The 47340-nt window shown below is 44.3% G+C and carries 51 protein-coding genes and 1 tRNA gene (1 of these 52 running past the window's edge); 38 read left to right on the top strand and 14 right to left on the bottom strand.

Going from position 1 to position 47340, the window contains the following annotated elements:
* Positions 1-306: 306 nt before the first annotated feature.
* Together SJY39_RS09575 and SJY39_RS09570 are read left to right on the top strand one after the other, a co-directional pair.
* Positions 307-975: a type IV toxin-antitoxin system AbiEi family antitoxin domain-containing protein gene (locus tag SJY39_RS09575; RefSeq protein WP_102332567.1), complete on the top strand. Its 669-nt coding sequence runs from the start codon at positions 307-309 to the stop codon at positions 973-975.
* Complete coding sequence (locus SJY39_RS09570) at positions 962-1690, top strand: Fic family protein (RefSeq protein WP_102332568.1); 729 nt, start codon at positions 962-964, stop codon at positions 1688-1690. Before SJY39_RS09575 ends, SJY39_RS09570 begins: the two co-directional genes overlap by 14 nt.
* A gap of 757 nt (positions 1691-2447) precedes the next feature.
* On the opposite strand, the gene SJY39_RS09565 is transcribed toward SJY39_RS09570, so the two are convergent.
* On the bottom strand, positions 2448-3488 hold the full coding sequence (locus SJY39_RS09565; RefSeq protein WP_102333785.1) for an IS110 family transposase: 1041 nt from the start codon (positions 3486-3488) through the stop codon (positions 2448-2450).
* Positions 3489-3802: 314 nt separating this feature from the next.
* Here SJY39_RS09565 and ltrA point away from each other — a divergent pair, with 314 nt between their 5' ends.
* Positions 3803-5275 (top strand): group II intron reverse transcriptase/maturase, encoded by a 1473-nt coding sequence (gene ltrA / locus SJY39_RS09560; RefSeq protein WP_016800697.1) that lies wholly within the window; start codon positions 3803-3805, stop codon positions 5273-5275.
* A gap of 452 nt (positions 5276-5727) precedes the next feature.
* A complete protein-coding gene (locus SJY39_RS09555; RefSeq protein ID WP_102333703.1) occupies positions 5728-6618 on the top strand; it encodes a hypothetical protein in 891 nt (296 codons plus the stop codon).
* Between the two features lie 115 nt (positions 6619-6733).
* On the opposite strand, the gene SJY39_RS09550 is transcribed toward SJY39_RS09555, so the two are convergent.
* Positions 6734-7570, bottom strand: a complete 837-nt coding sequence (locus SJY39_RS09550) for an alpha/beta fold hydrolase (RefSeq protein ID WP_102333702.1) — start codon at positions 7568-7570, stop codon at positions 6734-6736.
* Between the two features lie 68 nt (positions 7571-7638).
* Here SJY39_RS09550 and SJY39_RS09545 point away from each other — a divergent pair, with 68 nt between their 5' ends.
* The 3 genes from SJY39_RS09545 (at position 7639) to SJY39_RS09535 (ending at position 9385) form a co-directional block, all read left to right on the top strand.
* Positions 7639-7842 (top strand): hypothetical protein, encoded by a 204-nt coding sequence (locus tag SJY39_RS09545; protein WP_102333704.1) that lies wholly within the window; start codon positions 7639-7641, stop codon positions 7840-7842.
* A gap of 252 nt (positions 7843-8094) precedes the next feature.
* A complete protein-coding gene (locus SJY39_RS09540; protein ID WP_157938698.1) occupies positions 8095-9222 on the top strand; it encodes a GGDEF domain-containing protein in 1128 nt (375 codons plus the stop codon).
* 10 nt (positions 9223-9232) lie between these two features.
* Positions 9233-9385, top strand: a complete 153-nt coding sequence (locus SJY39_RS09535) for a hypothetical protein (protein WP_162299052.1) — start codon at positions 9233-9235, stop codon at positions 9383-9385.
* Between the two features lie 149 nt (positions 9386-9534).
* Here SJY39_RS09535 and SJY39_RS09530 read toward each other — a convergent pair whose 3' ends face one another.
* On the bottom strand, positions 9535-10200 hold the full coding sequence (locus SJY39_RS09530; RefSeq protein ID WP_102333700.1) for a hypothetical protein: 666 nt from the start codon (positions 10198-10200) through the stop codon (positions 9535-9537).
* Between the two features lie 529 nt (positions 10201-10729).
* Entirely contained in the window at positions 10730-11014 is a 285-nt protein-coding gene (locus SJY39_RS09525) for a hypothetical protein (protein ID WP_102333698.1), read from the bottom strand.
* Between the two features lie 298 nt (positions 11015-11312).
* Here SJY39_RS09525 and SJY39_RS09520 point away from each other — a divergent pair, with 298 nt between their 5' ends.
* The 10 genes from SJY39_RS09520 to SJY39_RS09475 all read left to right on the top strand — a co-directional run bounded on the left by SJY39_RS09520 (position 11313) and on the right by SJY39_RS09475 (position 18578).
* Positions 11313-11486 (top strand): hypothetical protein, encoded by a 174-nt coding sequence (locus tag SJY39_RS09520; RefSeq protein WP_164496852.1) that lies wholly within the window; start codon positions 11313-11315, stop codon positions 11484-11486.
* 82 nt (positions 11487-11568) lie between these two features.
* Positions 11569-11970, top strand: coding sequence for a hypothetical protein (locus SJY39_RS09515; RefSeq protein ID WP_102333687.1), 402 nt, complete (start codon positions 11569-11571; stop codon positions 11968-11970).
* A gap of 95 nt (positions 11971-12065) precedes the next feature.
* Positions 12066-12722 (top strand): hypothetical protein, encoded by a 657-nt coding sequence (locus SJY39_RS09510; RefSeq protein ID WP_102333697.1) that lies wholly within the window; start codon positions 12066-12068, stop codon positions 12720-12722.
* Between the two features lie 4 nt (positions 12723-12726).
* A complete protein-coding gene (gene radC, locus SJY39_RS09505) occupies positions 12727-13245 on the top strand; it encodes a DNA repair protein RadC (RefSeq protein WP_019820928.1) in 519 nt (172 codons plus the stop codon).
* A gap of 69 nt (positions 13246-13314) precedes the next feature.
* Entirely contained in the window at positions 13315-13902 is a 588-nt protein-coding gene (locus SJY39_RS09500) for a DUF3275 family protein (protein WP_136975172.1), read from the top strand.
* Positions 13902-14987: a DUF6094 domain-containing protein gene (locus tag SJY39_RS09495; protein ID WP_154723990.1), complete on the top strand. Its 1086-nt coding sequence runs from the start codon at positions 13902-13904 to the stop codon at positions 14985-14987. The genes SJY39_RS09500 and SJY39_RS09495 overlap by 1 nt, the downstream gene beginning before the upstream one ends.
* 66 nt (positions 14988-15053) lie before the next feature.
* The gene (locus tag SJY39_RS09490) at positions 15054-15629 is read left to right on the top strand and encodes a hypothetical protein (RefSeq protein ID WP_102300491.1); all 576 of its coding nucleotides are present in this window, start codon (positions 15054-15056) and stop codon (positions 15627-15629) included.
* Complete coding sequence (locus tag SJY39_RS09485) at positions 15626-17899, top strand: DEAD/DEAH box helicase family protein (protein WP_102333864.1); 2274 nt, start codon at positions 15626-15628, stop codon at positions 17897-17899. Before SJY39_RS09490 ends, SJY39_RS09485 begins: the two co-directional genes overlap by 4 nt.
* A 78-nt stretch (positions 17900-17977) precedes the next feature.
* Positions 17978-18328 carry a hypothetical protein gene (locus tag SJY39_RS09480; RefSeq protein ID WP_235612610.1) on the top strand — a complete coding sequence of 117 codons (351 nt, stop codon included), beginning with the start codon at positions 17978-17980 and terminating at the stop codon, positions 18326-18328.
* Between the two features lie 64 nt (positions 18329-18392).
* Positions 18393-18578 (top strand): hypothetical protein, encoded by a 186-nt coding sequence (locus SJY39_RS09475; RefSeq protein WP_102333862.1) that lies wholly within the window; start codon positions 18393-18395, stop codon positions 18576-18578.
* A gap of 376 nt (positions 18579-18954) precedes the next feature.
* Here the strand turns inward: SJY39_RS09475 and SJY39_RS09470 are convergent, their stop codons facing one another.
* Together SJY39_RS09470 and SJY39_RS09465 are read right to left on the bottom strand one after the other, a co-directional pair.
* Positions 18955-19998 (bottom strand): ParB family protein, encoded by a 1044-nt coding sequence (locus SJY39_RS09470; protein ID WP_102333861.1) that lies wholly within the window; start codon positions 19996-19998, stop codon positions 18955-18957.
* Positions 19991-21160, bottom strand: a complete 1170-nt coding sequence (locus tag SJY39_RS09465) for a ParA family protein (RefSeq protein ID WP_102333860.1) — start codon at positions 21158-21160, stop codon at positions 19991-19993. Before SJY39_RS09465 ends, SJY39_RS09470 begins: the two co-directional genes overlap by 8 nt.
* A gap of 1039 nt (positions 21161-22199) precedes the next feature.
* Between SJY39_RS09465 and SJY39_RS09460 the strand changes: the two genes are divergently transcribed.
* Entirely contained in the window at positions 22200-23258 is a 1059-nt protein-coding gene (locus tag SJY39_RS09460) for a replication initiation protein (RefSeq protein WP_102333859.1), read from the top strand.
* Positions 23259-23391: 133 nt separating this feature from the next.
* Here SJY39_RS09460 and SJY39_RS09455 read toward each other — a convergent pair whose 3' ends face one another.
* A complete protein-coding gene (locus SJY39_RS09455; RefSeq protein ID WP_102333858.1) occupies positions 23392-23709 on the bottom strand; it encodes a helix-turn-helix domain-containing protein in 318 nt (105 codons plus the stop codon).
* Between the two features lie 777 nt (positions 23710-24486).
* Between SJY39_RS09455 and mobH the strand changes: the two genes are divergently transcribed.
* The 8 genes from mobH to SJY39_RS09415 all read left to right on the top strand — a co-directional run bounded on the left by mobH (position 24487) and on the right by SJY39_RS09415 (position 32415).
* A complete protein-coding gene (gene mobH / locus SJY39_RS09450) occupies positions 24487-26460 on the top strand; it encodes a MobH family relaxase (RefSeq protein WP_102333857.1) in 1974 nt (657 codons plus the stop codon).
* Positions 26457-26999: an STY4526/YPO1902 family pathogenicity island replication protein gene (locus SJY39_RS09445; RefSeq protein ID WP_102333856.1), complete on the top strand. Its 543-nt coding sequence runs from the start codon at positions 26457-26459 to the stop codon at positions 26997-26999. Before mobH ends, SJY39_RS09445 begins: the two co-directional genes overlap by 4 nt.
* The gene (locus tag SJY39_RS09440) at positions 26989-27648 is read left to right on the top strand and encodes a PFL_4669 family integrating conjugative element protein (protein WP_102333855.1); all 660 of its coding nucleotides are present in this window, start codon (positions 26989-26991) and stop codon (positions 27646-27648) included. Before SJY39_RS09445 ends, SJY39_RS09440 begins: the two co-directional genes overlap by 11 nt.
* Complete coding sequence (locus tag SJY39_RS09435) at positions 27641-28783, top strand: hypothetical protein (RefSeq protein ID WP_102333854.1); 1143 nt, start codon at positions 27641-27643, stop codon at positions 28781-28783. The genes SJY39_RS09440 and SJY39_RS09435 overlap by 8 nt, the downstream gene beginning before the upstream one ends.
* Before the next feature lie 832 nt (positions 28784-29615).
* Positions 29616-30023: a hypothetical protein gene (locus SJY39_RS09430; RefSeq protein ID WP_102333853.1), complete on the top strand. Its 408-nt coding sequence runs from the start codon at positions 29616-29618 to the stop codon at positions 30021-30023.
* Between the two features lie 67 nt (positions 30024-30090).
* The gene (locus SJY39_RS09425; protein WP_154724010.1) at positions 30091-30648 is read left to right on the top strand and encodes a hypothetical protein; all 558 of its coding nucleotides are present in this window, start codon (positions 30091-30093) and stop codon (positions 30646-30648) included.
* 87 nt (positions 30649-30735) lie between these two features.
* Positions 30736-31671 carry an Rpn family recombination-promoting nuclease/putative transposase gene (locus tag SJY39_RS09420; protein WP_102333851.1) on the top strand — a complete coding sequence of 312 codons (936 nt, stop codon included), beginning with the start codon at positions 30736-30738 and terminating at the stop codon, positions 31669-31671.
* A 525-nt stretch (positions 31672-32196) separates the two neighbouring features.
* Positions 32197-32415, top strand: a complete 219-nt coding sequence (locus tag SJY39_RS09415) for a hypothetical protein (protein WP_102333850.1) — start codon at positions 32197-32199, stop codon at positions 32413-32415.
* A gap of 30 nt (positions 32416-32445) precedes the next feature.
* Here SJY39_RS09415 and SJY39_RS09410 read toward each other — a convergent pair whose 3' ends face one another.
* On the bottom strand, positions 32446-32787 hold the full coding sequence (locus tag SJY39_RS09410; protein ID WP_102333849.1) for a DUF723 domain-containing protein: 342 nt from the start codon (positions 32785-32787) through the stop codon (positions 32446-32448).
* Entirely contained in the window at positions 32781-33419 is a 639-nt protein-coding gene (locus SJY39_RS09405; protein ID WP_102333848.1) for a recombinase family protein, read from the bottom strand. The genes SJY39_RS09410 and SJY39_RS09405 overlap by 7 nt, the downstream gene beginning before the upstream one ends.
* Positions 33420-33636: 217 nt before the next feature.
* On the opposite strand from SJY39_RS09405, the gene SJY39_RS09400 reads away from it, so the two are divergent.
* From SJY39_RS09400 to SJY39_RS09390, 3 genes are all read left to right on the top strand, one after another.
* Positions 33637-34584 (top strand): hypothetical protein, encoded by a 948-nt coding sequence (locus SJY39_RS09400; RefSeq protein ID WP_102333847.1) that lies wholly within the window; start codon positions 33637-33639, stop codon positions 34582-34584.
* A gap of 32 nt (positions 34585-34616) precedes the next feature.
* Positions 34617-35120 carry a hypothetical protein gene (locus SJY39_RS09395; protein WP_102333846.1) on the top strand — a complete coding sequence of 168 codons (504 nt, stop codon included), beginning with the start codon at positions 34617-34619 and terminating at the stop codon, positions 35118-35120.
* Positions 35121-36018: 898 nt separating this feature from the next.
* A complete protein-coding gene (locus SJY39_RS09390) occupies positions 36019-36177 on the top strand; it encodes a Hok/Gef family protein (RefSeq protein ID WP_102333845.1) in 159 nt (52 codons plus the stop codon).
* A gap of 65 nt (positions 36178-36242) precedes the next feature.
* On the opposite strand, the gene SJY39_RS09385 is transcribed toward SJY39_RS09390, so the two are convergent.
* Genes SJY39_RS09385 through SJY39_RS09375 form a run of 3 tightly spaced genes read right to left on the bottom strand, consistent with a single transcriptional unit; the run spans position 36243 to position 38426 of the window.
* Positions 36243-37220, bottom strand: coding sequence for a hypothetical protein (locus SJY39_RS09385; RefSeq protein WP_102333844.1), 978 nt, complete (start codon positions 37218-37220; stop codon positions 36243-36245).
* A 29-nt stretch (positions 37221-37249) separates the two neighbouring features.
* Entirely contained in the window at positions 37250-38167 is a 918-nt protein-coding gene (locus tag SJY39_RS09380; protein ID WP_102333843.1) for an integrase domain-containing protein, read from the bottom strand.
* Complete coding sequence (locus SJY39_RS09375; RefSeq protein ID WP_102333842.1) at positions 38160-38426, bottom strand: hypothetical protein; 267 nt, start codon at positions 38424-38426, stop codon at positions 38160-38162. The genes SJY39_RS09380 and SJY39_RS09375 overlap by 8 nt, the downstream gene beginning before the upstream one ends.
* Positions 38427-39172: 746 nt before the next feature.
* On the opposite strand from SJY39_RS09375, the gene SJY39_RS09370 reads away from it, so the two are divergent.
* From SJY39_RS09370 to SJY39_RS09335, 8 genes are all read left to right on the top strand, one after another.
* A complete protein-coding gene (locus tag SJY39_RS09370) occupies positions 39173-39610 on the top strand; it encodes a single-stranded DNA-binding protein (protein ID WP_017110288.1) in 438 nt (145 codons plus the stop codon).
* A gap of 14 nt (positions 39611-39624) precedes the next feature.
* Positions 39625-39858 (top strand): hypothetical protein, encoded by a 234-nt coding sequence (locus tag SJY39_RS09365; protein ID WP_102333841.1) that lies wholly within the window; start codon positions 39625-39627, stop codon positions 39856-39858.
* Between the two features lie 95 nt (positions 39859-39953).
* Complete coding sequence (locus tag SJY39_RS09360) at positions 39954-42077, top strand: DNA topoisomerase III (protein WP_102333840.1); 2124 nt, start codon at positions 39954-39956, stop codon at positions 42075-42077.
* Complete coding sequence (locus SJY39_RS09355) at positions 42074-42301, top strand: hypothetical protein (protein ID WP_102333839.1); 228 nt, start codon at positions 42074-42076, stop codon at positions 42299-42301. Before SJY39_RS09360 ends, SJY39_RS09355 begins: the two co-directional genes overlap by 4 nt.
* A 78-nt stretch (positions 42302-42379) precedes the next feature.
* The gene (locus SJY39_RS09350; protein WP_235612557.1) at positions 42380-42610 is read left to right on the top strand and encodes a hypothetical protein; all 231 of its coding nucleotides are present in this window, start codon (positions 42380-42382) and stop codon (positions 42608-42610) included.
* Positions 42607-43293, top strand: coding sequence for a hypothetical protein (locus SJY39_RS09345; protein ID WP_102333837.1), 687 nt, complete (start codon positions 42607-42609; stop codon positions 43291-43293). The genes SJY39_RS09350 and SJY39_RS09345 overlap by 4 nt, the downstream gene beginning before the upstream one ends.
* Positions 43290-44927: a PcfJ domain-containing protein gene (locus SJY39_RS09340; protein WP_102333836.1), complete on the top strand. Its 1638-nt coding sequence runs from the start codon at positions 43290-43292 to the stop codon at positions 44925-44927. The genes SJY39_RS09345 and SJY39_RS09340 overlap by 4 nt, the downstream gene beginning before the upstream one ends.
* Position 44928: 1 nt before the next feature.
* Positions 44929-45513 carry a hypothetical protein gene (locus SJY39_RS09335; protein ID WP_102333835.1) on the top strand — a complete coding sequence of 195 codons (585 nt, stop codon included), beginning with the start codon at positions 44929-44931 and terminating at the stop codon, positions 45511-45513.
* A 12-nt stretch (positions 45514-45525) separates the two neighbouring features.
* On the opposite strand, the gene SJY39_RS09330 is transcribed toward SJY39_RS09335, so the two are convergent.
* Both SJY39_RS09330 and SJY39_RS09325 read right to left on the bottom strand, forming a co-directional pair.
* Positions 45526-45807 (bottom strand): hypothetical protein, encoded by a 282-nt coding sequence (locus SJY39_RS09330; RefSeq protein ID WP_102333834.1) that lies wholly within the window; start codon positions 45805-45807, stop codon positions 45526-45528.
* 23 nt (positions 45808-45830) lie between these two features.
* Positions 45831-45905 (bottom strand) — tRNA-Gly (locus SJY39_RS09325).
* Positions 45906-46534: 629 nt separating this feature from the next.
* On the opposite strand from SJY39_RS09325, the gene SJY39_RS09320 reads away from it, so the two are divergent.
* A protein-coding gene (locus SJY39_RS09320) for an MBL fold metallo-hydrolase (protein ID WP_102333833.1) crosses the window boundary here: on the top strand, positions 46535-47340 show its 5' portion. 376 nt of this gene lie beyond the right edge of the window; the window shows 806 of its 1182 coding nt (coding positions 1-806); the start codon lies at positions 46535-46537; the stop codon falls past the right edge of the window.

Below are 47340 nucleotides of genomic sequence, written 5' to 3'. Positions count from 1 at the left end.
TTGGCCTCCAATAGAGGAGTATTACTAAACCTAATACGAAACTCTAATACAGATTTGTACATAGCTTGATGATCGATAGTTCGAGCAGCTTTGAGTTGATATACATCCGGTTTTATAAGGTGATGTACGGGTTTGAACCGTAGGTAAAGCGTTATGTGCCAACACAATCACAGTTCTGATTCACTACAACTTTTGACGGTTTATAAGAGCTTGTTTTTACTTTAAATTATTGTTTTACATCTATTAATTTGATGGTTCTTCCTGTTGCTGTTAAAATGAAGTTGTGTGTTTTAGTAGGTGCATTTTATGAAGCTTGAAACTCGTATTAGACAATCGATAATACATCGTAAAGATGCAGTTTTTTCACGTTCAGACTTAGCTTTGCTTGGTAGTCAATCTCAAGTTACTTTCGTTTTATCTAAGCTAGTTGATAATGGCGAGTTGTTGAGAATTTCACGAGGGTTTTATGCAAAAGCTCATTTTATGGGTGGAGAGGTAAAAACCTGTGCTCCTGCAGATCAAGTGGTTAGAGACACTGTGAAAAAGCTAGGTATACAATTGTACGGCAATGCAGCTAAAGAGCTAAAAAACGCCAAACCAAAGTCCACTTTCGTTGTTGAAACAAAGTCTTCGCGTACGGAAAGAGTTTTGAAGTTTAATGATATAAAAATCATACTTAGAAGCCATAAGAAAAGTCAGAGTGATAAGAACAGTGATGTGGAGTCGGTCGAGAGAATACCGAAAAAAAATATTAGAGAGTACGTGTTAGCACTGGCTAAGCTCCATAATGTTTTTTACACATACAGTTCAATAGATCAATTTGCCGATTCGGTGACCTCATTGGCAGGAGACGAGGTTAAACATGATCAAGTTGAGGACTTACTAGTTGCATTAAAAAGAGCTGGAAAGCTATCAATGCAACAAGTTGCTTCGTTATCAGTTAATTATCTAAGGGAACGTCATGCCAGTCTTTGACCCTTTTTTAGACTTTGAGGAAAACGGCTATTTACAAAATAGGTTCAAAGAAAAAGATCCTAATGTAATTAGAGAACTAGAGCATACGATGTTTCGTGCTGGTCTAGATGACGCATTAGAATACCTATCAAAAAGAGACGAGATTGCATACAGTGACTTCCTAGAGGTTCATCGAATATTATTCTCAGAAATTTATCCATGGGCAGGTAAGGATAGAAATGAGTTAGTGCCTGATAAAGCTATATCTAAAGCGGGCGTTAAGTTTTGTCACCCTATGGAAATACAGCTTTCAATTGATTACGGGTTGCGGTTAGGTCAAGACAAAGAGTACCTGCGGGCTAATCCGGGTGAAGTTATGGGCTTATTTGCCTATGGTCACCCTTTCCTAGACGGAAATGGTCGTACAATGTTGTTAATTCATACTGAGTTGTGTCACCGAGCAGGTTTCTCGATAGAGTGGGAAAAAACGACGAAGTTTGAATACTTGACTGCCTTGAGTAAAGAGATTGAGAAGCCAAGAGATAAATCTTTAAACGCATATCTTTCTCAATTTATAAGCTCATCTAGAAATCGGGATTCATGGGGCGGTTCAATTAAAAGTATAAAAGGACTAGATGGTGTCGGTGAAACGAATAATGTTGATGGCGATTATTCTGATGAACAGGTATCTCGAGAGTATTTAGCGTATAAATTGGAACGAGATCGAGTAGAATAGCTGTTACTAAGTGCACCATAACAAATAAGGATTAAGCGCTACGAAGCCAGTGCTTAATCCGATTGTTGAGCAAACCTGCCTCTATCTAAAATTTTACCAGTTGCCGTAGACCGCCTTACCAAGCGGCTTTCCAATACCTAAAGTTATCCGCATCTTGCTAAATTAGCAAAGCCTCTAACTCGCTTCTGTCCGTGCGACCTGAAGTCGTATGAAGCGTTGTTCACCACGATAAGAGTGAACCATCTGTATCACCAGATGACCCTAGGATTCTGAATAAAGCAGCGAATCCGACAATGTAACGAAACTCGGTTATTAAACCGAGTGGGAACTGAATCGTGAGAGGACGTTCTTCCTGATAACCACAAATCGGGTAAGTGCTAGGGTGTCAGTATGATGAACGTAAGTGAATCCACGTAAGGCGCGTTATGCGATGAAGCAGCGGAAGTGGTTAATACGCTGTGGCCAAAACGGCAATGAGAGTCGGAAAGAAGTTGGACAGTACTCTTTCGTGATCGTTGTACTCTCCGCACTTATATGGACTCCTCGTTTTAATCAATGCCTTTTAAAATAGAACGATAGTTGCGCACTTATATACGGGCTCTTATTGGAGAGCTACTCCTGCCCTTTGATGTGTTCGCTCCAATGGTCCGAGTCTATAGCGCAGTATCTAAGTACTTTTGTGCGGATCTGAATTCCATTGGTTGTATTATCGCTTTATTTTATGCAAGTCATTGAATTAAAATTTGATTGACACTACTTATGCTTGAATCGCCAATGGGTGATACTCACTATCACTTTTTATGAGTGCAACGGCGGTTCTAACCGTCTTATTTGCCAGAGCAATAGCAGCTATTTTCTTACCACGTCGCTCTATCATAGATTTTAACCACCGTTCTTTTTCTGTTGTTGGTGCTCGAAGTGTAACTTTGTACACTATAGACATTGCTCCTTGATACAAGAGGCTTCTCAAACGCTTATCTGCGCAACTTTTAGAAATATGCCCTATACGCTCTTTACCGCCAGTAGAGTGTTGTTTAGGCGTTAATCCTATACAAGCAGACGCATCTCGACTTCGAACAAATTCTTTACCATTACCTAAACGTACCATTAGACCTAATGCTACGATTGGCCCAACTCCTTCTAGTTTACTAAGCTTTTTACAGATTTTATTTTGACTGACATGCTCTGTAATTAAACCGTCGTAGTATTCTATTTGTTCTGTATACATAGCTAATAAATCAGATTGAGATGCGAGTACTTGGCGTAAACAATCTGGTAACCCATTTTCTGCATCTTCTAATATTTCTGGGATCCGTTTTGCTAAAGGAGTTATTCCTTTGGGCAAAACGATGCCAAATTCCATTAAGAACCCACGCATTTGATTACTAAGTGCTGTTCGTTGGGCTATCTGTAATGCCCGAGCACGATCCAAACACTGTAGTCCTTGCTCTTCTTCAGACATCTGACTGCAACTAGATATATGAGGAAGTAGAGCGGCAACTCCTATCGCATAAGCATCATTCTTATCCGTTTTCTGTTTGAGTTGTAGACCTTTAACTGCACGAGGTGGGATGACTTTAACTTCATAATTATTTTTCTTCGCTAAGCGAGCCCAGTAATGAGCACCACCACAAGCCTCCATGACCACTAAAGAAAACTTCTTCTTTCCAGTTAGCAGTCTGATCAAACTAGTACGGCTGATAGCTTTGTTCATGAGAACTTCACCATTGATTCTCATATAGCAAACTTGAAATGAGTTTTTCGCTAGGTCGATGGCAAGTATTAGATTCTCTTCCATATCTGAGCTCCACTATTTTTACAGGTGTATTTATAACGTAGTCCCCGAGGGGAGAGGAGTCCATACATCTATAGTGGGCATCTAACCTGATATTGTACGCAACATACGGAACAGGGTAAGCCTGTATATCTCCCTTTGGGAAAGTAGTCTGCGAAGATTGCCGATAGGTGTGCAGGTAAAGGAGGTTAGAAAAAGCAAATGTCGCTTTGTAATGAAGTGGATACAGGTTTACATCTGGCGCGAAAGCGAGCTGACTTCTAACTGGTCTCCCGTTGCAAGATGATTTGAAGAACTTTATTCAAGGGGAAACGCAAATGGTGACTTCATCAGAAGTTAGTGCCTCTCCTAATGGCACTCAGTGGCAATCCATCGATTGGAAAGCCGTCGAGTCGCACGTGTTAAAGCTTCAAATGCGCATTGCAAAAGCAACCCGAGAGGGAAAACACAGTAAAGCAAAAGCTTTGCAGTGGGTCTTAACGCACTCCAGAGCAGCTAAATTACTGGCTGTGAAGCGAGTGTCCCAAAATAAAGGCAGTAACACTCCTGGAATAGATGGTGTCATCTGGAATACGGATGCTCGTCGAATGACCGCTGTGAATCAATTGAATCGAAAAGGCTATCGAGCTAAACCTCTCAGACGCGTCTACATCCCGAAAAAGAATGGCAAACTCAGACCTCTAGGCATTCCATGTATGATAGATAGAGCGCAACAAGCGTTGTATCTGCTTGCTTTGGAGCCAATTTCGGAAACAGTAGCAGATCCAAATAGCTACGGTTTTCGCCCTAACCGCAGTACGGCAGATGCAATTCAACAATGCTTCAAATGCCTGTGTCTTAAGCGTTCAGGTCGTTGGGTTTTAGAGGGTGACATTAAGGCTTGCTTTGACATGATCGGGCATGAATGGCTACTTGAACATGTTCAAATAGACAAAAGGATGCTGAAGCAGTGGTTAGGCTCAGGCTATATCGATAAGGGCTTGTTCTACCGAACTTCGGAAGGAACTCCGCAAGGCGGAATTATCTCCCCAACGCTTATGTTACTGACACTTGCGGGTTTAGAAAGACTCGTAAAAGAAGTGGCTAAGAAATCGGGAGAACGAGTTAACTTTATAGGTTATGCGGATGATTTTGTGATAACGGGTTCATCAAAAGATGTTCTTGTTAACGAAGTCAAACCACGACTGATTGATTTTCTAAAAGAGAGAGGGTTGGCACTCTCTGAAGAGAAAACGCACCTTACTCATATAGATGATGGCTTTGATTTTCTGGGCTTTAACCTCAGGAAGTACAAAGGAAAACTGCTCATCAAACCGAGTAAAACTAACGTTCTCTCCTTCTTGGGAAACTTGCGCGAACTCATTAAGAAGCACGCAACAATGCCAGTCAATGATCTTATCAGACTATTGAACCCTAAACTGAAGGGTTGGGCGAATTATTATCGCCACTGCGTTGCAAAACGTACTTTCGGTTATCTCGGTCATCAAATCTTCTGGCTACTGTGGCGATGGGCGGTAAGACGCCATCCTACTAAATCAAAAGACTGGGTAAGGCGCAAATACTACATGAACAGAAGTGGTGGTTGGCAATTTCATGGTTGGCAGAAAATTGCGAATATGGACTGTCACTACAACTTGGCTCAAATAGCGAAAACGCCAATTAAAAGACATGTGAAGATCCGAAGTGCGGCTACACCGTTCGATCCTCAGCACCAAGATTACTTGGCAAAGAGGAAACCGAAAAAGGAAAGCCGTCACTCTTGGTTTGATCCTGCTTTGACTGCTATCTAGGTTGCTGGGTAACGTAATACGCCTTAGCGGAGGCTTGAGCCGTATGCAGTGAAAGTTGCACGTACGGTTCTTAGGAGGGTGGCACTCGGCAACGAGTGTCGCCTATCCGACAAAACCTTCATTGGCTGAATTTTACCCGTGGTACTTTTTAGTCCCCAAACGTCTTAGAAGGTATAGTATTGGCCATCAAATTAGCTGATGTGCAAAACATGCACATTGGTCATCAAGAAACTACCGAGGAACCCTTAGCAGTTGCAGGATTTGTAACAAATTCGCATCCGAATACAGCTCATGTAAAGCTACTATATTTATGCGAAGAAAGTGAATTTTTACATTGGAATGTAAGGCGCTCTGGGACAATATTCTCCCTCAACTCAGATATTTAAAGGCGAAATGGGCTAATATAGTCAGACTGTTGAGCGAAATATCTTTGAAAGCACCTTGAGGTAACCATGGAGCAACCCTTTAATGATTCTATAGTGCATTTAACTGAAAGCCAGCTCAAAATGTTGGATGTAAAACTTGCTTCTATTGATACTGACATGGCGATATCTTTGTCTCTTGTTCGTCGAGCGCAAGGCTTGTCTTTTGACGATTTAGAGAGAAGAGTGAGTGGCATTAAAGGCTCGACACTCAAACGATATATGCAGCAAAGCTATACCTCGATTCGCCCTCTTCATATGGTGGCTGCTATGTCTTGGGTAATGATGGTTCCTATGACCAGTTTTTATCTTGCGTTAAAAGTGAAAGAAAATTACCGTGGTATGGATAGCCACACTGTAAACGCGTTGTTTTGCATTGGGCGTTTACCAACAAAACAGTTTGATCTTTATATTGATATGATCACAGAGCTTATGACTTTGGAGGGCCTAAATGATTTTCAAGGGTTTCGTGAGGAGTTACTTTCAACAACCTCGTTACCTTCGTGTTATGAACAATTACTCCCGCCCGATGATTTAGACCTGAATGCCTTTGCTATTGATTACTATCGTTCATCGGCGATCACTGTAAAGCGTTTTCGACTAGAGCATAATATTCCTATCGATGTCATTTCCCGTGTTTTAGGGTTATCTGTATACCAATACAGAACTTTAGAGGATGTGAATAAAACACGAGACTTTTCCGTGTCTATTGGATTTAGAGTCAAGTTAGGCTTTCAGCTTAATTCCCATGTGAATTTTACAAGTGAAATGGTCCAATTCCCTCAGTTTCATCAATTACGTCAATTCCAACATGTCAGAGATGCGTTAACTACCAAAGCTTTGAGCCTTGTGGCCGATAAAAATAAAAAACACGCCGTAGATATACTGATAAGTCTATCAAAGATATACATTAATAATTAGACATACCTACAGGGAGTGAAAATAATCAACCCAAAAAGCGCATTGTCTTGGGTTGATTGCACCTAACTAACAAGCAACAATATGAGGGTAGTTACTTATTTATGATGTTAGCTACTTAGTTAATCGTTGCAAGTTGTTTGTGCAGAGTCAGTTGTGCTTCTACTTGGGCGAGCATCGCACGCGCCACAGTATCTGGATATTGTAAATGAACAAGGTGGTCAGCATTATTAATTATGACTAAATGACCGTTAGGAAGTTGTTGCGCAAACTTTGTAGCTGTTTCTTTAGTTACATAAGGGTCATATTCACCAACACAAATAGTGCAGGGCGCTGTGATTTTATCCACATTGCTTGGAGTGTGTACTAAAAGTCGAACGGAGTTCTCGAAAAACACGTCAATGCGCTCTTGAGGCATGGCTTTAATGCTTCGTACTGTCGCTCTTATGATCGCTTTATTTTTCGGTATGCTGTCATTGTTAACTGTGAGCGATTCAGTAAAAGAATTCGCGAAACAAGTTGGGCTACTCATGGCAGCTGCAATCATTTTCTTTGTCGCTAAACGACCAGAAGAGGGGATCCCTGGTACACCGCCACAAATAGACATAGATCGAACATGTGGCCAGATATCGCAAAGCTCAACAGCAACAGCTGTCGCATAAGAAAAGCCGATGATATGAGCTGAACTCACTCGTAAATAACGAAGAAACTCTCGTAACATTGTAGCTTGGTCTTTAATGCTAATCGTCGATTCAAGGTTTTCGGTGTGTCCAGTGCCCGGTATTTCAATGGTGATACAGTTCATTTTATTGGCAAAGTGCGTGGAAAACGAATTTACACTTTCAATATCTTGCAATGCCCCGAGTAAAAACACTATGTACTGTTCAGAGTTATCACAGTGCTGGAAACGATAACGGTAATGATTATTATTTAAAAAAGTTTTGATGATTTCCATTTACTTTATCCTCTTTGTTTATATGGAGGCTTATAAATGATGGATAAAAAGTGAAATGGCTAGGGAAAATGAAAAACAAAATTTTAGAACAGCATTTAGCAGAGGCTGAGCAGCCAATGAAAAACTTTATGGCTGACTTGCTCGAAATATTAGGAAGGAAGGCATGTAGTGCACAAGATCCAGAGTTAGTCTTGCGCTACTTTGGTGCTGTACTGTCTATTCGTTTGGTGTCATTTGAGGGTGATAAAATGAACGAAAATACGGAAGAATAAGCCTGCTTGTTGCTCAGTCTATTGAATGGTTTGATGTTCAAACAAAAATATAACCTCTCTGCTGGGTTTTATTTAAAACGAAGATGACATGATTTATCACACACCATTTCATTTGCTTTCTTCAATGCGTGCTTTGCGCTTTCAGCCCACAAGAGTTCGGGGTTCATACAGGTTGATTTTCCCTTTTCCAAGCAACTTCCTTTAATAATGCAAATCTGTTTACAGAATTCTGCTCCAATAGCGGTGATCAGGATGACAATCAATACTCATAATTTTGTCGCAGATAAACTTGTCGATATTGTTGAAGATAAACATAAACGAATGCAGTTAATGGTGAACTCTTTCACTATTTTTGAGTTGTTCTTCCTTACCTCCCTATTTTTAAACAGTATCCCTTCTGGTGATGACCGACTGCTCAGCACCATCCTAGGCTTATTTTCCTGTTCTACTGCGGTCAATGTTTTTGTTATGAACAGAAATCAAGAAGCTGGTCGTATCGGGTTAACCATTATTAATTACTCTTTAGCCCTGATGCTTTTGTATTCAGGTGGATACGAATCTAATGGTTTCTTATGGAGCTATTTATTAGCCGCAGTCGGTATTTTTATTAACTCCTTTCGAATAGGCCTAATTTTAAATACCGTGTTTCTTATGGTCACTTCTGCCATATTGTTTATGGGGTTTGAGTATGGATTTAGCAGAGTAGAGTACAGTGAAATACTTTCATTTAGAGTGACCCTGACTCTGTTCGCATTGAGTGGTATGTGCCATATTCTTATTTTCTTCCAAGGTCGAGCTGATCATCAAATCCTGACCATGCATGAAAGTGACATCGCATCCTTAGCGTATTTAGATTCGTTAACGATGCTTTCTAACCGTATTACATTTCGTTCGGTTCTTCTTTATCATGCGACTCAAGAGGGGCAAGCAGAAAAAACGGCGCTCATCTATATTGATTTAGATAACTTTAAGTCCATCAATGATATCTACGGGCATGATGTTGGCGATGTAGTCTTAGCTGAATATGCGAAAACCCTCGCTCATATTGTAAAGCATGAATTGGGGGAGACCTCTGTTGGGGAGTATGACGTAGGGCGTTTAGGCGGAGACGAATTTGCTATTTTTGTTAGGGATGCGTCTGATGAATCAAAGGTCCGCCGTCTTGCCGAGCAGGTTCTTGCGATTACTGGTCATAACACGCTTCCAATTCTGCAAGATAAAAAACATGAGCTAAGTAGTAGTATTGGGGTCGCTTATGTGACTACACAACATCAAGACTTGATCGGATCATTGTCAATAGCAGACAAAGGCATGTATGAAGCGAAGAAGGCCGGGAAAGATAAAATCCGCTATGTAAACTTAAACCAGCAAACGGACTGAACAGCCACTTATGGCGATGCCGATACTGCAGTCTTTGCTGCTCGTAGTGGTGGTGATTGCGAGTCCGATTGTCTTAACGGTCAGTAACGATGGCATTTTGTTTTTAGGTTGTAAACGCATCGCCAGTGACATAGCGCGCCTTAAAAACTCGAACCAACCATGAACATCGAAATGAAACGCATTGAAGTATCAGACAGTTTCACAGGCACGACAAGGAAAATGGCGAGTTACGGATGAATATCGAGGAGTTTGCCATTGAAGCAATAAACTAAGCGTTATCATCTTTTATTGTTTGTTCTAGGGGTCTATTAATTATTTACTAAACGCCCCTTCTAAGCTCCAACCTTCAGCATACAATATATGCTTGTCTTTAATTTTGTCAGGCGTTGTATGCCTATCGATTAGAACTTCACTTGCTCTAACTTTTTGTATTGATGTCGATGGGGTTGTACCGAGCCCTACGACTGGTAAGTCTCTCCTTGAATTAAGCACATCTTCGATATCTGGTTTTTTGGTCATTAAAGGTTCTAGATGTGATTTTTTGCGTTTTTTCGGAAGTAAACTTTGCTTAGCTTTCTTACGTTTTAGTTCTTTTTTTCGAGCTACGTTGGCTAGATATCTTTTATGTGCTTTATCAAAATCTATTGAATTCAGTATATTAATTAAACAGCCTTTGAGGTGTGTAATATCATTTGTTGAATGGATAACGATGATTAGCTGGTCGAAGGCATGTTTTTCTTTTTTGTTCAATCTCAACTGGCCATTTAGACCTAGATGTTTAATTAGCGAAAGCTTATTTTTAAACGCATTAAAATTAACAATCGTCTCAACTTTTTGAATTGCGTGTGATCTATTCACTATTTTAGCTACAGTGGGGATACTTCTGGTTTTATGAGTTTTAGAAATGTGCTTAAGCATGTTTTTTTGCTTCACTAATGCTTGGCAATGTTTACATTTCACCATTTTATTTTGACTCAAAGTTTTCTCCATAGAACTAATTGATAAATTCAATAAGTTAAAGTTAGGCTTAAATTATACTAATACCCTACTATAAGGAGTTTCATACCCCTTGATTTCCATAGCTGTTATTTACGCACCTTTAAACACAAAACCATCAATTTGTTGTTTTGGCAAGCACAACAAGCTATTAAGCGAGGTTCATTTGAGTTATAACACTGAATACATAGAAAAAGTATTAAGGTCCGTTATGAAGGGCACTCTAAAACGGATATTGTTAGCTCTCTTCCAACAGCAATCTCAGACTAATTCTAGTCAGACTCATCCCATAGCTGAGAGGCCCAATGATTTACCCAGCAATGATGCAGCTAAAGTAACGATCTACGAACGGAAGCGGTGTTTTAACACACAAAGTTATTGGCAGGGTAATGATGTCGCGTCACCAGAGTTTATTACGCTTAGTTCGATTGGGATTGTTAGAGAGTTGTGACCCCACCAACACAAAATGTAATTTTGTGTTCAGCTCTTAATGTACTTCACTCTTGATGGGTTACTCAATCAAGCGTGCGTCATAATTACAACACTCAACAATTACTCTATCTAACCGTCTAGGTTCAAGAAAGTTAATTAATTCATCATTTAGCTCGCAGATTCGGCACTGTTCACCACAAAATGATTCCTGAGAAATAAAGTGTTCATTAACTAACTGTATCACTACCGCTTCAGCTAAATCATAAACCCTTTTATCTTGCTCTGAAGATACACCTAAAAGACTATTAAGAGTCTTAACAATATCAAGTTCTAATGCATCCATAAAACGATCATCAATTCCCACGTTATATTCCTACTTAGAAAAGTCGTGCAAACTTTTACAATACCACCACCTCCTTCACCAACACAAAGTGGTTGACACGCTTTCTGCCCTCTTTTAACCTAAATACTTCAAACGTTGAATACTGACGCACAGTATTAAGCACACGGGTTTAACCGCCCTTAAATGGCTCTCTGAAACGTGTCGCGGCTTCTTTTTAAAGAAGTGAAAGCATACTGATAATCTATCAGCTACCCCTCACCACCCATAGGAAACCTTTCCTTTGGGCAAGTGTTTCCTTGTTTTATAACAGGAGAAACACATGGACTACACAACCCTACTCGATAACTTCGTTTTTTGGGGCATCTTTCTATCGGTCTTTTGGCTGGTTTGGAAAAGTCATGCACCCATGACGTTTTTTGCTGCGCATTGGACACTGCTTCAACGCAACGCTGCGCCGATCCTTCGCATGAAGTTCACACGCCAAAGACGTTAACACTCAAGCTATCTTGCCGAATCAACTCACCTTTTTAGGAGCTTTCTCCTAAAGGGGTCGCTCCTTTTTATTAGGAGCGATTATGAGTCAAACTACCCCACCGCTATTTGGTCACTATGTACTTAATGACGCCCTCGATCCTTCGGGCTTTATTGATATCACATCCACGGCCAAGGACGCGGGCTTTTACTTCCCGTACACAGGCATCAGTCAACAAGCGTACTTTCAAGCGGTTGATGTGCCGGACGTTATCATTGAGTGCAGCAAAGAGAAGCTTACCCTTCAATTGCTGAAACTGGCGCGGCGAGCCGCCCGTAAAGTACCGGCTCAATCGCAGGTGCCCTTTACGGTGTGCCAACCACCCAGTCTCGATAACCTGTACGTAAACCGCTCACTCGACTTAATTGCGAGCATTGAGCGAGACCGACACGATCAACCTATGCTCATCATCACGACCAAAGAGGACGAGGTGCACGACGCATAATCATTGACCGTCAATACGGTGGTGCTCTGCACCACCTTTACCCATGAGGGGGCTTCCCTTCATGGGTGCTCCTTTTTTTATTAGGAGCACACCCTATGTCTTATTCAATCTGTTATGCCCTGCAAGCGTGGCACTACCCCATCACCGCATTGATGAGTGACGCGAAAGCGTGGTTTGAGCAGCAAGGCCTTAACGTCACTGACGCTTTTCATTCCGATGTGAAAAAACACTTAGGATTGACACTGCCTCGCACTGACACGTTTGTTTTTACCGGAGAGTTTGGTGAGAGCAACTTGTTTGATGATGACGGCAAGCGCGTACGAGACGAATGGTCCTGCCATGGTTTTCTGACGGCGTCTGATGCCGTGCGTTACCTTGGTATTCGTTGGTCAGAAGACGTCGAGTCTGGCAGTCTAAAACCCAATGGACGCTGGAGTACGGCCGAGAGTTGGATAAAACGCATTAAGCAGCAATTGAAACAGGCCGAGCCTTTATCACGTTGCCCACGCCGATGCGAAAAGTCCTTTTACTCAATGCCGCCACTCGATGCACTGTCAGAGTCACAGACGCGGTTGATGCAAACGCTTACGCGTATGTCGGTTGAGCCGATAACCGGGCTATATGGGGATGAACAAGCGTTTCGCTTAGTGTGTCACCCAAAAAGCGCCTTCGAGTGGTGGCTGTTTTGTCAAGCCGTTCATCACTTGCCAGAGCACCCGGCGGCGCTCCCGATGACCAGTATGGATTGGTGATGATATGCGATACCAATCCTCCTATGGCCAAGGAAAATTGCAAGAGCTGCAAGATGCCCCTGGCGAATACTACCAACTCACCGAGCCGGTGAGTCCCGATGAACTGCTGGATATGGCAAAAGCCATCGCCATCGACCGTTTATCACGCGGGGCCACCTTAGACAGCCCAGAGCAAACGAAACGCACCCTCAGTGGTTTACTGCAGGGGATGGATAGAGAAGTCTTTGGCGTGCTCTTTCTTAATACCCAACACCAGTTGATTGAGTTTGAGATCTTGTTTTATGGCACCGTTAACTCGGCCAGTGTCTATCCCAGAGAGGTCGTGAAACGCGCCCTACTTTGGAATGCCACCTCGGTCATTTTATGTCATAACCACCCTAGCCTATGCAGCGAGCCCAGTCAGGCGGACCGGCGTATCACACGGCAATTGTCGGATGCTCTGGCACTGATTGACGTGCGCATCCTCGACCACTTTGTGGTCGGTGAAACCGTCACCTCGTTTGCTGAGCGCGGCTGGCTTTAACTTTTACAATTCCCCAACCGGAGAGGTCTTCCGGTGGGAGGCCTTTTGCTTTTAATTCAGGAGGCCAACATGGTCCAAGTACCCGGCACACTCACCATCAAAACCGTTAGCGGGCGTTATGGCGACTTTAACGTCGCTATGCTCGATACCGACATTGGTCAATTCTCCGTTCGAGACGCGGTCTTAGATGAATACAGCGAAGGCACCTATCAAGGCACCTTTGGATTACAACGTATTTATCCGGGCAGCTATCAAACCAGCAACCGATTTGTGATTGAAACGCGCGCCGAGCTTAACGGCATTTGGCTCAGTGATTACAAAGAAGAAGCGCTGCCACGAGACGAGCCAATGGAAGAAGATCCGTTAGCCAAAGAGCGCAAGGCGCAACAGCAACTGACCGAGCAGCGAGACGTGGCCAGTCAGGCGTTGGCGTCGCCTCACGAAAGTCAAGAGGACTTAGTCAGCTTGTTTGGGCCACTGTGGCCATTACCAAGTAACATTGGTGACATCGTCAAGCTCACCCCAGAAGTGGGGCGAGAAGTGATGGGCAAACAACTGGCTTACCTCAAGCGTCGCATCAATGATGAGCGCGTGTGGAAGTTTGAGCCCAAAGCGCAGCATTGGATGCGCCTTCGCTTTGATGAGGAGGCAAGCTAATGGCCGTGATGCACCCGCGCGTGGCGCACAACTACCTTAAAGACGGGTATTACCCGACCGATGAGGCGACCTTAGCAGAGATAGCCAAGCGACTGCGGTTCAAAGCCGGCACTCAACGCTTGCTCGACCCGTGTTGCGGGGAAGGCAAGGCGCTGGCTCAGTTGGCGAGTCACATCGACCACCATGAGCAGAGCGCGCTTCACACCTATGGCGTGGAGCTGGATGAGGCGCGGGCCGTCACGGCCAGTCAATGCCTCGATTCGGTGCTGCGCAGCAATGCGTTTGACACACAAATCGGCTCAGGCAGTCAGACGTTGCTGTTTTTAAACCCGCCGTATGGCGCGGTGGTCACCGACCAGGTGGACAAACAACATCGTGACATGGCCAGACTGGAAGTGCAGTTCACTCAACGCCTGCTCCCCACGCTAAAGCGTGACGGCATATTGGCGTTGGTGGTGCCCTATCCCTCTCTCTCACCTGCGTTTAGCCGTTATCTTGCGATGCGGCTACGACAGGTCGAAGTGTTCGCTGCCTCAACCGACCGCTTTAAACAAGTGGTCATCTTAGGGCGCAAAGCGGACATGAGAGGGCCTGAGCATCAAGCGGAGCGCACACAAACGGCGACCCAATTGATAAACGCTGGCGAAGGTAAGGTGATATTGCCTTACCCCACTCGACCGTTTGAGATACCCCCAGTCAATGACGCACCATTTCGTTTTGAAATGATACGGCCAGATACGGGGCAACTTGAACAAGCGTTTGGGGCGCATGGGGGGCTTTGGCCGACCTTTGACACCCAATTTAACCTCGCGAGGCACCACCAAGTCCCTCGGCCGTTAAGAAAACTGTCACCTTGGCATTTGTCGTTGTCGCTCGCGGCGGGACAGATTGCCGGCCAGGTGCACAGCAACGATGGCTCTCAGACACTGCTGGTCAAAGGTGGCACTCAAAAAGTGCAGCGCACCGTGACGACGGTTGATGAGAGCCAAACCATCACCACCGTGATAGACCAATTTCAACCGCTCATTCGAGCGATTGACCTCACCCCGGGTGAGCGCTTTGGCCGCATCGTGGTCATACAATAACTTCACTGCCCGTCAGGCGCTTTTCCTGACGGGAAGGCGCCTTATTTTTTAATAAGGAACCTAACCATGAAGACTCCATTGATTTCGCTCGATAACGGGCTTTATCTCGATGCGGTGGTCACCACCGCTGATAACCAGGTGCAATTTCTCTCCGTATGGGGACGCGATGGCGCCATGCAACACTTTTTCGCCGCGCTCACGCTACCGATGAGCGAGGGCGGAATACGCGTCATGACCGTCAAACTACCGGAAGGCAATCTGGTGCTCGACTTTGCTCAGGCGAAGTCACTCACCAAACGTACCACACGGTTACCCAAACACACGCCCGTGGGCGAATGGGTGCACACCTGGCTTATTCACCCGTCGTTACTGAAACCTAGCGGTCAAAGTATGACGGTGATGAGTCAAACCCCACTGTCTCACGCCACGTTGTGGCCAACGCTCAAGCAGCTGTGTCATTTGCCGCTGTTAGAGCATTGGCAACCGGCCCTGCAACCAAGACTGCAATCCATGATTCACGAGCTGCCCTCCTATGGGGTATTTGCGTATCATTTGGACTTGCAGATTGACGTGATGGAGCCCTTAGTCAGTGAAGCGCTGCAGCAAGGCGTATTAACCGTACTGCAAGGAGCGATGGGATGAGCGACTCGACAGAAACCACTCAACAAAACGAGCAAGACAACGTGTTGTCTCTGCATGACTTCATCGACCAATTCGGTGACGGCCTATTGGACAACATTGAAGCGGCGCACCCGGCGCGTTATCAATCGGCGTGTGAAAAGCGCGCGGCGGTGATGCAATCGCTCAAGCGGGTGCCGTTTGAGGCGCAAGCCGAAGCGATTCAGGCCATCAGTACCCTACTGCTCGATGAGCGTGCCCCTGCGGGCATACTCAACGGCGAAATGGGCACGGGTAAAACCATCATGGGTATCGCCACCACGGCGGTGGCTTTCCATGAAGGCAAGGCCAAACGCTTTTTGCTGTTAGCCCCGCCGCACCTGGTGTACAAATGGCGCCGAGAAATTCTCGACACCGTTCACAACGCCAAGGTGTGGGTACTCAATGGCCCTGATACGTTGCGCTCTTTGCTCAAGCTGAGACAAGCGGCGCCTCATGATGGGCCTGAGTACATGATACTGGGCCGGGTTCGGATGCGCATGGGGTACCACTGGGAGAGCGCTTATCAAACTAAGACGCTCAAACGCACGTTAGGCCATGACGGTCTGCAGGCGCAAACCGCCCAACTGGACTTTGTTCGTTGCTCGGATTGCGGCGCATTAGCCAGAGATGAAGAGGGCGAGCTTATCGCACCGACGCATTTTTCGGTGGAAGTGCAACAGAGCTGCAAAGCGTGCCATGCACCGCTGTGGACACTTAAACGTCAACGCCAGAACGACAACCTGAGCAAGACGATTTCACGCGCCCTGCAGACCTTACCGACCATCGGTAAAGTCACCGCCGGGAAGCTGCTCGATGGCGTGGGTGAGCGCGTGCTGGCGAAAGCGCTGACGGACAACATTTACGAGCTGGTTAACTTGCTTGATGAAGACGGGGAGTTTGTGTTTAACGACCGACAATCTGAACGCATTGAGCGCAAGTTGGCCAAAACGCAATTTGCGTTTGGTCAAGGCGACTACCAGGCGAGTGAGTTCATCAAACGTTACTTCCCGAAGGGGTTCTTTGACTGGCTCATCATCGATGAGGCGCACGAATATAAGAACGCAGGGGCGGCCCAAGGCCAAGCCATGCAGGTACTCGCAGGCTGTGTGAAACAGTGCTTACTGCTGACGGGGACGCTGATGGGCGGCTACGCGGAAGACCTTTTTTATCTGCTGTGGCGCACCATGCCATCGGTGATGATGGAAGAGGGCTATCGTTACCACCGAGGAAAACTCGGCAGCGCCGCCCTCTCGTTCTCGCAAGAGCACGGCATCATCAAGGAAATCATGAAAGTGACCCACGATGTGAACCACAAAACCGCGAAAGGCAAGAACGTCAAAGTGAGTCAAACCCGCGCGCCCGGTTTTGGGCCGATGGGAGTGGCCAAATTCGTCTTACCTTACACGGTGTTCGTCAAACTGGCTGACATGGGTGACGGCATTTTGCCAGACTACCAAGAGCACTTTATTGAAGTGGCTATGGAGGATGAGATGCAGATGCATTACGCCGACATGGAACAACGCTTAACCGCGAGGCTTCGTCAAGCGTTGGCCGCTGGAGACCAAACCTTATTAGGCGTGGTCATGAGTGCGCTGCTGGCGTGGCCAGATTGCGCGTTTCGAGAAGAGAGGGTAACTCACCCTCGTACTCAAGAAACCCTGGCTTATATTCCGGCTTTGTTTGATGAGCAGACGCCCACGCCCAAAGAGCAACAGCTCATTGAGATGGTCAATGCGAACAAACTTAAAGGCCGACGGACCTTGGTGTACACCGTTTACACCGGCAAGCGCGACACCGCATCGAGGCTCAAATCACTGCTAAGTGACCAAGGCTTAAAATGCGCCGTGCTGCGTTCAAGCGTAAAAACCGAAGACCGAGAAGATTGGATACTGGAGCAGGTGGACAGAGGCATTGATGTGCTCATCACCAATCCAGAGCTGGTCAAGACCGGACTGGACTTGTTGGAGTTCCCTTCGATTGTGTTTACCAACACCGGCTATAACGTCTACACGCTGATGCAAGCGGCCAGACGCAGCTGGCGTATTGGTCAACGAGAGGATGTGGACGTGAGCTTTTTAGGCTACCAAGACAGCGCGCAAATGGCGTGCCTTGAATTGATGGCCAAGAAGATAGCGGTCACCCAATCGACCTCTGGCGACATGCCGGATAATGGATTGGATGTACTCAATAGTGATGGCGACAGTGTGGAGGTGGCGTTAGCCAAATCCTTACTCAAGCAAACAACGCGTTAAGACGTTAACGTCTTAACTTCCCCCAATGGGCATCTGATGCCCGTTGGGCTTGGGTGCCCATCGACTTTTAAGGACACAATGATGACGCAACTCATATCAACCGACCATGCCTTAGCCTTTGCGTATTTCAAAGAAGGCTTTCCGTATGGCGACGACAACCACTTATTGTTTGAGCAGGTCTCAAACGGTGGGGATTTGGAATTTTTCACTCTCGTACTGGAAACAGTCATTCCTGTAGTCGAGCACTATCTGGCGCAATTTGAGATAGACGCGCCCGATAAGTTGTACCTCTTCTACGGGGAGGCGTTTCCTTGCCAACTGAAACGGTTACTTGAGCGTGAGCCCAATCCTACCCGACAAGCGTTGGAGCAATGCGCTGACAAGGTCTTGCAACACATCGCCCAGGCGATGCGTGAGATCCGACAATAATTCAACCCAAACCGGGAGCTTGCCTCCCGGTACGCTCCCTTTTTATCTTAATTGGAGCAAACAAATGAACTATTGCATCAACTGTGGAGAGCAGGGCGCATTACAACCTCTCGATGTTCCAGCCAACGAAGAGCCACCGTTCTTAGAGCGTGGTGAGTTTGGAGCAGATAACCGCTATAGCCAAGAGCAGCCTGTCACGATATTACAATGTCAGCACTGCCAACATGAGATGATTGACCTATCATCGTAAACAAGAAAGGGAGAGCATCATTACTCTCCCTTCTTTTTTTACTCTATCTCACCAAGCAAACGTCTGAAGCAACCTAACTACGGTTACCTATTTCCAATAAGACTCAAATCATTGTTCCCCGATAGACATTGAAGCAATCCCCCTAATGTCCTGCGCTCAGCGCTGTGGTTCAAAAGGCTAGTGTTTTGTTTCAAAGGGTAGGCTGCGCCAAAGGGGAAAGGGGTCAAGGGAAGGGTTTTCCCAAGGGAAAAGCCCTATCCGGAAAGGGTAAAAAGGGAAGTGCGGATATCTAACTTGTCTAATTTTAAAAATATTCCTGTGGAATAACCCATGATATGTGGGAGATATTCCTGTGGAATAACCCGGGTATTTAAAGTTAATTACCTTCCATTTTATTGAAAACATCTATGATTGCTTCATCGATCATGGCCTGCTCACTACTACTTAATCTTTGGAACTCATAAGTGGTTTTTCTGGTTGATTTGTTGACACTTTTCTTAGCAAATTTTTTTTTATCTTCATATTCTGCCATATAAGAAACAATAGCCTTCTTTGGAATAGGCTTGTGATCTTTCAGGAGCTTTCTAAGCTGGGGCATTACAGTGTCGACATTTCCTTTTTTAATCTCTTTTAATAAAGAGCTTTTATCATTCTCCGACAAAACATTAACATCTACCTTGGATAATTCAGCATAGTCTGAACCAGACAGCTCGTTGATATCATCAAATAATTCGTAAAGCTCTTTACTAGTCATTGCTGCCTTCATAGCTTTAGACACTCTTGATTGAGAGATAGAAAAAGCATCGGCAATATCTTGTTGGGTTAGACCTACATTATCTCTCATCGACAAACAGCGCTTTCCCAATTCATAAAGGTTATGTTCTTTCGCCGTTTGAATCGACTTAGCTAATGCTTGAGCATCCACTAGAGAAATATCATTATCACTAATTAAAACCGAAAAAAACGGGATCTTTCCTTCTTGAGACAAGAAGTAGGCACGACGCCTAGAGCCATCTAGAAAACTTATTTTCCCTTTTTTACGATTAGCAATCGCTGGATAAAACTGTTGGAAGTCCATTGTAGATAGGTCTTCTAAGTTCACTTTATTTAGGTACTCTTGATCGCGACCATTTATACTAAAATCAACATAAGTACTATCTTTAACTTGTTCGTAAGTAAGACTAATTTCCAAAAATTTAGCTGTAGCTCCAGAGCTTAACTTCCAAAGAACTTCTTTTTTTTCAGGTGTGAATCCAAACGTATCATGTAGATATGAACGCAAATCCCCACCTGTAGATTCCAAGTCACGTTTAAGCTTCTCTGGTAACGAGTCTAAATTGTTTTTAGCTAGAGCTGACTTAGCAACATCAGCTCCCGGCTGATTATCAGTCATACCTAAAACTTGCTTCTTCCTAGCCATTATTGATACTCCATACATTGTCTACATCACGATAAATCTGACTAGCCACCTCAAAAGCATTCGTTCTAGCATCGTTCAAGGTTTTTTTTGCTTTTGGGTATTCACTTGCGGTTAGATCGAATACTGTATTCATCATAGAAGTACACAATTGCACTGCTTCAGAATGCTTGAACTGAGTAGGGTAAAGCCACTCCCCAAAGGAACGATTTAGTTGATTCATCAACGAAGTATTTGATACTGTTTGTCGATAATTAGTTACTAGCATACGCATAAAGTCATATCCCTTATGCTCATAGTTTTCTAATAGAGCCCAGACTTCAGGTAAGTTAGCAAAGTAGTTGCATGTTGCATCAATATCATTTTCATTCGCAGCTAATGGGAACACAATACTTGTAGCTGCAAAATATCCGTTATAAGTCATGAAGCTTAATGACGGAGGACTGTCCAATATAATGATGTCAAATTCATCTTTAACAGCGTCAACAATCTTTTTAACTTGCCCATATGGGTTGTCTAAATCCTTATGGACTCGGTGAAACCAACCTTCGAGAGATCGATCTGACTGTAAAGCTGGTAAAATTCTGAGGTTTGGAATTGTTGTAGGTAAAAATGCGTCACTTACCAATTTTTCAAATGTTTCGCCATCTTCAAAACTATAGTTTCCCCTAACAATATCCCCAACGCTAAACTCACTATCACGTTGAGCATTAGAAGCGTAGTACATACTAAGAGTAGATTGGCCATCTAAATCAACTAATCCAATGCGTAGTTTTTCAGGAAACTCAGCACTTAAGCATGCTGCTACAGTAGCTGCACATACTGTCTTACCTACACCTCCTTTTTGATTCTGCATCATTATTACTTGGCATTTTTGATTGGCTTTACGATGAAAGTGCTCATTTTTTTGTAGATTCTTGGGAAGAAGACTCTCAAAATCGTAAAGTTCAGATATACTCATCGACCACTGCATGCCTTCTCTAGCCTTTACGTTAAAACCTAAGTTCTTAACATGATTATCTAAAGTAACTTTATTAATGGATAAGTAATCTGAAACTTCTTGCCTCGTGTATAATCGTTCTTCTTTTGGATAGAAGTCGTTACGTTTTTGAATATAGGCGTCAGCTCTTTCTTTGAGTCTTTCAATTTCTAACTTAGTACTCATAACTTCCTTTACCAAACCAATCAAATTAAACACAACCTTATCTTATATCAAAAATCAATACAACTACAAAAAATCAGTATACCTAAAGAGCTGTTTGTGAGCTCACTTAACAATATGAATCTCAGTAGTTTTTTTCTCATGGATGTATAAATCATCGGAAAGTTGTATTTTTTTTTATTATTATTAAGTTGTGTATAAAGTGTAAATCTCGAACGAGCGTAGCAAGAGAGAGATATACACTTTATGCACGACCTTCCTATAAAACACCTCTAATTATTAAACCTATGGATCACCTATAAGATCACCTATGGATCACCTATAAAGCCTATAAGATCCTATAAGGTTGTTTTAAAACATCTCTAGCCCTTGATATGTAAGGGTTGTTACATTTTCATAACATATTTAAATTATGCTAAATCGGATTAGTTGATCGTTTTGTCGGATTGATAAAAGTGTTATACGACCAAAATAAGCAAAATCAGATAGAAATAAGTGGACTCCTACCAAAATAAGTCGTTCGGATTGAAATAATAAGGTTCGGAAAAAACCAATGCTTTCAGATTATTTTAATGCCTGAATGACCAGAATAAGCAATTCGGAGTCAAATAAGTCAACCTCGGATTTGTTTAATGCTTTTGAATCCAAAATAAGCACTTCAGACTTGTTGAATGCTTAATATCAATGGTTTATAACTTTTCCTTGTACTGATTGGTTTTTTTGGGACAAAATTAATGCTATTTCGGATGGAATTAAGCGATTCGGATAGCAGTAATGCTTTAAGCATTAGGTAATGATATCTTACTGATTAAATAATGCTGAATTTGTGATTTGAGCTAAATAGTTCTGTTAGTCATGTGATCAAAGCCCAAAAAACACTTAGTAAATATGAGTTGAATGCTAAATATGACAAGGTGTATGCTATTCTGAGATTAGTTGAATGCTTAAAGCACATCAACTAATCTCAGAATTACTGTAAGTTATGTTTCCCTCAAACACTGAAAATGGATGGTTTGGGGAATTGAAAGGATAGGTCAAACCCATGGCAACGAATAACATAAAAGAAGAACATGATGCTTATCATTTAAAATCCCACTCGCTAATTTATGCATCAACGGACCTTACATCTAAGATGATGGATATTTTCGCTTTGATGCTAACGCGTATGAGAGAGTGTGATTGGGAAGATGAAAATGGTCATGAAGTTGTTCCTGATTATACATTTAGTTCAAATGAGCTTTGTGAGTTTTTCCAAGTTGAAAAGAAACAACTATACGCTGCTCTTCAACGTCCATCGCAAGGTTTGGCGCAAAGAGAGATAGGTATAGAAGAAAACGGACAGTTTATTTACCGTCCTATCTTATCGGAAATCAGATACTCTGGCGGTACGCTCACCATCACGCCTAATGGCAAGTTGCGTAAAACCTATATTATTAACGCTTCTGATAACGGTCACGCGAAAATCGACAATAAGTTTTTCAAAGCATTGAGAAACCCGAACACTAAGAAGGTATTTGAATTTCTATCGCGTTATCGTTACGACAAAGAAATGTACCACCTTAAAATTTCCAAACTGCAAACTATGTTTGGCGTTTTTGGTAAGAATGGCGAAGTTAGAAAAAAGTCTTACGAACTGCAGTCAGCTTTTATCTATAAGGTTATAGAGCCTTCATTGATGGAGATAGCTAATTCCCTTGAGGCCAAGGGTAAACTTGAAGTATTAACCCAAAATGGTCGTTTAGGGTACGAGATTATTGAGAAACCTAACAATGAGTCTTTAATTAAATTCAATGTTCGTTGGCTCAACCAAGTACCGAAAGATAAAGTGAAGGAAGCGACTAAAAAGGTTCTAGAGCTTATGCAAGAAGTTAACGTAGCCAGTAAGTCCGGTAATAAAGTTGAACTGGATGTGTTAATTAAATTGGAGAAAAACCTTCGATTAATCGGTAGAGATGAGCAAGCCGATGCGATACGACTTAAAGTTTCAGAGCGTAAGGAACAAATGGCGATAGATCGAGATCGTAAAGCTAAGGAAGCAGAAGACAATGAAATGTCGAAAGTAGACGAGTTGTTAGCTAAAGGTTTCTTGGATTCTCTTTGATTATCAATAACCAGTCCAAACACAGCTGGTTATTGATAGTTTTTCTGTATCATCCCACACAAGCATGGTCCATATATCTTTCAGTTTCTTTGCTTCCTAACGTAGTCAGCTCAGTAATGACCTACTTCACAAATTAACCTTTTATTTGTCTTAAAATATTTTCTATATCTTCGATAATCATCATATCTCTACTTTCTAAAAGAAGAACCTCTTGGATAATAGTTAGTTTTCTATGAGGTAAATCAGACGTAGAAGAATAAAAGAATTCCTGTTCACTAACCCCTAGTTCTTTACATAATTTAGATAAATTTTCTTTTGAGATCTGTCCTGTTTTTCGCCACTTTCCAACGCTAACTCGATTTACATCTAAACGTCTTGCAATTTCTGAATCACTGAGCCCTGAACTATCTATGTATAGTGCTAGCTTTTGTTTGAATTGATCAGTAGTCATTTTATTTAATTCTATTTATTCCGTTCCCCTAAATTTTAGCGAATATAAAAAAATTAAGTAATTGAACTCTTAGGGTTACAGTGTTACCTTTTGGTTTCTGGCTCTTTAAAAACCCACTCATGCACTACACCCCGACACCAAATTTAGTGCGCGTATCCCACTGCGCACTATTGCGAGCCCCTAATGCTCTGGGGCTCGCACCTTATTCTTGTGCTCTTATGTGACAATAGTTCCAATTCAAACATTTACCTAATACCAATGAAGAGGGACGTCTTTCCCCTCTGTGATGCTTAGTCAATCGCCTATTGGTCCAGGTGAACATAACTCATCACCACATCAATACTGAATCAACAAGCGGTGTCCTGCCTTCTCAGCTTTCCTCCAAGGACTTGATCTCTCTGTTCAATTTTTATAAAGTTGCCCCGTCTGCCATTGCGCAGTCAAGCACACGGGGTTAACCCCCCTTAAATGGCTCTCTGAAACGTGTCGCGGCTTTTTCCAAGTTCAAACGGGAAAAGTGAAAGCATACTTAACTGCCCTTAGCCTACATCGCTTTGGTGCTATCAAAACTAGCCGAGCCCCGCGCTCGACTTAGCGTCATGCACGAACTGTGCTGTGCCGCCTACCAATATTCAGAGTACAGGGCCATCACGCCTTGATTTTTTCGTCTCTGTTACTTTTATTTCATGCATGAAATGGGTTCAAACCTAGGGGGCAGTGTTTTTGTCTCTATATACCCGCACTTTATTTGTGGGTTCTTTTTTGTAATTAGAAGTTATGATACTGTTTGTTTATACAGTGTTTTTTTGTGGTTTTGATGGGTCAAAAGGTAGAGTAAGGATGTTTCAATCGATTCAACGGTTCATTAATTGGCTTTATAGTGATGAACAACAACATAAATCTGATTTGCCTACTTCTGGTACGCTGAGCGCTCCAGAGGGTTTTGTGTTGCCTGCAACTCGGGCTGAGCTTGAACACGACGAGATTATCCAGGACAAACTCCGTGTCTTAAAACGCAGCGGCCTTGCGCTGCCGTTTGAGGTATGGCCTGAGTTTGTCGTCGATACGGTCGTGAACTACGCCATGTGGTGTCAAGATATCCCTGCATCAGAAAATTATCACCACACCGGTAAACGCGGTTTACTGCTTCACAGCCTCGATGTGGCCATTTACGCGATGCGTCTGCGCCGTAATGCGATATTACCGCCCAACACCCCACCCGAAGAGGTTATCCACCGTGAAATTGTGTGGGTCTATGGCGTGTTTTTATGCGCGCTGCTACACGACTCAGGCAAGATCAATGATGTGGACATTGAGCTGTATCAAGAAAGCGGGGAAGGGGAGCGTTGGAGTCCAGTGATGGGCGCCATCGACAGACCGTACCGTTGTCGTTACAACAAAGCACGCCAGTACTCGACGCACCAATATATGGGCCATACCCTACTGACTCAATTGTTAAGCTCTGACGCCATGCTGGCTATCTCCAGCGACAAAGCCCTGTTTCACACCATGGTTGAGTACCTCTCGGGTCATAAAAATCCGGACAATGTCATTGAGCAAATCGTCACGCAAGCGGACGCGGCCAGCGTCGCGCAAGACTTGGGCGCTGACAAAGAGGGGATCAATCTCGCCGCTGAGCAAGCGCGCGGGGCGACGGTGTCTCTTGCGGGACAACTTAAGCTGACTTTATCGCACCTTCTGCAAAGCGCGACCATCCCACTGAACAAAAAAGGCGCTGAAGGTTTTGTGGAGGGGGAGCTCCTTTATTTGATGAGCAAACCCATTGCTGACCGTCTACGCAGCACGCTGCTGGAACGTGGCATCACCTCCGTCCCATCGGACAATTCCCGTCTGTTTAACGAGCTGCAGCAACACCAACTTATTCGACCGAACGCTGACGACCTGGCGATTTGGAAGTGTGAGGTGCTGCTTTCCGAGTTTGACTGGCGTCAAACTTTTACCTTTATCTGTGTGCATTGGCCGACGTTCGCCCCAGAAGCCGAGCTGGAGAGCCTAGTGGGGCACATTCTTCCTGTTAAGGGAGAAGCTGAGGGAGAAGCGACGTCTGCTCAACCTCAGTCAATCGTGTCTGAGAATGAAGATGCACCTATGACAGACACCACTCATCTTGAAACGCCCCTCAACAATGACGCCATCAGTGATGACCTCATGGCTTTCATGCAGCCAGCCATGGCGCAGGTTACCTCACAAACCGAGCAAGAGGATGAAGCCCCAGAAGCGATACCTCCTGCAGCAATAGAGCCTGCCGCGCCGATGGATGAGGTTGAAGCCGCGCTGGAAGCGTTAAACGCTGAGTCCGTGTCTACGGCTGAGTCCAATGAGCCTCACGCTCTCCTACAGAAGATTGATTTGAGGGAGACCCATGGCGAAGACTTGGGCCGTGCTTTCTACGAATGGTTAGATTCGGTTCTTAAAGACGGCGTGCACCCGGTGAACCGTCAAGACGCGTTATTCCATCGTCTTGAGCAAGGTTTGTTTGTGGTCTCGCCTGGCGCCTTTCGTACCTTCATCGATGAGCGTTGCCAATACGCCAAAGCCAACAGTTACAGCGAAGTTCAACAAGGGTTGCAACCTCTAAAGCGTCATATCGTCACGAAAGAGGCGCGTAACGTACACAAAGCGCGCATTCAAGATTCCAATCAAGCGCTGAACGGCTTTTTGTTTCCTTTGACCGAAGCGTGGGAAACTCGCTACGCGATTAATCCACTTGTGACGTTGGAGGGGGTATGAACATGAACAAAAACGATCTCACCAGTGAAGTGTGCCATGTCATGATCACCAAACTGGCTTACTTGGCCAGTTCGGGACAAGTGGCAGCCTTGAGAGATGTGGGGATGAGCGATAAAGATATCTCTCGTTTAGAGCACCTTTCTCTCTGTGAGCTGAGCCGCTTAATTGATGCCCGTAAGCCTCCAGTCGATATTAAAGAATGGATCTCATCATTATTGCAAGAGTTGAAAGAAGACGTTCCAGATAGATATCGTGACTATCTACAATTCGGTGCAAATAACAGAATGATGTTTCGTTTGTTTCAGGTGAATGCTGCTCAATGCAGCGCGTGGCGAGACAGCTTAAACATCGATCGTCAGTATCGAGCAAGAAGCATCTCTCATAAACAACACAGTGCCGTGTGTAAAGCGCTGATGGATCAAGGGGATTACCGTCAAATCAGTGCAGAGGCACTGTTGCAGATAGCGAAGACGTACCAAGTCAGTTTAGGCGCGTTATGGAAAGAATTAGAAAAGTGGGATAAAGAGCATGAGCAATAAAAAGCAACAAAGCAACAAAATGGGCGGCTTGGTGGCCAGCGCCGAGGTGCAATTGCACAGCGTCGAAACCGTCAAACTCTGGAATCCATCGAAACGGAGCAAGGCTCCCGGTGTTGGGTTGTTTTTTCAACGCCTTTCAACACTGGAGCATGCAGCGCGTCATGACGATCCCTACGCGGATTTTGCCCTGCTTGAAATCGAGCGTGCTATCAACGCGGCGTTTGCTCTGTGCCAATCCACGCTCGATGTACTGCCTCAGCGCAATAGTTCTCGTATTTTGTATCATGAGACCTTGAGCCGCGCGCCGGTGAAAAAGTCGGTATCGGTCAAGACACGCTTTGGTTGGCGCCTGCTGGCGTTGTTAGAGCAATTTGATATTGCAATGGTACAGCTCTCAGATGCGCACTTTAAAGCGCAGATGACCCGCAGTGATTTTGAACAACATCGCCTCGCGTGCTTGAAAGCCCTGCGTGGGATCATTTCAATGAGCGTCACCTTTCAGCATTCGGGGGTGACCCGACAAGATGTGACGGACAACAATGCGAAAGCGCAAGCCGCTCAGGCTAAGCTCGGCGCTATCCCTTTTGAAGTCCTTGAAGGGGTCGATCGCGCGGAGTTTGCGCCTGTGATTAAGGTCTCTCATGGCTAAACGAACCGTGTTTCAGGGGGCGCCAGAGCCCCTAACGACCAAGCCAAGCACGGTATCCTTTGCAGTGGAGCAAGGCGCGCCTTATCATCCCGATGAAGCGTATCAAGTCTTGTCGGGCGAGAGACCCGCGCCAGAGGAAGAGCAAACGCTGCAAGATAAGGCTAACGAGCATGAAGCGCAGCGATATGCGCGCGAAAGCAAGCGTTCACGAAAGCGCTCTGAGCTCTTGGTCGAACTCGAAAAAGCCAAGCAAACCCCAATGGGGAAGGCCACCCAACCGCTCTCGGATTATGAAGCGGCTTTGGTTGCGTTTCATCATCGCCCTGAGTATGCGCTTGAGCGCTGGAAGAAAAGTGGCAAACCGCCTAAGCTCCCAGCGGGTCTCGCCGATGTCTTTCGTGCGGTGTTAAAACACGGCGCTCGGGCTAATGGTGGACTCTACTACCAGTTGCAGCGTCAAGGCAGCACGGTGTTGTATCGTAAAGACGCCGCGCAAACCTTCGATCACTTAGTGCTCTATATGATTTGCAACACTTGTCTCAGCACGCGTTCGTTCTCACTGAGAGGCACACAGTCACAGATTGGCGAAGTGATTGGTAAAAGCCAATCCACGGTCTCTCGTTGGTTCTCCTTACTTATCAAGTGTGGGTTGCTCCGTCATGCCTTTATAGGGGATAACCTGGCGACCGACCCACGTGGTGGCCTGGTGCATGATAAAAGTGATGGGCAAAAGCGCAATCTCAACAACGTTTATGTCTTAACGGATGACTTCGGGACTTTAGTTGGCGGAGAAACCGCTGGAAAGAAACTTTGCCAAGAATTTGAAGCGGAGGATAAACTTGCGATTCAAGAGGGGGCAGGAAGCCTACCTGCACGCTTGGCCATACTGCGTAATACCCTATGGGAAGGCACCATTGAACGTCGTAACCAGGCGATTGGGGCATCCAGTACCAGACAAAAAGTTCAACAAACCAATGATCGCTCTAGAGCGCTGAGCCTCGTCGTTAAAAAAATGAACGATGAAGGGTTAGACAGCACGCTGAGCCAACAAGAATTTGAGCTGACAGCGAATACCCGTCTCAAACATTTGGGCTTTTCTCCTACCGCTTCACCGCCCGAGCCCCTCGCGGCTTAATCTCCCTGCTTTTTCATCCTTTTGCTTCTTTGAAGCGGCTTTTGCACATCTCTCTACTTATCTAATTTGACCTTCATTACACTTTCTTAGTCAGACTTTACCTCTATTGTTTCTCTTTTCGACTGATTTTCGGTCTGCGGTGGATAAAATTCTCCCATGGGGAGTGTTTTGCCTGTTTTGTACGTTATCCACATAAAACGAATACTAACTATTGATATATATAGATACTACGGCGGTGAAAAGTAGATACCCCATTTTATGACTTAAATTCGATACTTTTCTTTCTATTACTAATTTTAAAAATCTGTGGATAGAATGGATAAACCAAAGCGCCTTAAAGTCCCTCCCATTCTTATCGTATTAAGCTTCTCGATAACCTCGCCAACAGAAGATATCACGATAAGAACGGGCCCCACGTCCACTGACCATCCAGTAGCACAGCGATATACTCCGAAGACGCGTTGATATCACCGCCTAATCTTACTCGCTACGCTCGCGCATTCTGGCAAGGCGAGGGGCAAGATTTAAGCCATGGTGACTGACAGTGTGACCTTTTTTGTGAAAAGTGCGGTGGTCAATATTTTTTCGCTTTGCTCATTCTGTATGTCGTCGCGCGCTCCTCCATGGCCCGATGGCAGTACTTGGCGAGCGCTAAGGGATTGTGGCGTGCGTTAAAGTGGCTTTGGGGTGGGGGATGGATAAAACCAAAAAAGTTAGTATTGAGATGTTACCTTGATTTAAGTGACTGTTATAAAAGAAAAAATTCGGCTATTAAATAGCCGATTTATGCTATTATCTTATTGAAAATTATCGTAATTAAAATGAGGAAAGCATGATGAATGAAGTGTACAAAAAGTTTGGTGAGGCGTCTGAGCTGGCACAGCTTTTAGAGCATGAGCTCGGGACGTTATTGATACGTATTTTTGGGGTGTCCCCTAATCTTGTTACCGACAAGCCCGAGTTGGCTTGGACGCTTTTGGATGATGAACATCGTCCAACATTGAATCTCTTTATTCGTCAACAAAAAGGACAACACCAAGAGGAGCAGATAACGCAGGAACTTAATGAGGCCTTCAAAGCTCAACATGGCATTAACCATGGCTTTTTTCGAATGTATCATGGTTGTAGCGAGGCTGAAATGCTTGAAGCGTTAGAGGCGGTGATCATGATCTTATGGCAAGGGTATCGTTCGGTCATGCTGCTTTCTGGCGTTGATATTGATGATCTTCTCAAGTCTTAATTTGAAAAAATGCAAAACATAGCCTCTTATCCAACTGATTTCTCCCTCCATATTGATAGGCTCTCTTATGTCCATCGTTGATATTGATGATCTGCAATGCCCGCCTTCTAATGCTCTTTTGTTTCAGTGGTGGGTTAACGACGTTCGTCCCAGTCCAGATTATCAAGATAAGATAGATCTCACTGGTAAAGTTTCATTGGAAGGTTATACGCTTTATTACCAAAAAAAAGAAAATGGTTGCCTCGCTTTTGAAGTGCCTATCTTACGATTTGTTTACCATTGTGATGAATCAAGATGGGTGGTGTCTTCATATGATGTCATGGGGAGTTGGGTCAAGATATCAGCGGCAAAGACTTTGTCGTCATTGTTCACCCGATTGCCCGTCAAGAAAGCACTCGAACAACTGAACCTGAGTCTAAAACCAATCAAACACATTGAAGCGACTTTATGGACTGGTAAGAACACCTTTATTTCAGGGTATGTCGAGACGCCTTTCGATCAAGGCGTTCTATGGCGAATCTATTTGGAGAAAAACTCAAAAAATAAATACCTCCAGATAACCAAAGGTGACTTCAAAAAAGTGAACATTAACGTGTTTTACGAGCCGGTGAGAGGCAGAAGTTGAGTGCGTCAATACGCACTCGAGTCTTAAGTGAATCGATGATACTTTATCGAGGTGCGAACTCAAGGCGTTGAGTGTTAAGATAATAAAATGAAAAATACGCCCCCAACCCCACATGACGCGCTTTTTAAGCAGTTTATGACTCATCCAGAAACCGCTAAGGACTTACTGGATATTCACCTGCCAGCTGAGTTGCGTGACATCTGTGATTTGACAACACTCAAGCTTGAATCCGGCAGCTTCATTGAAGAAAGCCTGCGTCCTTACTATTCGGATGTGCTTTATTCTCTCAAAACCTCTCAAGGAGAAGGGTACGTCTATGCGTTAATAGAACACCAAAGCCGACCAGACAAAAACATGGCATTTAGGCTGATGCGCTACGCGATTGCCGCTATGCAGCAGCATATCGATGCTGGCCATAAGCATTTACCTTTGGTGATACCACTGCAGTTTTACCATGGCAAAATATCGCCTTATCCCTATGAGATGAATTGGTTAAAAGGTTTTGCTAATCCAGACCAGGCTAAAGCGCTTTATACTCAAGACTTTCCATTGGTCGATGTCACGGTCATATCTGACGATGACATCATGCAGCATCGTCGTATCGCCTTGCTTGAGCTGGTCCAAAAGCACGCGAGACATCGAGATATCATGGATTTCCTTGAGCCTCTGGTCACATTGCTCTTAACCGATTACACTACAGACAAGCAAGTACAGTCATTGATGAGCTATTTACTCCAAGTGGGTGAAACGAACAATCTAGAGGCGTTGATCACGTCGCTGGCTTTATCAGTACCGAAACACGAGGACACACTTATGACGATTGCAGAACAATTACGCCAACAAGGCGAACAACGTGGCCGCCAAGAGGGCATCCAAGAAGGACGCCAAGAAGGTATTCAGCTAGGTGAAGCTAAAGCGCTCAAAGAGATGGCGCGTAAGATGATGCTTAATGGGATGGATCAACAAGCTATTATGGACGTGACTGGATTGAGTAAAGACGAACTCGCCCAACTTTCTCACTAGCCTAAAGAGATAACGTATCAGTCTTGCCCGTTTAACGGTAAGGCTAACTTCCGTTTCACTCAGCCCTCATTTTTTGACAACTACAAACACCACTATTCGGGGTTCCACGCTGGAACCGCCGTTTTTTCTGATTTGAGAAAAATTGGTGTCCGATAGACCACCGTTAAACGGACAGTCTCACTCATATTTAAATCAGGCTTCTGCTGCTGGTTTTATGTTTCATAAAACTGGTACGGTTTAATTCTCACTTAAGGAAGGTTATTTGTACGCGATTGCTCGTGCTAAAGCCTTAATGATTAGAATTTATATAGGGTTCGGAATTTTCGGCGGTTCCGGCTTAGAACCCCTATTCGTCGTTTCTTTGATCCTTACCTCTCTCAAAATTAGGTACAAACGGTATTAAGCCGTTTTAACTACAAACATTCAGTCAAACATATTTACGGAATAGCTTCCATTAGTCAAAATACTTTACTAAAATAAGTTTTTTTGTCAAACATTTTGACTAATCAGTTCAGAGGTATCTCAATGAGTTTTGTACCAGACTATAAGCTCTCAGAGCTCAGTAAAATGGCTGGGTTTGACACCGTTGACGAATTGGCCAGGTACGCATCTACAACGCGCCAGAACCTAGATAATTGGAACAAGTCCCAATCAAAACAGGGTTTTCTTAGAGTTGTGATTATGGGGGCCAAGGTTTTGAAGGCTCAAGATATTAAACGCCGAGCAACGGTACCTAACAAATAACAAACATCCCCCTATCTAGGTGGTCACTCGTTAATCAAACACCTTCAGCAATAGGTGGTTATATTGTTTCGTCCCTCCACGAACATTGAAGTTATCCGTCCCACACCCCCTGACTTCATTCTTATCATTGGCTTTTTGTGGTGTACGTTTTGCCTTCTGCGCACGACTGCAAAGCGGGCAACCGATCTTTTTTACCGTGGCCAGAAAGTTATTGGGTGTTGTATGGAAGGCGCCGTGCTCTGGGCATAATATTTCGACAGGGGTAGAACGATTGACATACTTCATTTTCGAAAAGTCGTACCGCTCACCGTACTTTAGTTTTGCTTTTTGGATAAAGAGGTTTTCTCGATCTTGTCGCGATGGTCTTAACATAGTGTCTTGTTGTTTTTTATTAATTTAGACACTTTGGAAATCGTGTGTCTGGAGCAACCTATAAGCGTTTCAATCTGGCTGTAGCTTTTGCCTTCTCGAAGTAGGCCTTCTATCTTTTGGTGCAATTTGACATTAACCGGTCGACCTTTGTATTTCCCTTCTTTTTTCGCTCTTTGTACGCCTTGCGCTTGGCGTCGACGTCTATCTTCATAATCTTTTCTTGCGACAGCGGCCAACATATCGAGCATCATGCTGTTGAGTGCTGCAAGCATTCGTTCTGTAAACTCATCGGTGGTCTTCATAAACTGATGACTTGTCGGTAAATCGAGTGCCACCACTTTTAATCCTTTACTGGCGATGATGTTTTTCAGTTGCTCCCAATCTTTGGTGTTCAAACGACTTATTCGGTCTACTTGCTCAACTAGGATGATATCACCGGCCATGGCGACATCGAGTAACCGAAATAACTCAGGACGATGTAATTGAGCGCCAGATTCATTTTCTTCAAACCAGCACGCGATCGGGAACCCCATTTTGTCTGCAAAGTCAATCAGGTCATTTTTTGCTCGTGAAGCATCTTGCTCGTCGGTCGATGCTCTTAGGTAACCATAAATTCGTATATTGCTGTTCATTGGTGCACTTTACATTGGTTTAGTTATATTGGTGCATTATACATCTATTTTTGCTATTTACAGCACTAAAATAACCTAGTGCATTAAAGGTGTACCTAAAATAGACTGATTTGCGAGGCTGTTCTTTTGTGATTAAAAACTTGCGAACATTTATTATTTACGTAATATGTAGATATACGTAAATAATGTTTTATTGAAAATATAGGTTTTGTGATTTATGGAATTTAGACAAAAAAATACTTCATCAGTTGCTAATTCATCCGCAATGAAATATTTCACTCAAAATGTAAGTGATCCTCAAGCGGCAAAAGATGTATTCAATGTGATTTTAGATCGCCTTGGGAATTGTGTGGATTCTTATCCGTACTGGCATCCTATTCTTTCTATACCAGCGCCATTAGATCTTGATGGTAGATGTTTAAGCGTCCTTTACCGTGGGATTGACCATACAAGACATTTTGTTCGAGGATTCGTGACCTGTCCTTATGGGGAAGATAGTGCTAACCAGCTTATCGAATATGCTAACGGATTGCCTGGACTGAATGCTTTTAAATTAGACTCTCCTTTGTACTCAGATCATGCCTGTCCGGTAGTAGTAGAAGCTATCAATGTTGAGTTAGAAGGGGACGGAACTATTCGAGGACAAGACGCTATAAGGTGGTTTTTGGAAGAGCAAACCAAGCTTGCTAAGTATGCTCAAGTCGCAGAGACGTGGTGGAATATGAGAACAGATATATTAGGAAAGCCTCATGGGTCTCGGTCTTCTACATTTGTTAGTCCGCATACGGGTGGGCACATGAAAAAAATTCTAGAAGCACTGAATCAAAGTGGAGTCTACGGGCCAATCAAAGAGAGCTCTTTAGATATGCTTTCAGACAAGAAGCGAGAAAGAATATCTAACACGCTTATAAACGCTGCCGTTCAAAACTATAAACCTAAAGATCAAGCAGAGGTGTCTGAATTTTGCTTTGAATTGCGAGGAGAAGAGTGTAGGGCGAGGATTAGGGATACATGGCAAGATGGTGAGGAACTATCAGTAAGAGTCCAAATTGGCGATATTAATGATTGCGCTCTTCTCGTCCAAGGGTATTTCTATCCTCAAAAAAGCATTATTCAATCATTAGAGCCTACAGGAAAGCGTTTGATTGCAGAGAAGTTTGTCTGAACAAAGCTACGTTAATGGTTGTGTAAAGTCTTATGATGGACCATTTATACTCATGGGAAATGATGAAAACATTTAAAATTGATTTGCCGCCAGGCTCTGCTTATGAGTATTTGTGCTGGAAGGAAGATTTAGATACTAGTAGGGAATGCTTTCGTGATTACACTACGGTATGGGTAGATATAGATAAACTTGTTTATTACGCGGAGAGTAAGTCTAATATAGCGATGGTTTCTAGTGTTGACGCATGGAGTTCTGATAAACGGGATCATTATATCAAAGGGGTAAATCCACATGATGATGTCGGGTTGCTATCTACCCCTAGAGTTTTTTTTCATGATTATGAAGAAGAGCTTGTAGAGCGTAGATTTTTCGGTTTTCGACAAAAGATTCGTATTGTGAAAATTCAATATGCAGGCTTTGTCAATGGTAGGCATCGAACTCGAATTGCTCAGTATCTTGGGGCGAAGAAAATCCCCGTCCAGACTAGTAAGGATAATGTCGAGGTTTTGTTAAAGTTCTGCTCTCCGAATGATTGAGATAATTCTATCGACAACTATATTTATGCTCTTAACTCGTATCAAAAAATTATGTTTTTATGTTAGCGTCTGGCTATCTCACGAAACCCCGGATACTTTTGTGATGCATGAAATTTAGTGCTTTTTGAGTCGCCTAGCCAGCCCATCACATTGTTTTATCTTGTGTTATACTTAGCCTGTTGTAGTTGAATACTGACTGCACAGTATTAAGCACACGGGGTTAACCCCCCTTAAATGGCTCTCTGAAATGTGTCGCGGCTTCTTTTAAAGAAGTGAAAGCATACTTAACTGCTCAGGCTCTGCGCCTGTTCATTCAACTGCTTGATTTTTAAATCAATTCAATATGACCACTGCGTCATTATACTGCTCTTCTTTCTAAGGGCTACATTCTACTTTGCGACAGCCTGTTGCAAGCAACATAACCCTACTTGATGCCCAGGTTCTGAGGGGGACCACTGCGTCAAAAGACTTAACTTAAGGAGCGATTCTTTATCTTTATCACTACCAGTCAGCGTGCAAGCTGGCGAGCCTAAATCATGCTTGAATGATTAATTCGTGGGGGATCCACGTCACCGAAGGGTGTTAACTTAAGATGCACAAAGGGCATTCATTTGAAGCACAAATGAATGCCCTTTGTCGTTTTTGACAAGCTTGATATCAATGGTGAAGACGGGGTGTTGGAAACAAACGTTCTTGATTTGAAAGGCTTGTGGTAGAATTTGTGTGGGCGCTCTTGGCTTATTTGCCATGAGTGACTGACTTTTATGTTTGCTTGTGGCAGATAAACAAAAGCCCCGTTATCCGGTTACTGTGTCCAGCAGTAACTTTCATTTAACGAGGCCTTAATCATGCACTACAACTTGATTATACAGCCTCTTTTATTGTGGAGGCAACAAAAATGCCGAAAAATAAAACAGCACTCGCAGGACTGATAGTCTTGTGTGTTACGTTCTTGTGTAGCTTATGGTTAGTTCGAGACTCACTCTGTGAGGTTCGCTACCAGGATGGTGGCACAAGTTTTCTGGCTCAATTTGTTGTCTACGAAGCAGTAAGATAGAGCTGGACAGGAGGGGGTAAACCCCCTCCTGATTCAGTTTTGTGATGCATGGCCTAAGAGCGCCCTTATTTCCTTTCAATTAATTTTTTGATTTCTTCTTCACTCATCTCCAATTTACGACAGATTTCAGGCAGAACTTGATGCGTCAAGCGCTGACTTTCTATGATTTCATTGACGTAAATATCAGGGTGAATTTGCGGTGGGAAGAGCCCCATCATTTCGGCTTCAGTATAGTCGTACAGTTCTTCATGATCTTTGTTGAGTAGGTGAAGCAGTTCTGCTCGTAGCGGTAAACGGTGTTGATAAGCGTGGCATTTCAGTGCAGTAATATAACCCTGAACTTTTAATCCAGTCTCGCGTTTAAAAGTGTCTAATAATGGGAAGCGGTCTTTTTCTTTTAAAACGTGATAAGCCGCAAGCTCGACCAAGATTTCATCCCAATAGTGGTAATATTGGAATTCGACTTCAGGAGCTTCTGCAATACTTTCAAAGAAGTTTTGGTAGTAGCAATCCAAGTTGATCATTGCGTTGAATATCTCAGATAGAAGCGATGCAACCTCGTTATTTTCAATGATCTCGATTGATTCCAGTTCAATACCGATGTCTGGTGAAAAAGACATTCCTGCTTGGAGTAGGGCGGCGAGCACTTGTTCACATAGCGAGGTTTTATCTTCGTCCAACAGGGAGCAAGGAACATCAAATAAGCTACGTTCGCAAGCTTCCTGTGCCAGTACATTAGTCAGGGTCTGCCATTGCTTTAATGGCTTTAGCCCACCAATGGCAAGAATCGTTAAGCTATCTATGTATTCCTCACCAATGGTCATGCATTCGAGTTGTTGACTCAGCTCTGTTGGGACGTCTGGTGATGATGATTCGAGCCATGTTAATAGTTGAGGTTCATCGACGTGAAGTTTATGCGCAAGCGCATTCAAAGAGCCCATCTCTTGCGCTGCAAGTAAGATTAAAACGTTATCGTCGTCTAAATAAAGGTTGGCATTATTGAAAGCGCCGGTAAGGTGGTGTTCAATTGAGGTTAATGTCATTTTTTATAAATACCTTGTTTTACTATTGGTTAATGTTTGCATGATGTTAAGTAGTGAGTGGTGATTTCTTTTCGGAAATGGCCAAGTTCTTGGCTGACTATCTCCTTTCGAGAATCGTAGGATTCTTGTGTCACCGTAGCGTTCATTCTCTCTTGCGCATAACTATAACGAAGGCCATGTGCGCCGAGGGACCAGCCAAACACGGACTTTGATAATTGACTAAAAGCATTGCTAAATTTTTTCCCACCGGTTATGTCGTAGTACGTTTTGATTTTTACTTTTCTATCTACAACAATTTTCGGTTCAGTTAAGCGTTTTGTTTCAAGTAAATACGCCAACTTATGGGGAAGCAGTACCTCCCGAGAAAGTCCACCTTTTCCTGTCACGATATATTTGACGCCTTCTAACCCTTTAAAACGCGACTCTGACCACTTTCTATTTTTGGATGGAATGCTTTCATCGATGCGCCTAATCGTTAACAACTCCTGAGCTCGCAATCCTGCTGAAAAAGCGATGGCTGTAGACAGGCGCATTTGTTCTTTTTGGTGACTCATTAGGGTGGTGACTTGCTCATAAGAGTAAGCTCTATTCACCCATTGACGAGGTGTTAATTCGCCGTTTATCTCCACCTTTTTACCCGGTTCATAAACATTAATAATACGTTGTAATAGGGTGCGTTGATTTTCTAAAGAACGTGCAGCAATGTTGTTTTTTTGGGATTCAATGTATTTATTTGCAATGTCTAATGTGATTTGCTTTACTCGCTTAACCCCAATTTTTCTCATAATTAAAGCCGTCACTTCAATATGGCGATTATAGGTTGTGACACTACGAAGTTTATTGGGCGCTTGCGACTTTGTTTTACCTAATCCATTGTAATAGTGATGATAAAACCGATTAACCTGCTCTTCAATTCTATTTATTGTTCGGTTTTGTTTTTTATTCATAGACCCCCACTCCCTCCCAATGCTTGATGCGATTATAAAGAGCCGTTTTGCTAACAATAATATCCTTTTCGTTTTTTAACCAATAAATGATTTCACCATAGGAACAGTGGTAGTTTTGCCTCAAAATGAGGATCTCACATCTATGATGATCAATGATACTTCCCTTTTTTTTGCTTTTATGATGAATGTGAGAAGACGTTGAAACAGTTGGTTTGGGCATTGCCTCAATAAGCATCTCTAGACTGATTTCTTGTTTCATCGGTAGACATCCAGTAATCGTATCTTCTTTTTATCGTCGACGTTGAAATTGTTATGCCACAATATTCACTGAACCAAAATGATATATTATTAAAGCTCGCGCCTAATTGCCTCAATATTAAAACTTCATTTTTATATGAATCAATTTTAGAGCACCTTATCTTTCGATAATGTGATCGTAATTGTTCAACATCCAACGCAAGTTTATTGTTAAGTGGACAGGTTCTTTTATTCGTCATAAATGTAATGATTCAAAGCGTTGCGTTTAAGTGTTCATGATAGTTTGCCACATGTAAAGCGGTATTTGTAGTAATGACGTGCCCCTCAGGGCTAATTTCCTAATCAGCCCTGAGGGGGCACGGGGATGAAAACGGGGGATTTCGGTATTACGTTGAGGCAAGGTGTAAATAAATGAGGCAGTAAAGAGAAATAACACGGATGAGGCAGTGGCAAGGTGAAAAATGGAGCGAACGCGACAACCTTGTTGATGGGGCAATATATTGTGGTCTGAGGCAGGAGGGGAAAGGGAAAGCAAAGGGGTGAGGCAAAAGAAATAAAGCGTTAAGCGATCAGTTCTGTGTATTAATACGTGGTCAGTATAATAATAAATTATTGTTGGGCGAAACTTTAAATAGTGTAACACAAAATAAAAAATAAATACTCGTTAGAAATAATTATTTTTAATGAGTATTTTTCCTTTCCATTTTGATAAATTTTCTCGTGACTTTATTCAAAGAGGAAAAACAGATGGCAAAAGGTCTTTTTATTTTTGATGGCAATATTGGTATGACACCAGAATTGCGTTGGCAGCCGGCGAATGACCGTTCGAATGGTGAAGCTAGACCGTTATTAAAATTTAACGTCAAGTACGACCGTTTAATTAAAACACAAGATCCAGAGCGTCCTTATGAAGATAAGGGCGGGTTTTGGGTGGACATCAGTTATTGGGGGCGTGACGCCGAAGCGTTAAGCAAGTTATTACAAAAAGGCATGCGCGTGCGTATTGAAGGCGAACTCCGTATCGACGTTTGGGAAGATAAAAATAACCCAGGCCAAATGACGTCAGGCATGGCATTAACGGCTTCATTAATTACCATCATGGCGCAGCGTGTTGACGCCGTGTTATTAAAAAAGCCACAGCAGTCAGGGGCGCATAATAACCCAGCCTCTCAACCAGATATTTAAAAGGTGGGCGAGAGATGAGAGGAGTAAATTTATCTAACGCGATTGCAGCACTTCGATTTCGAATGCGCGCACGCCGAAGTGGTGACGCCGACCAACGCGCTCAAGCGGAGCTCGGCGTCAAAGCGCAAGAGCCATTTTGTTCGCAAGTGCAGCAGGCTTTAATTGGCAACCGTGAAGGCATGACGCTCAGTAAGGTCACACCTGGTTGGGTGAAACAGCAACTCGCCAGCAAGGTGACGACATCATGATGGGTGACTTGTTATTGGGTCAGCGCTTTCTTTATCAAGAAGGCTCTCTAAAGGTGACGCTGTCACCTTGTTTGTACGTCGGTTGGAGGTAAACCATGCGTGTGTTTTTATGTGAAAAACCGTCCCAAGGACGAGACATTGCCAAAGTACTTGGTTGTCATGAAAAAATCGAGGGGGCGCTGCGCGGCCAAGGGGTGGTCGTGACCTGGGGATTTGGGCATATTTTGTCTCAAGCTGACCCAGAGCATTATGACGTTGCATTAAAAGCTTGGTCGTATGACACGCTCCCTATCGTGCCGACTGTTTGGCAAATGGTGGTGCCGCCCGACAAGAAGAAACAGTTCAATGTCATCAAGAAATTATTGGCCAGCGCGACAGAGGTGGTGATAGCCACCGATGCCGACCGTGAAGGGGAAGTGATTGCTCGTGAGATTTTAGAGTTTGTGGGTTACCAAGGCCAAGTCTCTCGACTTTGGCTCAGCGCCTTAGACGAAGCGAGTATTCGTAAAGGTCTGGATAATCTCAAACCCGGCAGTGAAACCGAATCGCTCTATTGGGCCGGGCTTGGCCGCAGTCAAGCCGACTGGTTGTTGGGTATGAACCTAACGCGGCTTTGCTCTCTAGTGGGACGGGAAGCCGGTTATCGCGGCGCTTTATCGGTGGGCCGCGTCCAAACGCCCACCTTACGGTTGGTGGTTGAGCGAGACTTGGCCATCGCTCACTTTGTCTCTAAACCGTTTTATGACGTCGTCGGTGACACGGGCTTTTCGTCTAAATGGCAAGTGCCAGAGGCGCAGAGTGATGAATTAGGGCGTTGTTTGTCTCGTGAGGGAGCTGAGTGTGTGGTTCGTGACTGTCAGGGACAAGCGGCGACCGTGACGGCGTTTGATACCAAGCGCCAAAAAGCCAAACATCCCGCACTGTTTTTCTTGGGCTCTCTGCAGAAGGCCATGTCGGCTCAGTTCGGTTACACCGCGCAGCAAGTGCTCGATACGGCGCAAGCCTTGTATGAAAAGCACAAACTGACCACCTACCCGCGTACCGATTGTGCGTTCTTACCGGTGAGCCAGCAGGGCGAAGTGACTCAAATTTTGAGGACGCTGGGTCAGACCTCAGACTTCGCATCGATGTGCCAGGGCGCGGACGGGGCAATAAGCAGCGCGTGTTGGAACGATAAAAAAGTGGCGCAGAGTTCGCACCACGCCATCATTCCTACCGCGAAAGTGCCGGTGCTCACTGGATTGACGGAGCGCGAAAAACACGTGTATCAGGCCATCGTGCAGCGTTACGTGGCTCAGTTCTATCCGCATGCCGAAGATGACGCCACTGTGATTGAATTGCAGTGTGGGGGGCACCGTTTTAAAACGTCCGGCAAAGTGGAACGCGTCAAAGGCTGGCGGGTAGTCACTAAGGAAGAAAAAGAAGAGGGGAAAGGGAAGAGCGAAGACAGCGTATCTCAATCTTTGCCCTCTCTAACGGTTGGTCAGTCACTGACGTTTTCCAATGTCAATGTGGTGAGTAAGAAAACCACGCCGCCTTCTGCGTTTACCGAAGGGACGCTCCTCGATGCCATGGCCAATATTGCACGCAGCGATAATGTTCCGGCTCAATTCAAAGCGATTTTGAAAGAGACAGCAGGACTTGGCACGCAAGCGACGCGCGCGGCCATCATTGAGACGCTCAAAAAGCGCGGCTTTGTGGAAGCGAAAGGAAAAAAGCTCCTAAGTAGCGAAGCAGGGCGCGGTTTGATTCAGGCGCTACCGAACGAAGTGAGCAACCCGGTGATGACCGCGATTTGGGAGCAGTCGCTCGAAAGCATTGCCAAGCGAGAGATGAGCCTCGATGCCTTTATGCAAAACCAAGAAGGATTTGTGCGCGCCATTGTCAGCAAGGTGAAGTCTGGGGACATCACCATTACCTTACCGAAAGTCGTAGAGCCCGAAGCGCCCTGCCCGTTGTGTGGCAAGACAATGCGTCTTCGCTCGACCAAGAAACCGTTTTGGGCGTGTGAAGACCGTGAGCAATGTGGTCTTGTTCTCGATAGCGTGCGCGGCAAGCCTGCCAAAAATCAAAAGTGTGTCTGTGGCAAAGGCGTGTTAGTGCGCAAGTCTGGGAAAAACAAAGGCAGTTTCTATTGGAGCTGCAGCGCGTGGAAACAAGGTTGTCAGAAACGTCATTTCGATGACAAAGGCAAGTTAGGAAAGGAGATGGGCTCATGATAGTCGCTCGTTCGTTATCACCGGCTGAGCCCGACCTGATGGAAGGACGCACATTGGCATTGCTTCGTATTCTGAGCTTAGAGGGGGTGGAAGTGGTTCAGTACCACGCCCCTAAAGGCGGATGGACGCACGATGCGCTGGAGTGTGTTGATTATTTATCAGTGAGTCCTGATGGTTGGGATGCTTATCTCGGTGAGCAGTGGATTGGCTCCTCTGAGGTTTGAATTCAAGAAAGAGTCGAATAATGAGTCGGCTAGACGACACAAAAATTCAGCTTTAAGCGCTTAATGGGTGAGAGGGATATGAGGCAATTTCTCACAGAAGGTCAGCTTGAGGCGTTGTTGTCGATGTATTCAGAGCGGGACTTTCCTAACAATACTCGAGAGGCGGTGCGCCTTCGTATTATTCATGGTCACACTTACGAGTTGGCGGAGTTTATCACCGGCGTTTCGCGCCGCAATATTTATAACGGGGTGAAAAAATTGAAAGTCGCGCATGACGTTATGTTGAAAACCTATGGAGGGGAAGGATGAGTCCGTCTATCGAGATGACGTTGCTTGAGTTTTTCAAGCGAGCCCGTCGCCCACTGTATTATAAATCTAAATTGAATCAGCTTCGTAATCATGAAGTCTTGTCACTGGGTGGGGTTCGTCAATCTATCGGTCAACGTCGTTTTGCGTATGGCCAAGCCTACCTCAAGAAACTGACGAAAGGCCAATATACCTTTGTTGGGTTATGGACGTTACCTAGTAAACCTGAGCGTCAAGATTGCTGGATACAAGGCACCTTTACTTTAAGTAAAGGCGTGATGCGTTTTGAGTCAAGCGTGACAATCGCGCATTTGCACGGCTTTTTTAAAGTCTGTCGTTATCTTGGGGTGCATAAGCGAGCCTGTGTCACGCAATATCACCGTGCTAGCGAGGCCTATAGACAGGCGCAACGTCAATGGGAGCAACAGTGGGAAGACTCGGAGAATGAATATACCACTCACCTTGAGCCAGAAGATTTTTCTTACACATTGTCGATAAGGATAGGGCCTAGACCTTCTCGTTCTGATTTTGGTTGTTGGTTTCTTGCGCACGGGCACTCGCCGCTTTTTGATGGTGAAGTGATGAGCTTTCATCATTTGAATCTGGATAGGGTGGACTTTGACACCCACGACCGCATGGTGACGCCTCCGCGCAGTGCGTTAATTCAAAAAGGGGAGGCGCTATGAACACGTTAACGGCCTTGCCGCCACCCCAAGTGTTACTGTCATCGACGATGGCTTCGTTTCACGGTATGGAGGGTGAACAAGCGCAATCGAAGGTGCTGACATGGCAAACGCTCTACCGCTTTTTAAATGGCCAGTCTTGGCGAAGAATGGTCAAACGCGAGCAAGATGGGGCATTAGATACGTTAGTGCTTGCTGGACTCTTTCGTCTCGTTAAGCACCCCAATCAAAAAGTCACCATGCAGCGTCTCTCGTTAACGTGGGAGGGGGAGCGTAATCTCCACGGGTCTTGGGTTGGATGCCAGTATTCGCCTGATTTTATGATGCAATGTCGTCAGGATTCATTGGCGTGGCGGTTTTACAACATATTGGAATACGTAATAGGCGCGCTATTGTCGGATTTGGAAAAGCAAGGGATTCAAGCGCTCAGCGTGCCAGTGAAAGCGCCGAAAAACTGCCATTATGACGGGATGGATACGACGCCAGTACCGATGGCTTACTTTGATATGGGGAAAACAACCAAACAGTGGGTTTCAGAGCGGTTTGGTCGGCAATTTGGCTTCCTTGAACATGGCATCAAGCAAGGTGGACGCGCGCTCTATAAACACCTGTGGGATTTTGTCGATAAAGAGAAGTTGTCGCTCTACCTGCAAATATATCAATGCTCGCTGAGCCAGGTATCTTTTGGATGTCTGCACTCCTTTAGTAATAAGGTTAAGGATGTGAGTGCCTATCAACGCCACCGAGTATGGTTGCCCTGGTTAAGTGTGTTGCCAGGTGGAGTTAACCGCAATATACATCCCAATGTATTCAGCTACGAACATTTACTGGCACATTTGCCTGCAGAGGTCAGTAAAGGCGCCATTCGAAAAATTAATCGTCAACCAAGAAAAGTTCAAGCTTTGCTTATCGAAGCAAGGATGTGGACACCCTCAGAGCTGTCGCTGCTTGATGCGCTCACGGGGTATTCCACCACGATTCAGGTTCGCCTCTTATCAACCATAAGGGACCCAAAGGCGCGACATGACCATTACGGGGTTTTGGATTTTGAGCGCCTTCAGCGTGTGGTGTTTCGATGGGCGCAATACTTCAAGCCCATGATTGGTCGCGTTAAGGTGCGCAAACAAAAAGAGCAATGGCGCCGAGCTCTCAACCAATTTAATGATGTGTTTGATTGGGTAGAGCGCGAGGATGCCGTTATCCACAAAAATCAATCTTGGTACGCTTTGGTCCAGCAACATGAACGTTGGGTGACCAGAATGAACGCCGACAGGTTGAAGGTGGACATACAAATGGATGCGTTGACGTGGGAACGAGCTAAGTGGGAGACGTTTGACACGCAAGGCATAACAGTGGAAGAAATCACCACAGGATTTGGACTGAGAAGGGAAGGCAGAGAAATGGAGCACTGTGTCTTTTCTTACCTCGATGATTGTGTGAAGCAGCGTTATCGCGTGTTTACATTGACCTCTGATGCCGATCGAACGACGTTAGGACTTTATCAAGATCCCATATCTCGCTTTGTACAATACGATCAATTGCGCGGTGCAAGAAACGACTTGAGCAGTCAAGCTATGGAGCAGGTGGCGAAGCAGTTGATTGAGACTATAAATAAGACGAAAAATGAAGGACATTAAAATGATAGATTCAATTACGCTGACTAAAATTCCAACATTAAAAGATGTTGATCCTAGAACTGACATGAGATGTGACATTCCCATTCGATTGCATTATTGCTCAGAAAGCCATCATGAGTACCAATCTCAAAAAGCGCAAATAGCGGTAGGTGCCATTTTGCCTAACGACGACATTGAAGAGAGACTGGAACAAAGCCAGCTCACGTTATCTGTTGAAGCATCTCGCTATCTGCTTGCGCATATATCCTATGCGTATTTTGATTACGGAATTGATGTGGTTCATACCAGCGTGCTCCCTTATAAAGGGGAGGGCTACTTATCCCTGAGTAATCCTCGATACATTGGAACCGGCTTGAACAATGACTATATCCAGGACTTGAGCCTGTTGGAGCATGATGAAATCAGAGGCTTGGTTCAATGGATGAAGAAGTATAAGGAAGAAGGTTGGTATCTCGTGGGGCTTCATGATGTGCATATCTCAGGAGAGTTATGCGAAAACATTCAGTTTACGTTGTTTTTAAGCCCCTATGTGTTTGCGCTTGAAGATAGGTTAGCGGCACTGACAGAAGGTCACGACAAAAAGTAAGTGGTTTTTGTTTCAGCTCAGCGACTCTTCATCTAGGTTGAGCGTAGGTTTTGGATGCTGCTGCAGTACTTTAGACAGCACGCCACGGTTCACGTTGAGCGTTCGGGCTACTTTGGTTTTATTTTGGCTGATGAGATCGACGGACTCTTGGAATATGACGGGTTTAAAAGCGTCCAGTATGACGCTGACGTCTGGTATTTCAGCCTTCTCGTCAAACTGAGCCAGATACGATTTTAAACTGGCTTTGAAGGCTTTTTTAGCTTGTTTCATTTCGTCAGAAGGGGGCGTTTGCATGAGGATTACCTTAGAGCATGAATTGGAGCGTGCAGCGGGAATCGAACCCGCATCATCAGCTTGGAAGGCTGAGGTAATAGCCATTATACGATGCACGCAACGAAGCGCCTGTGAGGAGAGCTCCGGCCAATGGAGTTCCTGTACCCCACTGGCGCAAGCATTGTAATGAATTATCGTTTTGGTTCAAGGGGGATTTGAGGCATGATTTGCTGATAAGGGCACTTAAACTAGATTTTGATGGTCGTTTTTTGTTGAGAAGATATTTAAAACGTCCGTTACTCACGTCAAGGGTATCAAGGACTCGGGGCTGGTAATGCGATCAGGGAATAGAGCGCAAACTCTAAGCGGTTTATGCCCCAAAATCATTTTCGCACGCTTCATCTTCACTGTTCTGTTGCTATCTCTTTAGCCCAATATCTTCTTACGAGTGTGAATATTTATTCAATTATAGACAAAGAGCAACCGTGATTGCATTTACGCTCGTTTGAATTGAGTTGCAAACACCACAAAACTGCCTTCATTCATTTACCTTAAATATGTAACTTATTTTTAAGTCATTTACAGGTATGCGTGAGTCATCTCACATTAATTTATTCAATGAAAACTTTTTCATATCCCACACTTTATTCGCGGAATTATCCTCCCCATATATTGTGATACCGACTCAGAAAAAGTCCACATGGTGTGGATTCACATTAATATCATGCTGAGTGAAGGAGATTAGAATATGAGCACTCCATCTATTGAATTCTTTCCTGTAGATAACGGGGATATGACTTTAATAACAACAAAAAATAAAAAGCGAATTTTGATTGATTGCAACTATCGACAACCATCCGATGATGTCGTCGATGTTAAGTCAATGCTTAGAGAGCGACTAGATAGGAATGATGATAATCAGCTATTTATAGATGCATATCTGATTACTCATCCAGATCAGGACCACACTAGAGGCTTCAAGGAAATTTTCCATACAGGCTCCCCTGATGACTGGAAAGAAAAAGACGACAAAATAATTATCAATGAACTTTGGTCATCTCCAAGGGTGTTCCGTAGAGCAAGCCGAAAGCCCGAAAAGAATGGTAACGCAACCAATACTCTTACAGATGACGCTAAAGCAATTAACACCGAGGCTAAGCGTAGAGCTAACCTTTACAAAGCTAGTGGTACCGTTGGAGAGCTTGGGGACCGTATTGTTATACTGACTCATGATGAAGACGGCAAAACTGAAGGGTATGAAGGTATTGTTGCAGACCTTTACGATGAATTCATTGGGAAAAAATCCGGATTAGATGATGGTTCTATTGAAGGGGTGCTACTTGGTCCAGCAGACCGCCAAGATATTGATGATGAAGAGACAACTTTATCTAAAAATAACTCTAGTGCCATAGTTCGATTTACAATCTCAGACGAACAGGGATGTCCTAACTATTTCTTGAATGGCGGAGATGCTGAGGTTAAGTGCTGGGAGCGCCTCTACGACAACCTAAAAGAAAAAGAGAACACTGACTTTCTTGAGTATGATGTTTTACA

It is taken from the genome of Vibrio sp. R78045 (assembly GCF_042466085.1).
In the GTDB taxonomy this organism is placed as follows: Bacteria; Pseudomonadota; Gammaproteobacteria; order Enterobacterales; family Vibrionaceae; genus Vibrio; species Vibrio cyclitrophicus.
Note: the sequence above shows the minus strand (reverse complement) of the source record. Positions and strands in the feature narration are given on the sequence as shown.

Bases quoted from the DNA above. Each gene is read 5' to 3' on its own strand.
- SJY39_RS09575 (WP_102332567.1), top strand. From the start codon at position 307: ATGAAGCTTGAAACTCGTATTAGACAATCGATAATACATCGTAAAGAT.
- SJY39_RS09570 (WP_102332568.1), top strand. From the start codon at position 962: ATGCCAGTCTTTGACCCTTTTTTAGACTTTGAGGAAAACGGCTATTTA.
- SJY39_RS09565 (WP_102333785.1), bottom strand. From the start codon at position 3,488: ATGGAAGAGAATCTAATACTTGCCATCGACCTAGCGAAAAACTCATTT.
- ltrA (WP_016800697.1), top strand. From the start codon at position 3,803: ATGGTGACTTCATCAGAAGTTAGTGCCTCTCCTAATGGCACTCAGTGG.
- SJY39_RS09555 (WP_102333703.1), top strand. From the start codon at position 5,728: ATGGAGCAACCCTTTAATGATTCTATAGTGCATTTAACTGAAAGCCAG.
- SJY39_RS09550 (WP_102333702.1), bottom strand. From the start codon at position 7,570: ATGGAAATCATCAAAACTTTTTTAAATAATAATCATTACCGTTATCGT.
- SJY39_RS09545 (WP_102333704.1), top strand. From the start codon at position 7,639: ATGAAAAACAAAATTTTAGAACAGCATTTAGCAGAGGCTGAGCAGCCA.
- SJY39_RS09540 (WP_157938698.1), top strand. From the start codon at position 8,095: ATGACAATCAATACTCATAATTTTGTCGCAGATAAACTTGTCGATATT.
- SJY39_RS09535 (WP_162299052.1), top strand. From the start codon at position 9,233: ATGGCGATGCCGATACTGCAGTCTTTGCTGCTCGTAGTGGTGGTGATT.
- SJY39_RS09520 (WP_164496852.1), top strand. From the start codon at position 11,313: ATGGACTACACAACCCTACTCGATAACTTCGTTTTTTGGGGCATCTTT.
- SJY39_RS09515 (WP_102333687.1), top strand. From the start codon at position 11,569: ATGAGTCAAACTACCCCACCGCTATTTGGTCACTATGTACTTAATGAC.
- SJY39_RS09510 (WP_102333697.1), top strand. From the start codon at position 12,066: ATGTCTTATTCAATCTGTTATGCCCTGCAAGCGTGGCACTACCCCATC.
- radC (WP_019820928.1), top strand. From the start codon at position 12,727: ATGCGATACCAATCCTCCTATGGCCAAGGAAAATTGCAAGAGCTGCAA.
- SJY39_RS09500 (WP_136975172.1), top strand. From the start codon at position 13,315: ATGGTCCAAGTACCCGGCACACTCACCATCAAAACCGTTAGCGGGCGT.
- SJY39_RS09495 (WP_154723990.1), top strand. From the start codon at position 13,902: ATGGCCGTGATGCACCCGCGCGTGGCGCACAACTACCTTAAAGACGGG.
- SJY39_RS09490 (WP_102300491.1), top strand. From the start codon at position 15,054: ATGAAGACTCCATTGATTTCGCTCGATAACGGGCTTTATCTCGATGCG.
- SJY39_RS09485 (WP_102333864.1), top strand. From the start codon at position 15,626: ATGAGCGACTCGACAGAAACCACTCAACAAAACGAGCAAGACAACGTG.
- SJY39_RS09480 (WP_235612610.1), top strand. From the start codon at position 17,978: ATGATGACGCAACTCATATCAACCGACCATGCCTTAGCCTTTGCGTAT.
- SJY39_RS09475 (WP_102333862.1), top strand. From the start codon at position 18,393: ATGAACTATTGCATCAACTGTGGAGAGCAGGGCGCATTACAACCTCTC.
- SJY39_RS09470 (WP_102333861.1), bottom strand. From the start codon at position 19,998: ATGGCTAGGAAGAAGCAAGTTTTAGGTATGACTGATAATCAGCCGGGA.
- SJY39_RS09465 (WP_102333860.1), bottom strand. From the start codon at position 21,160: ATGAGTACTAAGTTAGAAATTGAAAGACTCAAAGAAAGAGCTGACGCC.
- SJY39_RS09460 (WP_102333859.1), top strand. From the start codon at position 22,200: ATGGCAACGAATAACATAAAAGAAGAACATGATGCTTATCATTTAAAA.
- SJY39_RS09455 (WP_102333858.1), bottom strand. From the start codon at position 23,709: ATGACTACTGATCAATTCAAACAAAAGCTAGCACTATACATAGATAGT.
- mobH (WP_102333857.1), top strand. From the start codon at position 24,487: ATGATACTGTTTGTTTATACAGTGTTTTTTTGTGGTTTTGATGGGTCA.
- SJY39_RS09445 (WP_102333856.1), top strand. From the start codon at position 26,457: ATGAACATGAACAAAAACGATCTCACCAGTGAAGTGTGCCATGTCATG.
- SJY39_RS09440 (WP_102333855.1), top strand. From the start codon at position 26,989: ATGAGCAATAAAAAGCAACAAAGCAACAAAATGGGCGGCTTGGTGGCC.
- SJY39_RS09435 (WP_102333854.1), top strand. From the start codon at position 27,641: ATGGCTAAACGAACCGTGTTTCAGGGGGCGCCAGAGCCCCTAACGACC.
- SJY39_RS09430 (WP_102333853.1), top strand. From the start codon at position 29,616: ATGATGAATGAAGTGTACAAAAAGTTTGGTGAGGCGTCTGAGCTGGCA.
- SJY39_RS09425 (WP_154724010.1), top strand. From the start codon at position 30,091: ATGTCCATCGTTGATATTGATGATCTGCAATGCCCGCCTTCTAATGCT.
- SJY39_RS09420 (WP_102333851.1), top strand. From the start codon at position 30,736: ATGAAAAATACGCCCCCAACCCCACATGACGCGCTTTTTAAGCAGTTT.
- SJY39_RS09415 (WP_102333850.1), top strand. From the start codon at position 32,197: ATGAGTTTTGTACCAGACTATAAGCTCTCAGAGCTCAGTAAAATGGCT.
- SJY39_RS09410 (WP_102333849.1), bottom strand. From the start codon at position 32,787: ATGTTAAGACCATCGCGACAAGATCGAGAAAACCTCTTTATCCAAAAA.
- SJY39_RS09405 (WP_102333848.1), bottom strand. From the start codon at position 33,419: ATGAACAGCAATATACGAATTTATGGTTACCTAAGAGCATCGACCGAC.
- SJY39_RS09400 (WP_102333847.1), top strand. From the start codon at position 33,637: ATGGAATTTAGACAAAAAAATACTTCATCAGTTGCTAATTCATCCGCA.
- SJY39_RS09395 (WP_102333846.1), top strand. From the start codon at position 34,617: ATGATGGACCATTTATACTCATGGGAAATGATGAAAACATTTAAAATT.
- SJY39_RS09390 (WP_102333845.1), top strand. From the start codon at position 36,019: ATGCCGAAAAATAAAACAGCACTCGCAGGACTGATAGTCTTGTGTGTT.
- SJY39_RS09385 (WP_102333844.1), bottom strand. From the start codon at position 37,220: ATGACATTAACCTCAATTGAACACCACCTTACCGGCGCTTTCAATAAT.
- SJY39_RS09380 (WP_102333843.1), bottom strand. From the start codon at position 38,167: ATGAATAAAAAACAAAACCGAACAATAAATAGAATTGAAGAGCAGGTT.
- SJY39_RS09375 (WP_102333842.1), bottom strand. From the start codon at position 38,426: ATGAAACAAGAAATCAGTCTAGAGATGCTTATTGAGGCAATGCCCAAA.
- SJY39_RS09370 (WP_017110288.1), top strand. From the start codon at position 39,173: ATGGCAAAAGGTCTTTTTATTTTTGATGGCAATATTGGTATGACACCA.
- SJY39_RS09365 (WP_102333841.1), top strand. From the start codon at position 39,625: ATGAGAGGAGTAAATTTATCTAACGCGATTGCAGCACTTCGATTTCGA.
- SJY39_RS09360 (WP_102333840.1), top strand. From the start codon at position 39,954: ATGCGTGTGTTTTTATGTGAAAAACCGTCCCAAGGACGAGACATTGCC.
- SJY39_RS09355 (WP_102333839.1), top strand. From the start codon at position 42,074: ATGATAGTCGCTCGTTCGTTATCACCGGCTGAGCCCGACCTGATGGAA.
- SJY39_RS09350 (WP_235612557.1), top strand. From the start codon at position 42,380: ATGAGGCAATTTCTCACAGAAGGTCAGCTTGAGGCGTTGTTGTCGATG.
- SJY39_RS09345 (WP_102333837.1), top strand. From the start codon at position 42,607: ATGAGTCCGTCTATCGAGATGACGTTGCTTGAGTTTTTCAAGCGAGCC.
- SJY39_RS09340 (WP_102333836.1), top strand. From the start codon at position 43,290: ATGAACACGTTAACGGCCTTGCCGCCACCCCAAGTGTTACTGTCATCG.
- SJY39_RS09335 (WP_102333835.1), top strand. From the start codon at position 44,929: ATGATAGATTCAATTACGCTGACTAAAATTCCAACATTAAAAGATGTT.
- SJY39_RS09330 (WP_102333834.1), bottom strand. From the start codon at position 45,807: ATGCAAACGCCCCCTTCTGACGAAATGAAACAAGCTAAAAAAGCCTTC.